Annotated in this window: 36 protein-coding genes and 1 tRNA gene; 15 read left to right on the top strand and 22 right to left on the bottom strand. The window is 64.8% G+C overall.

What is annotated here, in order from left to right; translation table 11 throughout:
• The 8 genes from DUPY_RS03985 to DUPY_RS03950 form a co-directional block, all read right to left on the bottom strand.
• The coding region (locus tag DUPY_RS03985; RefSeq protein ID WP_070246548.1) for a HupE/UreJ family protein at positions 1-480 on the bottom strand (480 nt) is incomplete at its 3' end.
• Positions 477-1124, bottom strand: coding sequence for an urease accessory protein UreG (gene ureG, locus DUPY_RS03980; protein WP_070246547.1), 648 nt, complete (start codon positions 1122-1124; stop codon positions 477-479). The genes DUPY_RS03985 and ureG, both read right to left, overlap by 4 nt.
• A 24-nt stretch (positions 1125-1148) precedes the next feature.
• Positions 1149-1829: an urease accessory protein UreF gene (locus DUPY_RS03975; RefSeq protein ID WP_070246546.1), complete on the bottom strand. Its 681-nt coding sequence runs from the start codon at positions 1827-1829 to the stop codon at positions 1149-1151.
• A gap of 160 nt (positions 1830-1989) precedes the next feature.
• Entirely contained in the window at positions 1990-2499 is a 510-nt protein-coding gene (gene ureE, locus DUPY_RS03970; RefSeq protein WP_070246545.1) for an urease accessory protein UreE, read from the bottom strand.
• A 20-nt stretch (positions 2500-2519) separates the two neighbouring features.
• Positions 2520-4226 (bottom strand): urease subunit alpha, encoded by a 1707-nt coding sequence (ureC, locus tag DUPY_RS03965; RefSeq protein WP_070246544.1) that lies wholly within the window; start codon positions 4224-4226, stop codon positions 2520-2522.
• Between the two features lie 11 nt (positions 4227-4237).
• Positions 4238-4564: an urease subunit beta gene (locus DUPY_RS03960; RefSeq protein ID WP_070246543.1), complete on the bottom strand. Its 327-nt coding sequence runs from the start codon at positions 4562-4564 to the stop codon at positions 4238-4240.
• 14 nt (positions 4565-4578) lie between these two features.
• Positions 4579-4881 (bottom strand): urease subunit gamma, encoded by a 303-nt coding sequence (locus DUPY_RS03955; protein ID WP_070246542.1) that lies wholly within the window; start codon positions 4879-4881, stop codon positions 4579-4581.
• A 28-nt stretch (positions 4882-4909) separates the two neighbouring features.
• Positions 4910-5803, bottom strand: a complete 894-nt coding sequence (locus DUPY_RS03950; RefSeq protein WP_070246541.1) for an urease accessory protein UreD — start codon at positions 5801-5803, stop codon at positions 4910-4912.
• 286 nt (positions 5804-6089) lie between these two features.
• Here DUPY_RS03950 and DUPY_RS03945 point away from each other — a divergent pair, with 286 nt between their 5' ends.
• The 8 genes from DUPY_RS03945 to DUPY_RS03910 all read left to right on the top strand — a co-directional run bounded on the left by DUPY_RS03945 (position 6090) and on the right by DUPY_RS03910 (position 16455).
• On the top strand, positions 6090-8501 hold the full coding sequence (locus DUPY_RS03945; RefSeq protein WP_084640530.1) for a TonB-dependent receptor: 2412 nt from the start codon (positions 6090-6092) through the stop codon (positions 8499-8501).
• A 24-nt stretch (positions 8502-8525) separates the two neighbouring features.
• On the top strand, positions 8526-9563 hold the full coding sequence (locus DUPY_RS03940; protein WP_070246540.1) for a LacI family DNA-binding transcriptional regulator: 1038 nt from the start codon (positions 8526-8528) through the stop codon (positions 9561-9563).
• A 26-nt stretch (positions 9564-9589) separates the two neighbouring features.
• Positions 9590-10363 (top strand): SDR family NAD(P)-dependent oxidoreductase, encoded by a 774-nt coding sequence (locus DUPY_RS03935; RefSeq protein ID WP_070246539.1) that lies wholly within the window; start codon positions 9590-9592, stop codon positions 10361-10363.
• Between the two features lie 20 nt (positions 10364-10383).
• A complete protein-coding gene (locus tag DUPY_RS03930) occupies positions 10384-12387 on the top strand; it encodes a DUF4962 domain-containing protein (RefSeq protein WP_070246538.1) in 2004 nt (667 codons plus the stop codon).
• Positions 12380-13366, top strand: coding sequence for a sugar kinase (locus DUPY_RS03925; protein ID WP_070246537.1), 987 nt, complete (start codon positions 12380-12382; stop codon positions 13364-13366). Before DUPY_RS03930 ends, DUPY_RS03925 begins: the two co-directional genes overlap by 8 nt.
• A gap of 41 nt (positions 13367-13407) precedes the next feature.
• A complete protein-coding gene (locus DUPY_RS03920; protein ID WP_070246536.1) occupies positions 13408-14697 on the top strand; it encodes an MFS transporter in 1290 nt (429 codons plus the stop codon).
• Entirely contained in the window at positions 14694-15455 is a 762-nt protein-coding gene (locus DUPY_RS03915) for a GDSL-type esterase/lipase family protein (protein ID WP_084640529.1), read from the top strand. Before DUPY_RS03920 ends, DUPY_RS03915 begins: the two co-directional genes overlap by 4 nt.
• 106 nt (positions 15456-15561) lie before the next feature.
• Positions 15562-16455, top strand: a complete 894-nt coding sequence (locus DUPY_RS03910; protein WP_070246535.1) for an NAD-dependent epimerase/dehydratase family protein — start codon at positions 15562-15564, stop codon at positions 16453-16455.
• On the opposite strand, the gene DUPY_RS03905 is transcribed toward DUPY_RS03910, so the two are convergent.
• Positions 16452-17072: a TetR/AcrR family transcriptional regulator gene (locus tag DUPY_RS03905; RefSeq protein ID WP_070246534.1), complete on the bottom strand. Its 621-nt coding sequence runs from the start codon at positions 17070-17072 to the stop codon at positions 16452-16454. The two genes, DUPY_RS03910 and DUPY_RS03905, sit on opposite strands and share 4 nt — an antisense overlap.
• Before the next feature lie 87 nt (positions 17073-17159).
• On the opposite strand from DUPY_RS03905, the gene DUPY_RS03900 reads away from it, so the two are divergent.
• Entirely contained in the window at positions 17160-18260 is a 1101-nt protein-coding gene (locus DUPY_RS03900) for an aldo/keto reductase (RefSeq protein WP_070246533.1), read from the top strand.
• On the opposite strand, the gene DUPY_RS03895 is transcribed toward DUPY_RS03900, so the two are convergent.
• From DUPY_RS03895 to DUPY_RS03870, 6 genes are all read right to left on the bottom strand, one after another.
• Complete coding sequence (locus DUPY_RS03895; protein ID WP_070246532.1) at positions 18216-18791, bottom strand: GNAT family N-acetyltransferase; 576 nt, start codon at positions 18789-18791, stop codon at positions 18216-18218. The two genes, DUPY_RS03900 and DUPY_RS03895, sit on opposite strands and share 45 nt — an antisense overlap.
• 16 nt (positions 18792-18807) lie before the next feature.
• Positions 18808-20106, bottom strand: a complete 1299-nt coding sequence (locus DUPY_RS03890; protein WP_070246531.1) for a DUF945 family protein — start codon at positions 20104-20106, stop codon at positions 18808-18810.
• 100 nt (positions 20107-20206) lie between these two features.
• Positions 20207-21976: a DUF885 domain-containing protein gene (locus DUPY_RS03885; protein WP_070246530.1), complete on the bottom strand. Its 1770-nt coding sequence runs from the start codon at positions 21974-21976 to the stop codon at positions 20207-20209.
• Positions 21977-21983: 7 nt separating this feature from the next.
• Entirely contained in the window at positions 21984-24167 is a 2184-nt protein-coding gene (locus DUPY_RS03880) for a two-component system response regulator (protein ID WP_070246529.1), read from the bottom strand.
• A 53-nt stretch (positions 24168-24220) separates the two neighbouring features.
• Positions 24221-26431 carry a sensor histidine kinase gene (locus tag DUPY_RS03875; protein WP_070246528.1) on the bottom strand — a complete coding sequence of 737 codons (2211 nt, stop codon included), beginning with the start codon at positions 26429-26431 and terminating at the stop codon, positions 24221-24223.
• 81 nt (positions 26432-26512) lie between these two features.
• Positions 26513-28168 (bottom strand): SulP family inorganic anion transporter, encoded by a 1656-nt coding sequence (locus tag DUPY_RS03870; RefSeq protein WP_070246550.1) that lies wholly within the window; start codon positions 28166-28168, stop codon positions 26513-26515.
• 216 nt (positions 28169-28384) lie between these two features.
• On the opposite strand from DUPY_RS03870, the gene DUPY_RS03865 reads away from it, so the two are divergent.
• Both DUPY_RS03865 and ku read left to right on the top strand, forming a co-directional pair.
• On the top strand, positions 28385-29413 hold the full coding sequence (locus DUPY_RS03865; RefSeq protein WP_070246527.1) for an SDR family oxidoreductase: 1029 nt from the start codon (positions 28385-28387) through the stop codon (positions 29411-29413).
• 2 nt (positions 29414-29415) lie between these two features.
• Positions 29416-30381, top strand: a complete 966-nt coding sequence (gene ku, locus DUPY_RS03860) for a non-homologous end joining protein Ku (protein WP_070246526.1) — start codon at positions 29416-29418, stop codon at positions 30379-30381.
• Positions 30382-30460: 79 nt separating this feature from the next.
• Here the strand turns inward: ku and ligD are convergent, their stop codons facing one another.
• Entirely contained in the window at positions 30461-33064 is a 2604-nt protein-coding gene (ligD, locus tag DUPY_RS03855; RefSeq protein ID WP_070246525.1) for a DNA ligase D, read from the bottom strand.
• 158 nt (positions 33065-33222) lie between these two features.
• Here ligD and DUPY_RS03850 point away from each other — a divergent pair, with 158 nt between their 5' ends.
• Positions 33223-33576, top strand: coding sequence for a hypothetical protein (locus DUPY_RS03850; protein WP_070246524.1), 354 nt, complete (start codon positions 33223-33225; stop codon positions 33574-33576).
• A 123-nt stretch (positions 33577-33699) separates the two neighbouring features.
• Here DUPY_RS03850 and DUPY_RS03845 read toward each other — a convergent pair whose 3' ends face one another.
• From DUPY_RS03845 to DUPY_RS03825, 5 genes are all read right to left on the bottom strand, one after another.
• Positions 33700-35208, bottom strand: a complete 1509-nt coding sequence (locus DUPY_RS03845; protein WP_070246549.1) for an efflux transporter outer membrane subunit — start codon at positions 35206-35208, stop codon at positions 33700-33702.
• Positions 35209-35221: 13 nt separating this feature from the next.
• Positions 35222-38416, bottom strand: coding sequence for an efflux RND transporter permease subunit (locus DUPY_RS03840; protein ID WP_070246523.1), 3195 nt, complete (start codon positions 38414-38416; stop codon positions 35222-35224).
• A gap of 5 nt (positions 38417-38421) precedes the next feature.
• A complete protein-coding gene (locus tag DUPY_RS03835) occupies positions 38422-39675 on the bottom strand; it encodes an efflux RND transporter periplasmic adaptor subunit (protein ID WP_070246522.1) in 1254 nt (417 codons plus the stop codon).
• Positions 39676-39834: 159 nt separating this feature from the next.
• A complete protein-coding gene (locus DUPY_RS03830) occupies positions 39835-40737 on the bottom strand; it encodes an alpha/beta hydrolase (protein ID WP_070246521.1) in 903 nt (300 codons plus the stop codon).
• Positions 40734-40943, bottom strand: a complete 210-nt coding sequence (locus tag DUPY_RS03825; protein WP_070246520.1) for a hypothetical protein — start codon at positions 40941-40943, stop codon at positions 40734-40736. The genes DUPY_RS03830 and DUPY_RS03825 overlap by 4 nt, the downstream gene beginning before the upstream one ends.
• A 146-nt stretch (positions 40944-41089) precedes the next feature.
• On the opposite strand from DUPY_RS03825, the gene DUPY_RS03820 reads away from it, so the two are divergent.
• The 3 genes from DUPY_RS03820 to DUPY_RS03810 are packed head-to-tail and all read left to right on the top strand — an operon-like array spanning position 41090 to position 43232.
• Complete coding sequence (locus DUPY_RS03820) at positions 41090-42055, top strand: LysR family transcriptional regulator (protein WP_070246519.1); 966 nt, start codon at positions 41090-41092, stop codon at positions 42053-42055.
• The gene (locus DUPY_RS03815) at positions 42052-43020 is read left to right on the top strand and encodes a D-2-hydroxyacid dehydrogenase (protein WP_070246518.1); all 969 of its coding nucleotides are present in this window, start codon (positions 42052-42054) and stop codon (positions 43018-43020) included. Before DUPY_RS03820 ends, DUPY_RS03815 begins: the two co-directional genes overlap by 4 nt.
• Positions 43017-43232, top strand: coding sequence for a hypothetical protein (locus DUPY_RS03810; protein ID WP_070246517.1), 216 nt, complete (start codon positions 43017-43019; stop codon positions 43230-43232). The genes DUPY_RS03815 and DUPY_RS03810 overlap by 4 nt, the downstream gene beginning before the upstream one ends.
• Positions 43233-43315: 83 nt before the next feature.
• Here the strand turns inward: DUPY_RS03810 and DUPY_RS03805 are convergent.
• Positions 43316-43392 (bottom strand) — tRNA-Arg (locus DUPY_RS03805).
• Positions 43393-43579: the final 187 nt, after the last annotated feature.

Genomic DNA, 43579 nt, shown 5'->3' with positions numbered 1-43579 from the left:
ACCCAGCAGGCGCCCGCCGTAGACCAGCAGCGCGCTCGCTGCCAGCAAGCCAAATGCCGCCGGCACAGTCGGCAGTTCCAGCCCGTGCGCATTGCCGTGCAGGAAAGCGAACGCGCCCACCATCGCCACGCCCACCGCAGCCGGCAAGCGCGCGGCAAGGGCGATCAGCGCCCCCAGCGCCGCCACCGTCAGCGCGATGCCCAGTTCCAGGCCCGGCAGCGCCATGCCCAGCGCACCAGCCAACATACCGGCCATCACCATGCCGACAAACGTCGGCGGCAGCCACTGCGCAGTCGACTGGCGCGCGCTCCAGACACCGACCGCCAGCATCGCCAGCAAGTGGTCGATGCCGGAAAACGGATGCGTAAAGCCATCGAGGAAGCCGTGCGCGTGCGCGCCGGCCTGTGGATGGGCGACGGCAGCGGTGCTTGCCAGCGCCAGCGTCAACGCTGGAACGAGTATCTTGACGGTGCGTTTCATTGGATCTCCTGGGCAAAGTGTGGTGTCTGGCCGAGCAGGCCCTGTTCACGGATAAAGTCGATCACGGCGGTCACGCCGTCGCCGCTGCGCAAATTGGTGAAGATGAACGGCCGGCTGCCGCGCTGTTGCCTGGCGTCGCGCGCCATCACGTCCAGGTCCGCGCCCACGTGCGGCGCCAGGTCGGTCTTGTTGATGATCAGGAGGTCGGAGCGGGTGATGCCGGGGCCGCCCTTGCGCGGGATTTTTTCGCCGCCGGCCACGTCGATCACGTAAATGGTCAGATCGGACAGTTCGGGGCTGAATGTGGCGGCCAGGTTGTCGCCGCCCGACTCCACCAGGATCAGGTCGAGGTTGGGAAAATCGGCCTGCATGCGGGCGATCGCTTCCAGGTTGATCGACGCATCCTCGCGGATTGCAGTATGAGGGCAGCCGCCCGTCTCCACGCCCATCAGGCGCTCGGCCGGCAGCGCGTCGGCGCGCAACAGGATCTCCATGTCTTCCTTGGTGTAGATGTCATTGGTGATGACCGCCATGTCGTAATGATCGCGCATGCCCTTGCACAGCATTTCGCACAGCGCCGTTTTGCCGGAACCGACCGGGCCGCCGATGCCGACGCGCAGGGGATTGGAGGTGATTTGACTCATATCGTTTATCTCGTTTTTTAAAATTTATGATCGGTAAAGCCGGCTGTATTGGACCTCGTGCTGCATCGACAGCAGCGACAGGCCGGGCGCCCAGTTGCACATGGCGTCATCCTGCACGGATTGCGCGTAGCGGGCGGCCGTCTCGATATCTTCCCGCAAGGAAAGCAGCATGCGCTGCCCCGCCACCTGCCCCAGCGGCACCGATTTGACGCACACCAGTACCTGGTTTTCGGCCCACGCGAACAGCATGGCCAGGAGCGCCGCGTCGTGCGGAATCTTCAGCGCCGCCACGGCGCACGCGAATGCCGTTGGCAGCGCCACTTCGGGCTCGCGCTGCAGGCGGGCTTTCGCTTCGGCGTCGAGGATATCGAGTTCGGCCAGCAGCTTGGTTAGCGAGTAGCCCATCTGGATGGTTTCGGCGCGAAACTCCGCGCTGTCGCGCGAGGCGATGAAGCGCTCGCTCCAGTCGTCCACGCCCTGCCAGTCGCGGTTGGTCCATGCCTGCATCAGGCGCCAGGCAATCGGCGCCTCCCACTGCGCCACCACTTCGTGCAGGTGCCGCAAAATCCAGGCACGCGCGGTAGGAGCGTTGTGGACCGTGCCGTTTTCCAGCGCCGCTTCGAGGCCTTGCGAGTAGCTGTAGGCGCCGATCGGTAGCGCGGGGCTGGCGAATTGCAGGAGGTTGAGCAGTGCTGATGCTTGCATTATTTGGCCGCCTTCAGATCCGTCGTCCTCGCGCAAGCGGGGCCCCATAGACCACGTGCATTCCGGCTCAGCATGGATCCCCGCGTTCGCGAGGATGACGGATCTGCGGTCCGCATGTCAATTGGATTCCCTTTGATGCAGGACGACGGATTTGGGGCTGTCAATTGGCATCACCGGGGCGATGGATTTTTTGACGCACCGGTATCGGCGCCAGCGGATGGTTGTCGTGGTGATGTCCATGGCCGCCACCATAGGCGCCCGACTCCGGCTCGAACGCGGCCATCTCTTCGACCACCGCAGCGCCCAGCCCCGCCAGCATCTCCTTCAGCACTGCATCCGCCCGGATGCGCAGGAAGCCGTCGCCCACCTGCGCCTGGGTGTGGCGGTTACCGAGGTGGAAGGCGCAGCGCAGCAGCGTGTGGGCATCCACACAGGTGACCTTGTAGGTCGGCTCAAAGGCCGCCACCACCGCGATCACGCGCTGGTCTTCGCCGGTGAGCAGGTCGCCGTCGCGCAGCACGGTGCCGCGCGTGGTGAACACGGCCACGTCTTCACCGTTGTCGAGCGTGGCGCGCAGCCGGCATTTTTCGCGCAGTTCGTACGGCAGCACCAGCCGGGCTGCAATGGGGCCGGCTTCGGCCGGGGAAATCTTGGTATGGAAAGTGAACATATCGCTTACTTGGAACAGGATTAGAACAGGAAGTAACGCTGCGCCATCGGCAGCACGCTGGCCGCTTCGCAGACCAGCAGTTCGCCATTGGCGCGCACTTCGTAGGTTTCGGGGTTGACGTCCATTTTTGGCGCCAGGTCGTTGTGGATCATGTCGGACTTGCGCAGCGCGCGCATATTCTTCGCCACGATCAGCGTTTTATTGAGCTTGAGCCGTTCGCCGATGCCGTCGTCGTAGGCCGACTGCGAGACGAACGTAAACGACTTTTTCAGGCCGCCGCCAAAGGCGCCGAACATCATCCGGTAGTGCACCGGCTGCGGCGTGGGGATCGAGGCGTTCGGGTCGCCCATCGGCGCGGCGGCGATCATGCCGCCCTTGATGATGGTCGATGGCTTGACGCCGAAGAACGCCGGCTTCCACAGCACCAGGTCGGCGATCTTGCCCACTTCGACCGAGCCCACTGCATGCGCGATACCGTGGGTGATGGCCGGGTTGATCGTGTACTTGGCGACGTAGCGCTTGACGCGGAAGTTGTCGTTGTCGGACGAGTCCTGCGGCAGCGGGCCGCGCTGCACTTTCATCTTGTGCGCGGTCTGCCAGGTGCGCAGCACTACTTCGCCCACCCGGCCCATGGCCTGCGAGTCGGACGACATCATCGAGATGGCGCCGATGTCGTGCAGGATGTCTTCGGCGGCGATGGTCTCGCGGCGGATGCGCGATTCGGCAAAGGCCACGTCTTCCACGATGGCCGGGTCGAGGTGGTGGCACACCATCAGCATGTCGAGGTGTTCGTCGAGCGTGTTGACGGTGAACGGCCGGGTGGGATTGGTGGAAGATGGCAGCACGTTCGATTCGCCCACCGCCGCGATGATGTCGGGCGCGTGGCCGCCCCCCGCCCCTTCGGTGTGGAAGGTGTGGATGGTGCGGTCCTTGAAGGCGGCGATGGTGTCGGCCAGGTAGCCGCCTTCGTTGAGGGTGTCGCTGTGAATCGCTACCTGCACGTCCATCTCGTCGGCTACCGTCAGGCAGTTGTCGATGGCGGCCGGGGTGCTGCCCCAGTCCTCGTGCAGTTTCAAGCCGATGGCGCCGGCCCGGACCTGCTCCTCCAGTGGCGCGGGCAAGCTCACATTGCCCTTGCCGAGGAAGCCGAGGTTCATCGGGAATGCGTCGGCCGCCTGCAGCATCGAGTGCAAATGCCAAGGACCCGGCGTGCAGGTGGTGGCCGAGGTACCGGCCGAGGGCCCGGTGCCGCCGCCGATCATGGTGGTCACGCCGCTCATCAGGGCTTCTTCGATCTGCTGCGGGCAGATGAAGTGGATGTGGGTATCGACGCCGCCGGCGGTGACGATCTTGCCTTCGCCGGCGATGATCTCGGTGGCGGCCGCGATGATCATGTCCACGCCGGGCTGGATGTCAGGGTTGCCAGCCTTGCCGATGGCGGCGATCATGCCGTCGCGCAGGCCGATGTCGGCCTTGACGATACCCCAGTGATCGACGATGACGGCGTTGGTAATCACCGTATCCATCACCAGCGGGTCGGTGCGGCAGCGCTGCGACTGGCCCATCCCATCGCGGATCACCTTGCCGCCGCCAAATTTCACTTCTTCGCCGTAGATGGCGTAGTCTTTTTCGATTTCGATAAACAGTTCGGTGTCGGCCAGGCGGATACGGTCGCCAGTGGTGGGACCGAACATCTCCGAATAAGCGCGGCGCGAGATTGTAGCCATGTCTGCCTTTTTTATTTTTTAGGGGGATTTGGATCGAGTTTTCCCATGACTTTGCCGCTGAAGCCATAGACTTCCATGTCACCCGACAGCGTCACCAGTTCCACCGTGCGCTGCTGGCCCGGTTCGAAGCGGACGGCGGTGCCGGCGGCGATGTTGAGGCGCTTGCCGTAAGCCTTCCAGCGCTCGAACTTGAGCTCCGTGTTCACTTCGAAAAAGTGGAAGTGCGAGCCGATCTGCACCGGACGGTCGCCCTGGTTGGTCACCACCACGGTGGCGGTCTCGCGGCCTTCATTGAGACCGATCTCGCCGTCCTTGAGTCGATATTCACCGGGAATCATCGCGATCTCCTCGTTCAGGGTATGGGATTGTGGACGGTGACAAGCTTGCTGCCGTCGGGGAAAGTGGCTTCGACCTGGATGTCGGGGATCATCTCGGGGATGCCCTCCATGACATCCTGGCGCGACAAAATGGTCTGCCCCTCGGACATCAGCTGCGCCACGGTCTTGCCATCGCGCGCGCCTTCCATGATGGCGCAGGTGATCAGCGCCACCGCTTCCGGGTAATTGAGTTTCAGGCCGCGCGCGAGGCGCCGTTCGGCCACGATGCCGGCGGTGAAGATCAGCAGCTTGTCTTTTTCTCTTGGTGTCAGTTCCATGTGCTTCCAGTCATATTCGTATTCTTGTTCAGGTCTGCCAGATGCGCGGCGTGATGGCTGCGCGATCGAGCAGTTGCGGGCGCACGCGGCGCCACACGGCCAGCATCAGGCGGCGCGCGGTCTCGCTGTCGTCGCCCAGGTGGCGCGCCACCAGCACGCCCCTGGTATGGGTAACGCCGAACCGATGCCCGCCGTTGACCGCACCGTCGGCCGTGATGTCGGCGCGGATGTCGGCCAGCAGTTGATTCATCTGCGCCGCCGGCAGCGCCTTGCCCGCCGCGATCAGCGTGGCGCACACGGTATGGCCACCGAGCGCCAGCGGGCTATCGAGCTGCCCGCCGAGCATGGCGCCCTGCTCCCACCACAGCAGCTTGCCCTCGCGGCGGATGCTGCTGCGCTGGGTGATGGTGCCGGTCTCGAACACCTCGCCCGAACCGCGCCGGCCCAGGCACAGGATCTCGCAGCCGATGTAGGTGGCGCCAAGCGCCAGCTCGACGTGCTGGTCGAGGGTCACGTCGGCGGTGTCGAAGAAGATGGTCTCCTGCGGCAGCCACTCGAGCGCCGCGTCCTGGTTGACGTGCAGGTGCACGGTCTGGCGTGAGCGCTTGCCGTTGGCCTGGTACCACTTCGCCGCGCCGGGCGTGGTGATGCACGCGTGCGCGCGGTCGCCCACGCCGATATCGATGGCCAGCTGGTCGCCGCCCACCACCCCGCCCGGCGGATGGACCACGATGGCGTGGCAGACTTTTGCGTCTTCCGGGTACAGGGCCTTCTGGACGCGCAGCGGACCGTGGTGGCGGTTGTTGTACAGGCGCGTGGTACCGCCATCGTCCGCAAAGCCGAGCGTGAGGCTGGCCTGCCAGGCACTGGCTTGGCTGGCTGGCCTGGTGAGACGTTCGCTCGGTGCGGTGCAATCTGGCATGGGGGTTTCATCGACAAATAATGTCGTGTCGTATGCAAACGGCGTGCCAGCGAGCGACAAACATTCGTAGCGGTTTTAGACACGCCACGCACCAATAAAGTGCGTGCGCACCAATGTGGCGCAATTCTCACGCTAAAAAATAAATATTGACATCGAAATCGATTCCTATATCCTTACTAAATCGTTGCACTAAATCGATTTAGTAAGGCTCAGACCGAACGGATCGTCTTTGTGGTGCATCGATGCAGTCAGAGCGAACTTATAAAAACCACAACGGAGACAACCGATGGTCACAACGCATTGCGGCAGCCAGCTGCCGCGCTATCCCAACATGAAGCCCATGGCTGCCGCCCTGGCGCTGCTGCAACTGTCGTCCATCACTCAGGCCCAGGAGGCCGCCCAGGCTGCTGCGCCGCAGCTGGAACAGGTGGTCGTGTCGGCCAACCGCCGCATCGAAAAGCTCGAAGACGTGCCGCAATCGATCTCGGTGCTCACCGGCGAAGCGCTGGAGCGCAACAACGTGCGCGAGTTCGACGACATCGTCAACCTGTCCCCTGCCCTGACCATTTCCACCGGCACCCAGGTGGGCACCAACAGCATCAATATGCGCGGCATCGGCACCACGTCCAACAACATCGGCATCGAGGGCGACGTGGCCGTGATCGTCGACGACATGCCGTACGCCCAGGCGCAGCAGGCCTTCCGCGACCAGTCCGACGTGGCGCGGGTCGAGGTGCTCAAGGGCCCGCAGAGCACCATGTTCGGCAAGAGCGCGATTGCCGGCGCGGTGGTGATCACCACCAAACCGATCGGCGCCGGTCCGATGAAGGGCAAGCTCTCGCTGTTTCGCAGCAGCGACGACGAGTACCGGGTGCAGACGTCGGTAAGCGGACGCATGTCCGATACCGTCGGCGTGCGCCTGTTCGCCAGCAAGACCAATTTCCCGGGCCTGCTCTACAACCTCACCACCGACAGCATGCAGAACGGCTCCGGCGGCAAGACCTTCTTCGCCAAGGTGCAGTGGCAGGTCACGCCGGACCTCGACGTGCAGCTGGCGCCGCGCTACGACCACACGCTGCGCACCGGGAACACCGCCGCGATCAATTCGATCGGCCCGGGCGTCGGCTACCTGTACAACAAGAACTACAAGGCGCTGTCGAACACCGAGGTGCTGCGCGGCATTAACGTCTCGCAGTTCAACACCACCATCCGCAACGACTCGCCCACCGGGCTGGAAGCGACCGATCGCGGCATCGGCGTGCGGGTGAACTACCTGTTCCCGGACAGCTCACCGATGGCCGGCCATGCGCTCACCTCGATCACGTCGGTGGACAACAACAAGTCCAACGACTTCCGCGACAACGACAATATCGACCTGGTATCCACTTTCTACCAGCTCGATCACTTCGGCAAACCGTCGGGCATCAACGAGTCGCCCGAGATCAACGGCACCATGGACACCAAGATGACCAGCCAGGAGTTTCGCCTGACGTCGCCGGACAGCGGCGCCTTCCGCTACCTGGCCGGCCTGTGGATCGCCCGCACCAGCATCGACCGCACCTACCGGCGCGGCAATCCGTTCGTCAAGGAGACCAGCTGGACCAACTACGAGACCTCGTCGTCGGTGCTCAACCGCGCGCTGTATTTCAACGGCAGCTGGGACTTCGTGCCCAAACATACGCTCACCGGCGGCGTGCGTCTCACGCGCGAGTCGAACGACTACATGTTCCACACCATCGACAGCCTGCTGTCGTCGGCGCCGAACAATGTGCACACCGGCGAGAACTACTACAACGCGCCCAAGCACCACGAAAACTACGTGACCGGCAAACTCGGTTACGGCTACAAGCTCACGCCCAACACCATGGTGTACGGCACCGCCTCCACCGGCACCAAGGGCGTCGCTTACGACATGACCAGCGGCGCCAACAACGTCAACGTCTTCAAGCGCCTGCCGCTGGCGCCCGAGGAAGCCACCAGCTACGAAGCCGGCTTCAAGGCCAACCTGTGGAACAACCGCGCCACGCTCAACCTGGCCGTATTCAAGACCCGCTTCCGCGACTACCAGACGTCGGCCACCGAGCGCTTCTCGGACGGCAGCCAGGCCAGCGTGTTGTACAGCATTCCGAAGATCCAGACCCAGGGTTTCGAGGCCGACGCCTCGGCCCTGCTCACGCGCGACTTCCTGCTGTCGGCCAACCTCGCCTTTACCCGCGCCACGGTAGTGAACTGGCGCCAGGGCCCCTGCTACAGCGGCGCCAAGGATTGCACCGTGCCCAACGAACTGGTGCCGGGCGCTTTCCTGCGTGACGCCAGCGGCGGCCTGATGCCCAACTCGCCCAAGTGGAAAACCAATGTGGGCGGCGAATACACGCTGCCGATCAAAAGCTTCAAGACCGCGATCAACGCCAACGTGCGCGCGCAGTCCAAGGTGCAGGGCGCGATCAGCCAGGACCCGAGCCTGAAACGGCCCGGCCATGCTATCGTTGACCTGGGCGCCTCGATCGCCGGCCGCAGTGGAAAATACAAGCTGTCGGTCGGTATCAAGAACCTGTTCGACCACCACTACTCGGTGGGCAACGGCGGCAGCTTCCTGAACTTCAAGCAGACGTCGGGCCCCGATATACGCTCGTATGGCTGGCAGCCTGCGCGCGACGCATTCCGCTATTACACCGCCCGGCTGGACGTCAATTTCTGACCAGCCGCTCAACTCAAGGACACCATGAGCGAACCAAAAATTCAGGATGTCGCGCGCCTGGCGGGGGTTTCCCCGTCCAGCATCTCGAATTTCCTCAACAACCGCATGGGCCAGATGCGGCCGGACACGCAGGCCAAGATCCAGCAGGCGATCGAGCAGCTGGGCTACCGGCCCAACAACGCCGCGCGCCAGCTCAAAACCGGCGTGGCCTCGATGGTCGGCCTGCTGGTGCCGTCGCTGGCCAACCAGTTCTTCGGTGCGCTGGCGTGCGCCGTGGAGGCGGCCGCCGCCCGCCACCACTGCCACGTGATGACCTTCAGCACCTTCCGCGATCCCGAACGCGAACGCGGCGTGATGGCCGACCTGCTGGCGTATGGCGTCAAGGGCATCATCACCGGCTCGGCGCTGAGCGATACCGAGCACCTGGCGGCGGTCACCTCGCGCTGCCCGGTGGTCGCCTTCGACATCAAGCGCGACCAGGATTCGGACCAGCGCATCGCCACCGTCTCGATGGACAACGCCGCCGCCACCACGCTGGCGGTGGAACACCTGGCCATGCTGGGCCACCGCGCCATCGCGCTGGTGACGCCGCCGCCGTACACGCTGAACCGCCAGGAGCGTATCCGCGGCTTCCAGCAGGCGGCCGCCGCCGCCGGCATCGTCGGTGAGCTGATCATTGCCGACGCCACCGACGGTCCCACCGACCTGCACGGCGACACCCGGCTGTTCGAACTTGGCCGCAGCGCGGCGTCGCGCATCGTCACGTCGTCGGCGCGGCCCACGGCGGCGATTGCGATCAATGACATGATGGCCATCGGCGTGGGCGTGGGCCTGAAACAACTGGGACGGCGCATTCCGGCCGATATCTCGCTGATCGGCATCGACGATATTTTCTTCTGCGCCGCACACGATCCGCCATTGACCACGCTGCGCCAGCCGATCCAGGCCATGGCCGACGCCGCGCTGCAACGCATCCTGACGCCGGACGAACCCGCTGACGGCGCGCTGTTCGCGCCCGAGCTGATCGTCCGTTCATCCACCGCCACACCACCGCAATCCTGACCTTGCATATCTATACGGAGACAAACATGGAACTCAAGCAAAGCACTGAACTCACCGGCAAAAAAGCCCTCGTCATGGGCGGCGCCTCGGGCATCGGCAAGGCCACGTCGCTGGCACTGGCCGCCGCCGGCGCCGACGTGGTCCTCACCTACTGGAGCAGCGCCGAAGAAGCCGAGCAGGTGGTCACGCAAATCCGCACCCTGGGACGCCAGGCCCACGCCATCCGCGCCGACGTTGCCGATGCCGACGTGGCCGAACAGGTATTTGCCCAGGCGGAGCACTCCATCGGCGAGATCGACACCCTGTTCGCCAACATCGGTGGCCTGATCCAGCGCTGCCGCGTGGTCGACATGCCGCTGTCGTTGTGGAACGAGTCGATGAACCTCAACCTCACCAGCACCTTCTTGATCTGCCAGGCCGCGCTCAAGCGCATGGAGCCGCGCGGCCGCGGCACCATCGTCACCATGTCGTCGCTGGCCGCCTTCGACGGCGGCGGCCCCGGTTCGTCGCACTACGCGGCATCGAAGGCAGCGGTGGCCACGTTCACCCGCGCGCTGGCCAAGGAAGTGGGTCCGCTGGGCATCCGCGTCAACGGCGTGGCGCCGGGCCTGATCGCCACCCGCTTCCACGATACCTTCAATACGCCCGCCAACCGCCTGGCGATCGCCGAGCGCACGCCGGCCAAGCGCGAAGGCCAGCCGGCAGACGTCGCCAACGTGGTGGTGTTCCTGGCGTCGGAACGCGCCGCCTTCCTGGCCGGCGAAATCATCCAGGTCAACGGCGGCCTCGCCCTCTACTAAGCGACTAACCAGGAACCCCCATGAATCCATCGATCACACGACGCCGTTTTCTGGGCGCCGCAGCCCTTGCTTTGCCCGTGCTTTCGTCGGGCAAGCTGATGGCGCAGGATGCGCGCGAAGCGCTGGGCCCTAAGCAGGGCAAGGCCAAGGGCGGCCCGCACCCGCTGCAGGCGCTGATGCAGGCCAAGCCGGCGCCGCTGCGCGCCGAACTGCGCGGCGTGCATCCACGCGTATTCATCACCAGCGCCGGCCTGGCCGACCTCAAACAACGGGCCACTACCACCCATAAAGCCGAATGGCAGCAGGCCCTGGCCGGCCTGGTAGCGATGAAGCAGGACCCGGCGCCCTCGCCTGCGCAAAAGCGCCGCGCCCAGAACACGGTGGCCATCGGCATCGCCGGCGCCGCCATGGCGTACCGCATCGAGGGCGACGAGCGTTACCTGGCCGCTGCCCGCAAGTACATGGAAGCGGCGGTCAGCTACCCGGTCTGGGGCTACACCTACAGCAAGCCGAACGTGGACCTGGCCGCCGGCCACCTGCTCTATGGCCTGGGCATGGGTTACGATCTGCTGTTCGACGTGCTGACCGAAGACGAGCGCAAACGCTACCGCGACAAGCTGGCGCACCAGGCGCGCCTGCTCGCTGCACACTTCGCGCCCAAGCCGGGCAAGACCTTTTCGTACAGCCAGAACCACTGCTTCATCCCGATCGCCGGCCTGGCCATTGCCGCGTACGCGATCTGGGACGAAGTGCCGGAAGCTGCCACCTGGGCCGCGCAGTCGCGGGCGATCTTCTCGCGCGTACTGGACGTGGCCTCGCCCGACGGCTATTTCTACGAAGGCGTGGAATACTGGGTGTTCTCGATGCCGTGGATTATCCACGCGCTCGACGCCTTTGCCCACGCGGCCGGCGACGACCTGTACGACCACCCGGCGCTGCAAAAAGCCCACCTGTACATGGCCCATTCACTCACGCCCAACGGCCAGGACATCTTCGACTTCGGCGATGCCTTCGAGGGACCGCTCACGCGCTCGCGCCACGGCGACGAGGCGGCGCGCACCCACCCGAACGGCAAGCTGCATTCCAACTACAACCTGATCTACCGCCTCGCTGCGCGCTTCAAGAGCGCCGAAGCGCAGGGCGTGGCGGACTGGATGAAGTCCCTGGGCCATGTCTGTGCGGAAGACTTCTGGACCCTGCAATGGCGCGACGCGTCGATTACGCCCGCACCGATCACCGCGCTGGCGCCGCACCACCACTTCGACGACCTGGGCACCGTGTACTGGCGCAGCGACTGGACCGACAAGGCCACCGCGTTCGCCTTCCGCGCCGGCCCGCCCGAGGGTCACCACGCAGCCACCTTGTTCGACAAGCTGCCCGACTGGCACCTGTCGATGGGCCACTCGCACCCGGACGCCGGCAGCTTTATCCTGTACGCCAACGGCACCTATTTATCGGGCCCGATGGGATACGCCGGCATTCCGCGCAGCAACCTCAGCAACACGGTGCTGATCGACGGCCAGGGCCAGGCCAACGAAGGCCATGGCCACGATGCGTTTGCCGACTACCCGTATGCGCGGCTCGACACGATCCGCCTCACCACCGTCAACCTGGCGTCCGACCGCGCCGAAATCGTCGCCGACCTCACCGGCGCGTTCCGGCAGGAGCTGGGCGTGGACAAGCTGGAACGCCGCTTCACGTACGAAGCGGGCGCCTGGACCACGACCGACCGCCTGCGCGCATCGCGCCCGGTGGTGCTCACCGCGCAGGTGCACGGCGACACGACGATTGCATCCAGAGGCCAGCAGCGTTATCTTGTAGCCGGCAAACCTGCCGCGTTGCAAGTGGACATCAAGACCGCCGGCGCCAGGGCAGTCGTCGAAAAAGGCGTGGTGACCGCTGCCGGCCCGCCGGGCAACGTGGACAAGGGCCCGCGCGAGGAGCGCGGCTCCGTGCTGCGCATCTCGATGCCAGCTGCGCGCGAAACGTCAATCATCACCACCATGAGGCCTGTTAATGGATGAACGCAAGGATGAACGCAAGGACGAACATAAGCCCGATGTAGTCACCGTAGGCGAGGCGATGGCCCTGTTCATCGCCCGCGAAGCAAAACCGTTGGCTGACGTGCGCGATTTCGAACGCGCCACCGCCGGCGCCGAACTCAATGTGTCGGTCGGCCTGTCGCGGCTCGGCTTTCGCGTGGGCTACCTGTCCGCGCTGGGCAATGACAGCCTGGGCGCCAACCTGCTTGCCTTCATGGACGCCGAAGGCATCGACCGCAGCCACGTGCGCATCGACCACGACTACCCCACCGGCTTCATGCTCAAGGCCATGACCGACGACGGCAGCGACCCGCAAGTGGAATACTTCCGGCGCGGCTCGGCCGCCAGCCGGCTGTCACCGGCCGACCTGCGCGAGCCCGATCCTTGGCGCCAGGCGCGCCTGCTGCACGTGACCGGCATCTCGCCGGCGCTGTCGAACGGCTGCCGCGAACTGGTGTTCGCCATGGCGCGCCAGGCCCGCGCGGCTGGCCGCCTGGTCACGTTCGACCCCAACCTGCGACCGCGCCTGTGGCCGTCCGAAGCGGCGATGGTCGACACCATCAACGAACTGGCGGGACTTAGCGACGTGGTGATGCCGGGCCTGTCCGAGGGCAAGCTGCTCACCGGCCGCGCTGACGCCGCCGGCATCGCCGACTTTTACCTGGAGCGCGGCGCGCGCCAGGTGGTGGTCAAGCTGGGGCCGGACGGCGCCTACTACGCCGACGGCGCCAACCGGGGCACGGTACCCGGCCAGCCGGTGGCAAAGGTGGTGGACACGGTGGGCGCCGGCGACGGCTTCGCGGTGGGCGTGTTGAGCGCCCTGCTCGAGGGTCTTTCGCTGCGCGACGCCGCCACGCGCGGCAACGCCATCGGTGCGCGCCAGGTGCAGTTCCGTGGCGACTGCGACGGCCTGCCCACGCGCGAGCAGCTGGCCGAGGCCATGGCGCCGCCTGCGCCATGAGCCGCCATCGCCCGTAAATAAACCAATAAGGAGACAAGGGCATGACAACCAAAAAAGGGCTGCGCTGGCTGGTGATCACACTGGTCGCCGCCGCCACCATCATCAATTACATCGACCGCTCGGCGCTGGCGGTCATGTGGCCCGGCATCGCCGCCGAGCTGGGGCTGGACAAGCGCGACTACGCCAACATCATCACGGTATTCCTGATCGGTTACGCGATCGGCCAGTCGCTGTTCGGCAAAATTTTCGACGCACTCGGCACCCGCATCGGCTTCCTGCTGTCGATCGTGGTGTGGTCGGTGTCGATCGGCCTGCACTTCGTCGCCCGCAGCGCCCTGTCGTTCGAACTGTTCCGCGCCATGCTCGGCGTGGGCGAGGCAGGCAACTGGCCCGGCGCCACCAAGGCGATTGCCGAATGGTTTCCGGTGCGCGAACGGGCGCTGGGCCAGGGCATCTTCGGCGCGGGCGCCTCGGTCGGCTCGATCATCGCGCCGCCGCTGGTCGCCTTTCTGTATGCGTACGTGGGATGGAAAACCACGTTCATCCTGATCGGCGCACTCGGCTTCATCTGGATCGTGCCGTGGCTGATCGTGTATAAATCCGGCCCCGACTCGCATCCATGGATTACCGCCGACGAACGCGCTTACATCCTCGGCGGCCAGAAGACCACGCAAGCGGTCGCAGACGAATACGTGCCAACCATGGGCGAACTGCTGCGCCACCGCCAGAGCTGGGGCGTGATCGCCGCACGCTTTTTCATCGATCCCGTATGGTGGCTGTTCGTGGGCTGGCTGCCGCTGTACCTGAACGAAAAATTCGGCTTCGACGTCAAGCAGATCGGTCTGTTCGGCTGGGTGCCGTACGTGGGCGCTGGCATCGGCGCCTTGGCCGGGGGCTGGTTTTGCGGCCGCCTGCTGGCGCGCGGCTGGTCGGTCAACCGCGCCCGTAAATTCGTCATCGCCCTCGGCCTGATCGTGATGTTCCCGGCCCTGCTGCTCACTGCCATCGCAGCCACGCCGCTGGCCGCCGTGCTGTCGATTGCCGTGATCCTGTTCGGCTTCCAGGCGGCGATCACCAATATCCAGACCCTGCCCAGCGACTTCTTTTCGGGCCGCACGGTCGGTTCGCTGGCCGGTGTCAGCGGTACGGCCGCCGTGCTGGGCGTGATCGGCTGCATGCAGCTGGTGCCGGTGCTCACCGCCGGCGGCAACTACACGCTGTTCTTTGTCCTCGGCGCCGCGCTGGTGCCGCTGGTGTACCTGTCGATCTGGCTCGGCGGCGCAGTGGAACCGGTGCGCCCTCACGCCATCCAAGTCAAGGAGACTCCATGATGTCACCCATTTTCCGTACCCTGCTGCTCGCGGCGGCCCTGCTGGCCAACCCGGCGTTTGCGCAAACCAATCCGCACGAAAGCGCCTCCATTGCCTCGCCCAAGAAGGACGACGGCAAGTTCCTCAAGAAGCACGAGATCAACCTGGCGCGCGCCAAAAGCGGGCCGGTGGGCCTGCTGTTCCTCGGTGACTCGATCACCGACAACTGGCGCAAGGCGCCGGAGATCTGGGATAAATACTACGGCAAGTACCAGCCGGCCAACTTCGGCATCGGCGGCGACCGCACCCAGCACGTGATCTGGCGCATCGAGCACGGCGAGCTCGATGGCATCGCGCCCAAGGTCACGGTGCTCATGATCGGCACCAACAACAGCCTCGATTACAGCGCGGCCGATATCGCGGCAGCCAACCGCAAGATCGTCGACATGGTGCGCGCCAGGCTGCCGGGCACCAAGGTGCTGCTGCTGGGCGTGTTCCCGCGCGGACCGCGCGACCGCTTTGGCGGCCCGGTGACGCCGGCCTTTGTGGCCGAAGCGGCAAAGCGCATGGACACCATCCGCGCCGTCAACAAGGAACTGGCGCAGCTGGACGACGGCAAGACGGTGCGCTTCCTCGATATCACCGGCGTGTTCCTCGACCAGGACGGCAAGATTCCGGACGCGGTGATGCCCGACCAGCTGCATCCCAACGCCGCCGGCTACCAGCTGTGGGCCGATGCGATGCAGCCGCTGCTGGAGCAGATGATGACCGCGCCGTAACGGCATTCTTGCGCCGCCGTCAAAACAGCTTTGCCCGCGCGTGCCTTGGTGTCCGTGATGATCGCTCCCATACTTGGTGCTTCACCTCATTGAACGGGAGCACGGCATGAAAGTATTCGTTACAGGCGCGGCAGGTTTTATCGGCGGTTCGATCGCAGCGGGGCTGGTCAAGGCTGGCCACCAGGTGGTTGGCCTGGTGCGCAGCCCGGACCAGGTGGCGGAAGTGGCAAAGATCGGCGTAGCCGGCATCGTCGGCACGCTCGATGACCACGCCCTGCTGGTGGCGCAAAGCCAGGCCGCCGACGCAGTTGTCAACGCCGCCAGCAGCGACAACCGCGCGGCGGTCGAAGCGATCATCGAAGGCCTGGCCGGTTCGGGCAAACCATTCCTGCACACCAGCGGCTCGAGCATCGTCGGCGACGCCTCGGGCGGCCTGGGCACCGACAAGATCTACCACGAAGACCAGCTGCCGGAACCGACCGCCGACAAGGCCGCGCGCGTGGCCATCGACAAGCTGGTGCTGGCCGCCGCCGGTCAGGGCGTCCGTTCGGCAGTGCTGTGCAACACCCTGATCTACGGCCACGGCGCCCTGCCGCGCGACAGCGTGCAGCTGCCACGCCTGCTCAAGCAGGCCAACAAGAGCGGCATCGTGCGCCACGTCGGTCCGGGCCTGAACATCTGGTCCAACGTCCACATCGACGACGTGGTGGACCTGTACTTGCTGGCGCTGGAAAAGAGCCCGGCAGGCGCGTTTTATTTCGTCGAAAGCGGCGAAGCGGCGTTTCGCGACATGACCGCGGCAATGGCCAGGGCGCTGGGCCTTGGTGCGCCGCAGGACTGGCCGCTGGAACAAGCGAAAGAAGAATGGGGCTACGAGATGGCGTCGTACGGCCTGGGCTCCAACAGCCGCGTGCGCGGCAAGAAGGCGCGCGAGGTGCTCGGATGGCAGCCGCACGGGCCGTCGGTACTGGACTGGATTGCCCGCGATATGCTGCGCTAAGCCGCAACCGCAGCTGGCTTGGGCCAGCCGAGCATTGCTACCTCTGCCACCAGCAGCAGCTTCTCGCGCGGCGCCCCATCGCGCGCCAGCGTGGACATGCCCTGGATCACGGCCATGGTCAGCGCGGCCAGCGCAGCGGCGTCGGTTTCGTGCGGTAGCTGCCGGTCTTCGATCGACTGCACGATCTTCAACCGCAAACGCTCCTCGATGGCGCCCCGGATCGCGCCCAGCGCCTGCCGTACCTCGCGCGCAGCGTGCGAGCAGCTGATGGCGGAACTGGCCAGCAAGCACCCGGCAGGCGTAGTGGCGCCGGTAAAGCCGATGGCCGAAACCCGCAGCAACTCGCTGGCCGCCGCGTGCGCCGATGGGGCCTGCGCGATGATGGTGTCCGCCTTCACGGGCCCTGACAGGTACAGGCCGATGGCATCGAAAAACAATCCCTTCTTGTCGCCGAAGGCGGAGTAAATACTCGACGGTTTGACGTCCAGCGCAGTCGTGAGGTCGTTCAGCGACGTCGCCTCGTAGCCATGTTCCCAGAACAGCAGCATGGCCTTGCGCAGCGCTGCGTTGCGGTCGAACGACAGCGGCCGGCCCTTTTTGCGTGTGGTGTCAGTCATTTATTTCTAGTGATCGATAGGAAATTGATTGTATAGGCTGCTGATGTCGGGTAGTATTTTCCTATCAATCACTCGGAAAGTAAAGACATGTCGCTCACTGACTATCGCACGCTGGGACGCTCGGGACTGGCGGTCAGCCCGTTCTGCCTCGGCACCATGACCTTCGGCACTGCGCGCTGGGGGTCGGATACCGACGCCTCGCGCGCAGTGTTCGATGCCTACGTCGCTGCAGGCGGCAATTTTGTCGACACCGCCGACGTCTACGGCAGCGGGCGCAGCGAAGAAATGCTCGGCGCCTTTATCGCCGAACGGGGCTTACGCGACAGCATCGTGCTGGCCACCAAGTCGGGCTTTGCCGACGGCCAGGGGCCGCACGCGGGCGGCAACGGCGCCAAGCATGTTCGCGCCGCACTGGAAGGTTCGCTGCGCCGCCTGCAAACCGACTGCATCGACCTGTACTGGATCCACGTCTGGGATGCTGTCACGCCGGCAGAGGAATTGCTCGAAACCATGTCCGCGCTGGTCCGGACCGGGAAGATCCGCTACTGGGGCGTCTCCAATACCCCGGCCTGGTACGTGGCCAAACTGGCAACCCTGGCGTCGGTGCGCGGGCTGCCCGGCCCCATTGCCCTGCAATACTTTTATTCGCTGGCCAATCGCGATATCGAAGATGAATTCGTACCGCTGGCGGCGGAATTTGGCATGGGTATCGTGCCATGGAGCCCGTTGGCCTTCGGTTTGCTGACCGGAAAATACGACCGCGCCACGGTGGAGCGCAGCGGCCCGCGCAGCGCCGGCTTGCCCCGCGATGCCGCGCGGGACGGCGAGCAGCGCTCCCCCGGAGACAAACGGCTCGACGGCGCCAATCCGTTTGGCGACACCTTGTTTACCGAGAAGAACTGGAGCATCCTGGCGACGCTCCAAAGGATTTCGGCCGAGACGGGATTGAGCCAGACCAGCATCGCACTGGGGTGGATTACCGGCCGTGCGGGTGTTGCATCGACGTTGATGGGTGTGAGCAGCGCTGCGCAAGTTGCCGACAATATCGCCGCGCTCGACGTCCGCCTGTCTGACGAGCACAGGGCCGCGCTCGATGCGGTGAGCGCGCCGGAGATGAAGATGCTCTACAGCCTGTTTACGCCGTCAGTGCGGCAGCACGCGGTATTCGGGGGCTGCACCGTGCGCTGAGATCAGCGAAAACACGTGCGCATCCACCGCCCGGCCATCGATGCACAGCCGGTTGCGCGCTATGCGCTCGTCCAGCGCGCCCGACTTCGCCGCCACCGCCAGGCTGGCCGCGTTGCCGACGGCGACCACGATCTCCACCCGGTGCAAATCCAGCGCGCCGAATGCGTGCGCGGCCAGCGCCTGCACGCAGCGCGAGGCCACGCCCTGCCCTTGGCGCGATTGCCGCACCCAGTAGCCGAGATTGCAGAACCTGTGCAACATGCGGATGTCGTTGAGGCCAGCGCCGCCCAGGAAGTCGCCCGACTGCTGGTCGAAGATGCCGAACTCGAAGGCGGTGCCCGCCGCCTGGCCAGCGCGGCACATGGCAAACCATTCCAGCGCATCGGCGGCGGTGTAGTCGCTGGTGCACCACCCCATCCACGGCGACACCGATGCTACCGATTCCACCACGGCGGCGGCAAAGGCGTCGGCATCGGTGTCGGCGAACGGCCGCAATACCAGGCCGGGGAAAACCAAGTGGGGTGCGGTCATTGCTGGTCCTTGCCGGTTATTTGGTCGCTTGGGGCGGCAAGGCCAGCTTGCCATCTTTCATGCCCAACATGGTAGGGCCCTTGCCATTCAAGGTCAGCACGCCGTTTTTAAACTCGATGACAGTGCTCACTTCGTCCTTGCCCACCACCGCGTAACCGGACTGGCGGATATTGCCGATGATCTTGCCAGACATCTGCTTCTCGATGGTCGCCAGCTGCTCCGGCGTGAGTGGGCGGTCTTTGCCGGCCTCGGTTTTGATGGCCTGGGCAGCCATCATGCCCGCATATTCGCTGAAGGCCGCCACCGGCACCCGCACTTCCAGGCGCACCAGCAGCTTGTTCAGCAAGGCCGGCATCGAATCGAGCTCCGCGTCGGTGGACTTGGCAAAGCCGACGCGGCCCTTGAGCGAGGCGACCTGGCCACGCCAGGCGGCGCTGATGTCGTCGATGACGACGGTAACGCCGCCCCTGAGCAGTGCCCGGCCAAGTTCCTTGAACTTCCTCAGCATGACCTGCATTTGCGCCTCGGGCGCCAGCTGCTGCAACTGCGGCGAACTGGCGAACCGGGTGAAGTCGGCCACCACCTGGCCGTCCATGCCCAGTACCCGCGTGGCAATGTTGAGACGTTCGATCTTGTGTTCACCCACGCCGGCCGAGCGCATCGACAGGCCGTACGCGAGATCGACATTTTTGCCGCGCCGCTGCACTTCGGTCTTGAGCCGCAAGTCCTCGACCAGTAACGGACCGCCGGCGCCCTTGACGGCGATGCTGGCCACGCTCATGTTCATGGCGCCGTACCACAGGCCATCGCTGGCGCGCGACTGTCGGCCCGCGAAACGCAGATCGGACACTTGCGCACGTGTCACCACGCCAAACGTCAGCGAGGCCGCCTCGCCCGTGTAATCCATCTGGTTGCCGGCCGGGCTGGTATTGGTCTTGAGGATGACATCGCTCCAGGCGGCGTACGCCTGCGCTTCCGCGTGGCCGCCAGCCTTGAGGATGCTCTGGTAGTGCTGGCGGCCACCGCTGTCTGGCAGGCGCTGCGGCGCGAACGGCTTGTCGGTGCCGAAAACCGCCTTCAGGCGCGGCCGCAGCTCGGGCGAGAATGAAAACTTGTCGTACGCGGCGATGCGCTTGTTGATGTTCGGTTCTCTGGCATCGAGCAGGCCCAGTTCTTTGGCGGCCGCAGTGGTGACCTGGATGATCTCGGGCGTTGGCACATTGGCTGCAGCCGGCGCCGGGGCCGGCGGTTGCGCATGGGCGGCGAGACTCAAGACCAGGGTGGACGTGGCGAGCGCGAGGGATTTTTTATACACGGAGAATGCCTATCAAAAGACGGATGAAATAAGTTTGCCCAAAAGAACAATATTACTCCATCCGCCACATTGAAAAACACGCAAATTGTCACTGCCGCCGTTATTCCAGGGCAGGATACGGGCTCTTGCCGCCGTCCTTGATGAACTGGTCGATGCGCGCTTCCAGCACCGGCAGCGGCACCGAGCCGAGTTGCAGCACGGTGTCGTGGAAATTGCGGATGTCGAACTTCTCGCCCAGCGCGGCTTCGGCCTTGCGGCGCGCCTTGATGATGCTCATCTGGCCCAGGTAGTACGACAGCGCCTGGCCCGGCCAGGAAATGTAGCGATCGACCTCGGTCTCGATCTCGTGGTCCGACAGCGCGGTGTTGGCGCGCAGGTAGTCCTGCGCCTGCTTGCGGGTCCAGCCCTTGCTGTGGATGCCGGTATCGACCACCAGGCGCGAAGCGCGCCAGGCCTGGTAACTGAGCATGCCGAAGGTTTCGTACGGGGTTTCGTACATGCCCATCTCGGCGCCCAGGCGCTCGGTGTACAGCGCCCATCCCTCGCCATAGGCCGAAATATACGCGTTGCGGAACGACGGCCGGCCCTTTTGCTCCATCGCGATCGGCATCTGGAATGCGTGGCCCGGCGCCGATTCGTGCAGCGTCAGCGCCGGCATGCTGTAGAGCGCGCGCGACGGCAGGTTGTACGTATTGACCAGGTACACGCCCGGACCGCCCCGGCCCGACGTGTAGAACGGCGCCTGGTCAGCCGGCACCGGGATGATGGCAAAGCGCCGGCGCGGCAGGTAGCCGAAATACTGGGCTACCTTGCCGTCGAACTTCTTGGCCACCCAGGCCGAGCGCATCAGCAGCTCTTCCGGGGTCTTGGCGTAGAACTGCGAGTCGGTGCGCAGGAAGTGCAAAAACGCCGGCAAGTCGCCCTTGAAGCCGGTCTGCTTGATCACGTCCTGCATCTCGGCGCGGATCTTGGCCATTTCCGCCACGCCCACCTGGTGGATCTCGTCGGCAGTCATGGTGGTGGTCGTAAACTCGACGATCTTCGACTGGTAATAGGCCTTGCCGTCGGGGAGATTTTCGGCAGCGAGGTCCTCGCGCGCCTTGGGCACGTACTCGTCGCGCATGAAGCCCAGCAGCTTGACGAACGACGGCTGCACCGCCGTCGCGATGGCCTTTATACCCTGCGCGCGCAGGTCTTCCTGCACGGTCGTCGGCATGGTGGCCGGCATGGCCTTGAACGGTTCATAATAGATGCTGTCCTGCGGCGTCCTGGCTTCGGCCACCGATGAAATCGACGCATCGCGTCCCACCAGCGTTACCTTGGGCGGCGTGAAGCCGCGCGCCAGGCCGGCGCGCATGTTGACGATCTCCTCGTCGAAGTAGCGCGGCACATCCTGCAACTGGCGGATGTAGGCGCGGTAGTCCTTTTCGGTGGTCATCGGGCGGCGCGCGCTGTAGGCCAGGTTGGACCAGAACGCGGTGTCGGCATTGAGCGGCTTTTCGTATTCGCGGTACGCGATCTCCGCCACCAGCGCGGCGATCTGCGCCTTGTACACCTGGTAATTGATGTTCTCCTCGCCCGACAGGCTGGCCGGCTTGATGCCATCGAGTTTTTTCAGCACGCCCTGCCAGTACGCCAGCCGCCTGGCCTGGGTGGCGGCGTCGATGCGCGGCAGCGCGGACGTCACGCCATTGTCATCGTCTTCATCGCTTTCCTGCTGCTGCGTGTGGCGCCATTTCAGTTCTTCGGTGTAGATGGCCTTGAAGCGGGCGTCGGCCGGTCCGGGCCTGGTTGCCGCTTGCGCGTTGATCGACAGGACCAGGCAGGCGCCGGCGACTACGCCGGCGATAGTGCTGAACTTCTTGTGCATAGGGCTCCTAAACGTCAAACAGGTTGCGCCGCTCGCGCAGCAATTCGGTAAATTCGCCGGCGCTCACCGGTCGGCTGAAAAAGTATCCCTGCATTTCGTCGCAACCGCGCTCGGTGAGGAACTGCACCTGCTCGCGCGTTTCCACGCCCTCGGCGATCACCTGCATATTGAGGTTGTGCGCCAGCGAGATCACCGACAGCGCAATCGCCGCGTCGTTGGCACTGGTGGTGACGTCGTCCACGAAGGATTTGTCGATCTTGAGGGTGTCGATCGGGAAGCGCTTCAGGTAACCAAGGCTGGAGTAGCCGGTGCCGAAGTCGTCGAGCGAGATCGACACGCCGATATCCTTGAGCCGGTGCAGCGCGGCCACCGCCTTGTCCGGATCGCCCATCACGGTGCCTTCGGTAATTTCCAGGCCCAGGCACGACGGCGCCAGGCCATAGCGGCGCAGCGTGCTTTCCACGTACGGCACGGTGGCGTCGTTGGCGAACTGGCCGGCGGCCAGGTTGACCGACACCTTGACGTCGCCCAGTCCCTGGTCCTGCCACACGCGGATTTGCGCACACACGCTTTCCAGCACCCAGTCGCCGATCGAGTTGACCAGGCCATATTCCTCGGCCAGGGGGATGAAGCGGTTGGGCGGCACCCGGCCCAGGACCGCGTTATTCCAGCGCAGCAGCGCCTCGGCGCCAGCCAGCCGACCGCTGCGCAGGCACATTTGCGGCTGGTAGTGGACTTCGAATTCGTCGCGGGCAATCGCCCCGCGCAGCTGGCTCTGGATCGCCAGCTTGTCGCGGATCTCGGCGTCCATCCGTTCGGTGAAGAAGGCGTAGTTATCGCGGCCGGTTTCCTTGGCGCGGTACAGCGCAGTATCAGCGTTGCGCAGCAGTTCGTCGAAGCTGTTGCCATCGAGCGGACTGACGGCGATGCCGATGCTGGCGGTGACGGTGATCTGCTGGCCGTCGATCACCAGCTCGCGGCGCAAACCGGCCAGGATTTTCTGCGCCAGGGCCATGGTGGCGCCCAGTTGGGCGTCGTCCTGCACCACGATCTGGAATTCGTCGCCGCCCTGGCGGGTGACGATGTCGCCCTCGCGCACGCTATCGGTAAGGAAGTGCGACACCACCTGCAAGGCCTTGTCGCCCACCTCGTGGCCATACGAGTCGTTGATGCTGCGGAAGCGGTCCAGGTCCAGGCACATCACCGCGACGCAGCGCCCCTCGCGGCGGGCGTTGGCCAGCGACTGTTCGAAGCGCTGGCGCGCCAGCAGGCGGTTGGGCAGCCCGGTGAGCGCATCGTGGTGGGACAGGAAGTCGATCAGGTGCTGCTCGGCCTTGCGCTCCGTAATATCGAGGAACAGCGCGACGTGATTGGTGACCTCCCCCGCGCCGTTGCGCAGCGACGAGGCGCTGAGCAGGCCCGGATAGGTTTCGCCATTCTTGCGGCGCGCCAGCAGCTCGCCCGACCAGTGGCCGCTCCTGCCCATGGCCTGTGCCATCACCGCCAGGTTGGCGGCGTCCTGCTCGCCCGCGTGCAGCATGGTGATGTTCTTGCCCAGCACTTCATCGCGGCTGTAGCCGGAGATTTGCGTGAAGGCGGGATTGGTGGCGACGATGCGCGCCTCGGGATCGGTGACGACGATGGCGTCGCGCGTGGCCTCGAACACCTGGCTCGACAGGCGCATGAATTCCTCGTTGGCGCGGCGCTGCTCGATCTCGCGCGCCAGTTCGGCCGTGCGCTCCGCCACCCGCTGTTCCAGCGTGGCGCGCTCCTGCGCCAACGCGTGCTGGGCGCGGCCCAGGCGCACGTGGGCGTCGGTGCGGGCCAGGATTTCCTCGGCCTGGAACGGCTTGGCGATAAAGTCCACCGCGCCCAGCGCAAAGCCGCGCACCTTGTCGTCGGTGTCATGCTGGGCCGAGAGAAAGATGACCGGCACCTGGCGCAGCTCGGGCGACTGCTTCAGGCGCCGGCACACCTCGAAGCCGTCGATGCCGGGCATGCGGATGTCGAGCAGGATCAGTTCCGGTGGCCGCGATTGCGCGGTCCATAGCGCCAGTTCGCCGTTGGGGGCCTGGCGCACGTCGTAGCCGGCGTCGGTCAGCAGGTCGCTGAGCAGCTTGAGCGAGGCCGGCGTGTCTTCCACGATCAGCACTTCACCCTTGGTATGTGGTTCCGATAAATCCCGGTGCATGAATACTCTCTATCGCGCCAATATTGCGTGTGATCCAAACGTCATCATATACCTCAATGGCCCGGTTCTCCAGCCTGGTCCAGCAACGTGCACAGTTGCGGGTACTGGTGCAGCCGCACCATGTGTTCGATGCCCTCCACCACGGCGTGCAATACCGGTGGCAGCGGTTCGAGCAGCAGCGCCACCCTGGCCAGGTTCAGTTCCTGCAATGCCGCCTTGAGCTGGGCGCGCAGGTCCGGCGCCAGCTGCGCCAGGTCGGCGGCGGCCAGCGGCGCGGCGTTGCGCGGACCGGGGCCCTCGGCCGGCGCGGTCAGCAAGCGGCGCGCGCGCAGCATCTCCTGGGCGCTGATGCCGCCTGCAGCCGCCAGCTGCGCCGCGTCGGCCACCGGCGCCCGGATGGTGAACTGGAACGTGGCGCCGGCGCCAGGCGCCGACTGCACCGACAGCACGCCCCCCATCAACTGCACGAACTCGCGCGAGATGGTCAGACCCAGGCCGGTGCCCTCCTTGGCGCCGGGCCCCTGGGCCTGGATGAACGGCTCGAAAATGCGGGTCTGGTCGATGGGCGAGATGCCGGGACCGTCGTCGATCACGGCAAAGGCCAGCTCGCACTGGCCGTCGCCCACGAGCGTGCCGGCCACGCGCAGCGTGACGTTGCCCTGGCCGGTGAACTTGACCGCGTTCGACATCAGGTTGAGCAGCACTTGGCGCAGCTTGGTGCCATCCACCCGCGCGCCGGGCGGCAGGCCGGCCGCTTCCAGGGCCAGGTGCACGCCGGTCTGGCCGGCGCGCATGCTCACCATGTCCATCACTTCCTGCAGAACGTCGTCGATGCGTACCGCCTCGGTCTGCAGGGTGGCGCGGCCCGCCTCGATGCGGGATAGTTCGAGGATGGCGTTGATCAGCGTGAGCAGGTGCCCGCCGGAGCGGTGGATGATGGCGAGGTTGCGCTTTTCTTCCGGCAGCATGTGCTTGGAGTCGGCCATCAGGCGCGAGAAGCCGATCACGGAATTGAGCGGTGTGCGCAGCTCGTGGCTCATATTGGCGAGGAAAATGCTCTTGGCCTGGTTGGCCGCCTGCGCCTGGCGCACCGCCACCGACAGCGCATTGGTGCGCTCGGCCACCAGTTCTTCGAGGTGGATGCGGTGGCGGCGCAGCTCCTGTTCCGCAGTTTTCTGCTCGGTGACGTCGTAGCACACGCCCACCATGCGCGCCGGGCTGCCGTCCGCATCGCGGAAGATCACCGCCTCGCCATGCAGGTGATGCAGCGAGCCGTCCGGCCACAGCACCCGGTATTCGCTGTCGAAATCCCCGCCACCGCCCAGCGCCCTGCCGAGCAGTGTCCGCAATGGCACCGCGTCGTCGGGATGGACCAGCAGCATCCAGTTGTCCACCGCCGAGACGTGCGGTCCGGTGTGGCCGTCTTCCACGCCGTACAGGCGGTGCATCTGGTCGTCCCACACCATCCTGTCGCTGTGGATATTCCAGTCCCAGATACCGATCGAGGCCGCGCTGCTGGCGATCTGCAGCCGCTCCTCGCTGTCGTGCATGGACTTGTAGCGGCTGTCCATCAGCTGCACCATTTCGCGGATCGAGGCGTTGAGCGTGCGCAGCTCGCCGAAGTACCAGTCGCGCGGCGGCAAGGCGCCGGGGTTCTGGCCGGCCTTGACGTTGGCGGCGTAGCGCTCGATGGTGGTGATCGGTTTGAAGACCAGGTGCGACAGCAGCAGGTACAGGCAGAACACCAGCGTTACGTCGAGCACGAAGATCATGCCGGCGATGGTGTAGAGCCGCTGGCGCAGCTGCTCGGTCATCGCCTCGGGCGACGCATACACGGTGATGGCGCCGATCGACTGGCCGGCGGCGACGATGTCGCGCCGGGCCGACAGCAGGTCGGGATTGTCGGGCAGGCGCGTGGCTTCGGTCAGTTGCCCATGGGCGTTGCGGGTGAGGATGAAGGTCTTGCCGCCGAGGGCCGGGGTGACAGCGCCGGCGTACAGGTCGCGGTTGCTCAAGCCGCTCTTGATGATGGTGGTGATCTGGTTGTCATCGAAATTCCAGGCCGGCAGCGCCACGGCGGCAGCCAGTTCGTCGGCGCTGTTGACCAGGGTTTTGTGCAACTGCTCCCAGCGCTGCTCGCGTTCGAGCGTGTAGAAGTACAGCGCAAAGGTGGCCAGCACCACGGTGACCACGGCGGTCAGCGTGACGCTGACAAAGGCGGCGATCGAAATACGTCCCGCGCGGCGGGCAAGTTGGTGCAGCATCGGTATCAGCGGGCCATCGGTGGGTGGATGTGGAACGTTGCCCCTGATCATATTGTCAAACTGCCCGGAAGTCCATGCGTATTAGCGCTGGCCGGCCTGGATATGGTCGCAGGCGATGGCAGTACTGAGAAACAGCTTGCCGTTCAGGTCGCGCAGCAGGTCGCTGTGGCGCAGGCGGTCCATCACCGGCCCCTTCACCTCGGCCAGGTGCAGGCCGATGCTGCGCCGCTTGAGGCTCTGGTTCAGTTCCGCCAGCGCGTACAGGGCGGTGGTATCGATCGAGCTCACCGCCGTCATCACCAGCAGCAGGTCGCGCGCGCTCTGGTGGGTGCGCAGCTCGCACTCGATCCGTTCACTGACCGATTCGACGTTGCCGAAGAACAGATTGGCGTCGATGCGCAGGATCAGCAGCTCGGGCTGGGTGGCGGCCGGATAGCGCTCGATATTGCGGAAATGTTCGGTGCCGGCGATGCGGCCCAGCACCGCGATGTGCGGCCGGCTGGCGCGCCAGATCAGGGTACCCATCGACAGCGCCACGCCGACGATCACGCCCGCCTCCACGCCCAGCACCAGCACGCCCAGGCAGGTGGCGGCCCACGCCAGCACGTCGCTGCGGTCGTACGACCAGGCGGTGCGCACGATGCCCAGCTCCAGCATGCCCAGCACGGCGACAATGATGGTGGCCGCCAGCACCGGCAGCGGCAGCAAGGCGAGCCAGCCGGTGGGCGCCAGCAGTGCGCCGGCCAGCAAGGCGGCGGTGATCAGGCTGGCCAGCGGGGTGTTGGCGCCGGCGGCGAAATTGACGGCGGAGCGCGACAGGCTGCCGGTGACGGGAAAGCCGCCCGACAGCGCGCTGGCGACGTTGGCGGCGCCAAGGCCGATCAGCTCGTGGTTGCTCACCAGTTTTTCATTGCGCTTGAGGGCCAGCGACTGCGCCGCCGACATCGACATCAGGAACACCATGAAGCCGATCAAGAGACCCGGTTGCAGCAGCGCGGGCCAGTGGGCGCCGGACGTGGCCAGGTTGAGCCCCGGCAGCCCGGCCGGCACCGCGCCCGTGGTGCGCACGCCCAGGTCGTGCAGGCTGGTCGTGGCCATCAGGGCGATCCCGCCCAGTACCACCAGCATCGGCGCGAGCTTGGCGCCGATGTCGGCGGCAATCGCCGGCAGGCCGCAGGCGCGCAACAGGGCAGCCAGGTAGCGGCGCGCCAGCAGCAGCAACAGCAGCGATCCCACGCCCAGCAGCGCGCTGGGACCATGCACATGCAGCTTGAGCACGTCGGCAATGGGCGCGCCCAGCAATGTATGAACCTGGTCGAAGGCGATCACGATGGCCGAACCGACGGTAAAGCCGCTCATCACGGGACGCGAGAAGAAATTGGCGAGAAAGCCCATGCGCAGCAGGCCGCACAGCAGCAAGGTGGCGCCGGCCACCAGCGCCAGCTGCGCGGCCAGCACGCCAGCCAGCGCGGAACCGGGAGCGGCCAGCGGACCGATGGCGGCGGCGGTCATCAGCGAGATGATGGCCATGGGGCCGACCGATTGCGTCATGCTGCTGCCGAACAGCGCGTACACCACGGGCGGCATGATGCTGGCATACAGGCCCACCACCGGCGGCAGGCCGGCCACCATGGCGTAGGCCATGCCCTGCGGGATCATCATCATGGCCACGACCAGGCCGGCGCTGATATCGCCGGGCAGGAGCGCGCGCCGGTAGTGCTTCAACCAATGCAGCATGCTGGGTACAAAAATCGGGGAAAGCGACAGGGTACGCGATTGACCCTGGCCGGTCCAGCGCCAAATGCGTTTTTCGACTTTGTTAATGCGAAAAACATATAAGGAAGCCAGGTTGGCCGTGTCGAAGTCGTCATAAATCCGGGCTTGTGTGAAAGAGCGCACCGTCATCGATGGGGGCGGCGCCAATACTGATAGTTCATCGCAATCGGAGGCACCATGGACAACCAGCACAATCAGGACAATCAAGGCAACCAGGGCAACAGCAGCGGCGGCAGCACCGCCAGCGAACAGCGCGAGATCCAGCAGCGCCAGGATCAGCATGACCAGCAAAAAACACCATCGGGCGGCAGCCAGTCCGGGGAAAGCAAGGGGCCGGTGCAGACCACCGACCACGATTATCCGGGAACACCGCTGCCGGCGCAGCACCTGGCCAAGCCGGGGCTCGAGGCGCAGATGGACCTGAAGCCGGAATTCATGGCGCCCGACTACCAGGGCAGCGGCAAGCTCGAAGGCATGGCGGCCATCATCACCGGCGGCGACTCCGGCATTGGCCGCGCGGTAGCGGTACTGTATGCGCGCGAAGGGGCCGACGTCGCCATCGTCTACCTGGACGAGGACCAGGACGCGATCGACACCAAGCGGTACGTGGAAGCGGAAGGCCGCAGCTGCCTGTTGATACGCGGCGACGTGCGCGAAGCGCAGTTCTGCCGCGAAGTGGCCGAGCAGGTGCACCAGCGCTTCGGCCGGCTCGACATCCTGGTCAACAACGCCGCCTTCCAGGAACATGCCGAAAAAATCACCGACCTCACCGAGGAGCGGTTCGACATGACCATGAAGACCAACGTGTATGGCTACTTCCACATGGCCAAGGCGGTGGTGCCGTACCTGAAAAAAGGCGGAGCGATCATCAATACCGGTTCGGTCGTCGGCCTCAAGGGTTCTGCCAAACTGATCGACTACTCGACCACCAAGGGCGCGATCCACGCATTTACCATGTCGCTGGCGTCGAATCTGCTCGAGCTTGGCATCCGCGTCAATGCCGTGGCGCCCGGCCCGGTCTGGACGCCGCTCAACCCGGCCGACCAGTCGCCCGACAAGATCACCGAATTCGGCGCCCAGGCCGACATGCGCCGGCCCGCGCAACCGCAGGAGCTCTCGCCTGCCTACGTGTTCCTGGCCGCGCCCAGCTGCGCCAGCTACATCACCGGCATCGTGCTGCCGGTAACCGGCTCGGTGGGGAGCTGACAGTGGCCGCCCGCGCGTTGTGGAAAGGCGCCATCAGCTTCGGCCTGGTGCACATCCCGGTGGATTTGTACACGGCGGTACAGGAGCACGACCTCGATCTGTCGATGCTCGACCGGCGCGACTTTTCGCCCGTGGGCTACAAACGCTATAACAAGAAGAACGGCAAGGACGTCGATTGGGACGACATCGTCAAGGGCTACGAGTACGAGGACGGCGAATACGTGGTGCTGTCCGACGAAGACCTCAAGCGTGCCAACGTGGAGGCCACCGGCACCATCGACATTCAGGCCTTTGTCGATGCGGCCGACGTGCCGCTCACCTATTACGAGCATCCGTATTACCTGGCGCCGTCGAAAGGCGGCGCCAAGGTGTATGCGCTGCTGCGCGAAACATTGCGCCGCGCCGGCAAGATCGGCATCGCCACGGTGGTCATCCGCACCAAGCAGCACCTGTGCGCGCTGGTGTGCATGGACGACAAGATCGTGCTCAACACCTTGCGCTTCGAGACCGAGATCCGCGACAGCGAAGATCTCAAACTCCCGCCGGTGTCACTCAAAAGCGCTGGCATCAGCGACAAGGAGATGAAAATGGCGCTCTCGCTGGTCGAGGGTATGGCCGAGGAATGGAATCCGTCGCAATATCACGACACCTACAAGGAAGACGTGATGGCCCTGATCAAGAAGAAGATCAAGGCCGGCCAGACCAAGACCCTCACTGCGCCGGAACCGGAACGCAAGGCGCCCAGGTCGTCGAACGTGGTGGACCTGGTGGCACTGTTGCAGGACAGCCTGGGCAAGCGCTCCGGCAAGGGTGCAACCAAGGCCACGCCTGCGCAGGACGAGGAAGCCGAGGAAGAGGCGCCGGCGCCGCGCAAGCGGGCCGCTGCCAAAACTGCCCCCGCCAGGGCCAAAACGGCGGCTGCACGCAAGCCTGCCGCCAAGTCGTCCACTGCGCGCAAGGCAGCTTGACGTCAACGCCTGCCCATTGGGTCCCCGCCTGCGCGGGGACGACATCTCCAGGCTGGCAAAATAAGACGTCCGGCTGAACCTAGCGGCCTTGGGGTTTGAAGTCGAGCATCTTCATCGCCGGCGCCAGCCCCTTGGCGGCCTTGGCATAGCCATCCCACGGCGTATTGCCGACATCGAGCCGGGTGTGCACGGTGGCCACCGTCCAGTGGTCGCCACCATGGAGCTCGCCCAACTCTTCCCAGCTCACCGGCACCGAAATGCCCAGGCCGAGACGCGAACGCGCCGACCAGGCGCAGGCGGTGGTGGCGCCGCGTCCATTGCGCAAGTAATCGATGAAGATCTTCCCTACCCGGTTGCTCGGGCCGCTCTTGAGCACGAAGCGCTCCGGAATATTGTGCGCCATGTGCGCCACGATCGCCTGCGAAAACGCCTTCACGTCATCCCAGCCATAACCGGGCTTGATCGGCACCACCACGTGCAGCCCCTTGCCGCCGCTGGTTTTTAAAAATGCCGGCAATCCCAGCTGGTCGAGGAAAGCCTTCATCAGCATGGCCGCCTCCTGCACCTGCTTCCATTCCACGCCCTTGCCGGGGTCGAGGTCGAACACCATGCGGTTGGGCTTTTCATACGTGGCCGCATTGGCGTTTTGCGTGTGCAGCTCCACGACGTTCCACTGCGCTGCCGACAGCAGCCCCTTTTGGGTGGACACTTCCAGCATCGGCGCGTGTTCGGGATCGAGCGACTGCTTGAGGTTTTTCACGCCGTCCATCTTGTCGGTATCGGCGTGCTTCTGGAAAAACAGTTCGCCCCCCACGCCGGCCGGCGCACGCACCAGCGAGACCGGGCGGCCCTTCAGGTGCGGCAGCATCAGCGCGCCGACCAGCGCGTAGTACCGCACCAGGTCGATCTTGGTGGCGCCGCTCTGCTTGTCGATCACCCGGTCCGGATTGGTGACTTTGAACGATGGGGGCAGTTTGCCCGCTAGCAGTGGTTCGGACTCTTTCACGGATTTTTCCTCCTTCAGGTGGGCGGGCAGTTCGCGCACGATGGACGTTGCCTTTTTATCCTTGCGCAGCCCCTTGAAGACCGAATGACGGATCGAGCCGGCGCTGGTCCATTCACCGAACGCCACCTCCGCCACCAGCGTGGGCTTGAGCCAGTGCGCCTTGCGGTCGATGTCGCGGCTGGGCGCGAACGGGCTTTTTCCCGTTGCCAGCTTGTCCATCTTCGCTTTCAGGTCGCGCAGCGATGCGCCATTGAAGCCGCTGCCCACGTTGCCGGCGTAGCGCAGCGTGCCGTCAGCATCGTAGGTACCCAGCAGGAGCGAGCCGAAACTGCTGCGCGCGCCCTGCGGGTCGGTATAGCCGCCGATGACGAATTCCTGGCGCTGGCCGCATTTGAGCTTGATCCAGCTGCTGTTGCGCCGCGCCGCATAGCTGGCATCACGGCGCTTGCCGATGATGCCTTCCAGGCCCATGCTGCACGCGGCGGCGATCATGTCTTCGGGCGCGGCGGCCAAGGCGGCGCTGTAGCGCACCGTGTCGTTGGGACGCTTATCGAGTACCGCTTCGAGCTGCGCGCGGCGCTCTTCCAGTGGCGTGTCGCGCAGGTCGCGGCCATTGAGGAACGGCGCGTCGAAAATAAAGTACACCATCTCGCCAGGCGAGTTGGCGTCAAAAGCGTTTTGCAGCAGCCCGAAGTCGGGCCTTCCCTCTTCGTTATGGACGACGATTTCGCCGTCGTACCAGCCGGGCGGCAGCTTCATGCTCGCCAGCGCTTTCTGCAATGGCTGGAGCTTGTGGGTCCAGTCGTTGCCGTTGCGGGTAATCAGGCGGATATCCTTGCCATCCACCCGGGCCAGGATGCGGTAGCCGTCGAACTTGATCTCGAACAGCCAGTTCTCGGGGTCGGGCGGCGGGCCGTCCACCAGGGTGGCCAGCTGGGGCGACAGCTTTTCGGGCAGCGCGACCTTGGCAGGCTTCGCAGCTTTGGCAGTGGTGGTTTTTTCAGCTGGCTTGGCGCCCTTTGCAGCTCCCGTGGACCTTCCGGCTTTTGCAGCCCTGGCGCCGCCAGTGGCTTTGGCGGTATCGGCTGCCTTCGCGGCGGCCTTGGTCAGCTTGCCGGCGCCATCGGGCATCGGCAGCGCCTTCACGCTGTCGGGCATCTCATCGATCACGGAAAACTCGGTGGCAGGCCGTGCGTAATCGTCCTTCTCCTTGATCAAGAGCCACGGCTCCTGCTTCTCGCCCTTGCCGCGCATGCGCACCAGTACCCAGCGCCCGCGCAGCTTGTGGCCGTGCAGTGTGAACTTGAGGTTGCCGGCGGCGAGGCCCTGGCGCGGATCGCCGTGCGGCTGCCAGCTGCCCTTGTCCCAGATGATGACCTTCCCTGCCCCGTAATGTTTGGCCGGGATCGTGCCTTCGAAGTCGTTATAGGAAATCGGATGGTCTTCCACGTGCACGGCCATGCGCTTGTCGTGGGTGTCGTAGCTTGGGCCTTTCGGCACGGCCCAGCTCATCATCACGCCATCGAGCTCGATGCGAAAATCGTAATGCAGGCGGCTGGCCCAGTGTTTCTGGATCACGAAGGCCAGGTGTTCACCGCCCTCGGCGCCGCCTTCGGCCGGTTCGGGGGTGATGGTGAAGTCGCGCTTGGATTTGTAGGTTTTGAGAGAGGCTGTCATGGCTCCAGCGTAGGCCCGACGCCGCTGTGTTTCTGTGCGATGGCGAACATGTAAGCGATTGTAAAGGCCGTCAACGACAACTGATCGGCACGCGTTTTTACGCTCAGAGACACGGGAATAGTCCCGGGCCCTATCAACCGAAACGAGGAAACTTCATCATGAAAAAAATTATCGCTACCGTGATCGCCGGCCTGTTCGCTACCGCAGCTTTCGCTCAAACCCCAGCCACCACCCCAGCGGCACCGGCTGTAGCCAAGGCCGAAGCGAAAGAAGCCAAGGCTGATGCCAAAGCCACCGCCAAGGAAACCAAGGCCCACATCAAGGCCGACGCCAAAACCGCCAAGGCAGAAGCCGAAGCCAACAAGGACGTCGCCGTAGCCCAGGCCGATGCCAAAGCCGACAAGGCCGACGCCCACGCCAAGGCCCACAAAACCAAGGCCAAAGCCCACGAAAAAACCGTGAAAGCTGATGCAGCGGCGATGCCAGCAACGCCAGCTACCCCAGCCAAGTAAGCCCTGAATCGCGTGCTGTGGCGCGCGATCGCTCCGGTTTGGGGGGCGGACCCGGAGGGGTCCGACCCCGGCTCTGGCAGTGCGGGGGAATAAAAACACGGACCTTTGAGGTCCGTTTTTCATTTACTGCTGCGCCACCGTCTGCGCGGTCGGGCTATCCCAGCCCCCGCCCAGCGCACGGATCAGCGCCACCGTGGTCACCGCGCGGGTGCCGCGCAGCTGGACTGCGGTGCGTTCCACCGCCGCCAGGTTGCGCTGCGCGTCGAGCAAGTCGATATAGCTCGACCGGCCAGCCGAGTACAGCTTTTGCGCCAGGTCGGCCGAACGACGGGCCGACACCAGCGCCGCTTCCATCTGCGCGGTTTGTCCGGCCAGGATGCGCAGGCCGGCCAGGTTGTCTTCTACCTCGGCGAAGGCTACCAGCACGCTCTGGCGATACGTACCGACCGATTCTTCCAGCGCGCCTTCGCTGCGCGTGATGTTGGCCTTGTTGCGGCCACCGTCGATGATCGGCATCGACATCAGCGCACCCAGTATCCACGAACGGCTGCTCCACTCGAACACGTTGGAGAACGACTGCGCTGCGGTACCACCACCGGTGGCGCTCAGGGTCAGCGCCGGGAACATGGCCGAGCGGGCCACGCCGATGCGGGCGTTGGCCGCTTCCATCGTGCGCTGGGCGGCGGCGATGTCGGGACGGCGCTCGAGCAGCGACGACGGCAGGCCGGCAGGAATCACCGGCAGCAGCGCGGTATCGAGCAGCGGGCTGGCGCCGGCCGTGTAGCTGGCCGCCGGTTTGCCCAGCAGGACCGCCAGTGCGTGTTCGGCCGTGACGCGCTGGCGTTGCAGGCCGATCGCTTCGGACCGCACCGTCGCCAGTTCGGTCTTCGCGCGCGACAGGTCGAATTCGCCGATGTCGCCCAGGTCGAAGCGGCGCTGGTTGACCTGCACATCTTCTTCCCGCGTCTGCACGGTGCGCGCCAGGGTTTCCAGTTCGGCGTCGGTGGCGCGCAGCCGGAAGTAGGTCTGCGCCACGTCGGCCTGCACCGACAGCAGCACCGATCGGTAGTTCGCCTCGACCGAGGCGGCATCGTTGCGGGCTGCCGCCACGTTGGACGATACGCGGCCGAACAAATCGACTTCGTAGCTGGCCGACAGGTTGGCGGTATACACGTTGCCGGGGCGGACCGGCGTGCCATCCGGCAGGCCGAGCGACGGCGCCGAGGCGCGCTGGCGCTGGGCGCCGACGTTGGCGCCCACTTGCGGAATGCGGTCCGCTTCGGCCACGCCGGCAATCGCGCGGGCCTGCTTGACGCGGGCCGCTGCCACGGCCAGGTTGGCGTTGGCGCGGGTGGCTTCGGCGATCAGCTCATTCAAGGCCGTATCGTTGAAGGCCAGCCACCACTCGCCGCGCGGCTGCGCTTCGGCAGCCTGCGCCTGTTTCCAGGTGCTGCCGTCGGCAGCGGTCTGCACGTGGGTGGTGACCTCCGACGGTACCGGCGCCTGCGATTCCTTGAAGGCGGTCGGCACGTCGATGGCAGGTTGTTTGAACTCGGGGGCGGCGCACGCGGTCATCAGCAATGCGGCCAAGACGGGAGCCACGCCTTTGGCGATCATTTGCAGCTTGTTCATCTTAGTGTCCATGTTAATGGTTCCCTTCCAGTTTTGGTGCGGTGACGACAGGTGCGCCGGCTACCACGGTTTTCTTGCGCTCCAGCCGGACCGACAGGTTGCGCAGCAGGACGTAGAACACGGGCGTCAGGAACAGGCCGAAGAAGGTCACGCCCAGCATGCCGGCAAACACCGCCACACCCATCGCATGACGCATTTCCGAACCGGCGCCGCTCGAGAACACCAGCGGCAGCACACCCATGATGAAGGCGATCGACGTCATCAGGATCGGACGCAGACGCAGGCGGCACGATTCCAGCGCCGCTTCGACGATGGTGCGGCCTTGCAGTTCCAGTTCACGGGCAAACTCCACGATCAGGATCGCGTTCTTCGACGCCAACCCCACCAGCACGAACAGCGCGATCTGGGTGAAGACGTTGTTGTCGCCAGCGGTCAGCTTCACGCCAATCAGTGCGCACAGGATCGACATCGGCACGATCAGGATCACGGCCAGCGGCAGGGTCCAGCTTTCGTACTGGGCGGCCAGCACCAGGAACACCAGCAGCACGCACAGCGGGAACACGTACATCATGGTGTTACCGGACAGGATGTCCTGGTAGACCAGTTCGGTCCATTCGTACGAGATACCCTTCGGCAGCACTTCCTCGACAATTTTCGTCATCTCGGCCTGTGCTTCGCCCGACGATACGCCAGGCGCCGGCGCACCGTTGATTTCGGCGGCGACGAAAGCGTTGTAGCGCTGTACGCGGTCAGGGCCATAGCTGTCTTTCACGCGCATCAGCGACGACAGCGGGATCATTTCGCCACGGTCGTTGCGGACCTTGAGCTGACCCATGTCTTCTGCGTGCGAACGGAACTGCTGGTCGGCCTGCACCCGCACCTGGTAGGTACGGCCGAACTGGTTGAAGTCGTTGACGTACAGCGAACCGAGGTTGATCTGCAAGGTCTGGTAGATCGTGTTGAGCGGCACGCCGAGCTGCTTGGCTTTCACACGGTCGACGTCGGCGAACAGCTGCGGCACGTTGATCTGGTAGCTCGAGAACACGCCAGCGAGCTTCGGGTTGGTCGCGGCCTTGGCCTGCACTGCCTGCACCGCTTTGTACAACGCGTCGTAACCGAGGTTGTCGCGGTCTTCGAGCATCAGCTTGAAGCCACCGGTGGTGCCGAGACCATTTACCGGCGGTGGTGGCAGCACCATCACGAACGCGCCTTCGATGGCGCCCATGCGCTTGTTGATCTCGCCGGCGATGGCTTCGGCCGACTGCGACTTGCTGGTGCGCTGGTGGAAGTCCGACAGGCCGACGAACACGATACCGGCACTCGGCGCATTGGTGAAACCGTTGATCGACAGGCCAGGGAACGCGATCGAGTTGGCCACGCCAGGAATGTCCTTGGCGATGTCCGACATCTTGCGGATCACGGCGTCGGTGCGGTCGAGCGAAGCGGCGTCCGGCAATTGCGCAAAGCCGATCAGGTACTGCTTGTCCTGCGCCGGCACGAAGCCCGGTGGCACCACCTTGAACATGAAACCGGCAGCGACGGCCAGCACCGCGTACACCACCAGCGAACCGCCCTTGCGCTTCAATACGCCGGTCACGCCTTTTTCATAGTTGTTCGACGCGCGGTTGAAGAAACGGTTGAACCAGCCGAAGAAGCCGCCGAACACCTTGTCCATGCCACGGGTGACGATGTCTTTCGGTGCGTCGTGTGGCTTCAACAGCGCTGCGGCCAGGGCCGGGGCCAGGGTCAGCGAGCTGAATGCCGAAATCACGGTCGAAATGGCGATGGTCAGCGCGAACTGCTTGTAGAACTGGCCGGACAGGCCGGACACAAAGGCGATCGGCACGAACACGGCGCACAGCACCAGGGCGATCGCAATGATCGGGCCACTGACTTCCTTCATCGCCTGGATCGTCGCGTCATGCGGCGACAGGCCGTCGTGGATGTTACGTTCCACGTTTTCCACCACCACGATCGCATCATCGACCACGATACCGATGGCCAGCACCAGGCCGAACAGGGACAGCGTGTTGATCGAGAAGCCGAAGGCCAGCATCACCGCAAAGGTACCGACCACCGACACCGGCACGGCCAGCAGCGGAATGATCGAGGCGCGCCAGGTTTGCAGGAAGATGATCACCACCAGGGCGACCAGCACGATCGCTTCGATCAGGGTGTGGATCACCGACTTGATCGACTCACGCACGAACTGGGTGGGGTCATAAACGATGTCGTAAGCGACACCTTCCGGGAAGTCCTTCGACAGGCGTTCCATGGTGGCGCGCACGTCGGCCGACAGTTGCAGCGCGTTGGCGTTCGGCGCTTCGAAAATCGGAATCGCGGCAGCCGACTTGTTGTTCAGCAGCGAGCGCAAAGCGTACGAGTTCGAGCCCATTTCCAGGCGCGCCACGTCCTTGAGCAGCGTGACAGCGCCGTCGGCACTGGCCTTGACGATGATGTTGCCGAATTCTTCTTCGTTCTGCAGGCGACCGTGGGTATTGACGGTCAGCTGGAAGTCGGCGCCCTTGCTCGGGCCCTGGCCGATTACACCGGCAGCGACCTGCACGTTCTGCTCGCGGATCGCGTCGACGATGTCGCCGGCGGTCATGCCGCGCGCAGCGACTTTTTGCGGATCGAGCCACACGCGCATGGCGTAGTCGCCGGAACCGAACAGCTGCACCTCGCCCATGCCGGGCAGGCGCGCCAGTTGATCCTTGACGTTCAGTACCGCGTAGTTACGCAGGTACAGGTCGTCGTAGCGGCCGTTCGGCGACAGCAAGTGGACCACCATGGTCAGGTTGGGCGACGACTTGACGGTCGTGACACCGATCTGGCGCACTTCTTCCGGCAGGCGCGGCAAGGCGCGCTGGACGCGGTTTTGCACCTGCGTTTCAGCCTGCTCGACGTTGGTGCCGATCTTGAAGGTCACGGTCAGCGCCAGCGCGCCGTCGGACGTGTTTTGCGAGGACATGTACAGCATGTTCTCGACGCCGTTGATCTGCTCTTCCAGTGGCGCGGCCACGGTTTCGGCGATGATCTTGGGGTTGGCGCCCGGGTACTGCGCGCGCACCACCACCGATGGCGGCACCACGTCCGGGTACTCGGAAATCGGCAGCTTGAAAATTGCGATCAGGCCGGCCACAAAAATAATGATCGACAGGACGGCCGAGAAAATCGGCTTGTCGACAAAAAATCGGGAAATGTTCATTGTAATTATTCCTTGGTAGCGCCAGCCTTGGCATCTGTCGAAACTGCAGCGACTTTTTCATCTTTTTTGGTTTCTGGCTGCGCCACGTTGGCGGCCAGCGGGTCGGCGTCCATCGCCACGATGGTCGGCGTGATCGGCGCGCCGGGGCGCACGCGCTGCAGGCCGTTGACGACGATCTTCTCGCCGGCTTTCAGACCGGTGCGCACCACGCGCAGGCCATCGACTTGCGGACCGAGCGTGACCGGACGGTACTCGGCCTTGTTGCCGGCGCCGACCACGAAGACGAATTTGCGATTCTGGTCGGTGCTCACGGCGCGGTCGTTGATCAGCATGACCGGCTTGGCGCCGGTGGAACCGGCCAGTTGCACGCGGGCGAACAGGCCAGGCACCAGGGCGCCGTCGTCGTTGGCCAGGCGCGCGCGCATGCGCACCGAGCCGCTGCGGGCGTCGAGCTGGTTGTCGACGAATTCGAGCTTGCCTTCGTGCGGGAAGCCTTCTTCGTTGGCCAGACCAATACGCACCACGGCCGGCTGGCCCTTGTGGGCAGCGGCGCCCACGCGCAGGTAGGTCTCTTCGTCGCCGTCGAACGAGGCGTAGATGTTTTCCAGCGAGACCACGGAAGTCAGCACGGCCGAGGCATCGACCAGGTTACCGAGCGTGATTTCCGCTTTCGAGACGCGGCCGCTGATCGGCGACGTCACGCGGGTGTAGTCAAGGTTCAACTTGGCTGCTTCGTACTGGGCTTGCGCGGCGCGGGCGTCGGCGTCGAGCTGCTTGAAGTTCGACGAGCGTTCGTCGAGTTCGCGCTGGGCGATGGCTTTATCGGCCAGCAGCTTTTCAGCGCGATCGAATTCCAGCTTGGCCAGTTCGGCCTTGGCACGGGCCGAACCGGCAGCGGCCTGGGCGCGGTTGGCTTCGGCCTGGAACGGACGGGCGTCGATCACGAACAGCACGTCGCCCTTTTTGACCTGGCTGCCCGGCTTGAAGTTAATCGCCGTGATGAAGCCGGCCACGCGTGGACGGATCTGCACCTGTTCGATCGCCTCCAGGCGGCCCGAGAATTCCTGGGTTTCGGTCAGGGTCTTTTCGACCACGGCCGCTGCCGACACCGGCGGTCCGCCTTGCGGTGCGCCCTGCGCTTGTGCGGTCTTGCTATTGGCATCGTCGCAACCGGTGAGGCCTATCGTGGCCAGGCCCGCCAGCGCCATGGCAGCGGCCAGCGGCCCTGCCAAAGCGGTCATTTGTTTAATGGTTTTCATTTTTTATCCCTTTATGCATGAAAATTATTAATAGAAACGGCGGCGCCTGCCGAAAGCCAGGGCGATGCACGGAAAAACAGACAACAAGAGTCGAGCGCCCCGCCGGCAAGCCAGTGGGGACGTGGGTGTTACTGTTGGACTAACAGGTAATCGGTACCGCTAAGTAGGAGACTCCGCACCGGGCCGGTCGAGGCCCGCGATGAAGGTGGCGATCTCGCCGAGCGCGACGCATTTGCACGCGCACTCGTTACGCTCACCCGCTTCTGACTGCAGCGCGGGGGCCATGCGGATCACGGATGTCTTGACGCCGTTGGCGATCAGTTTGGCGCCATACTGTTCGGCCTCGTCGCGCAGCGGATCGTCCTCGGCGGACAGGATCAGTGCGGGGGCCAGGTTTTTCAGGCGGCTCGATTGCAGCGGCGAAGCATACGGGTGGGTGCGGTCGGCGCAATTGGGCAGGTAGCCGGCGTAGGCGGCGGCGCAGGCATCGGCCACCTCCAGCAGTTCCGGCGCCTGCTGCAGTTCGCGCATCGAGCAGGTGGTGAGGCCCGGGTCGAGCATGGGCATGATCAGGATCTGGCCGGCCAGCGCCGGGCCGCCGCGGTCGCGCGACATCAAAGCGCAGACTGCCGCCAGATTAGCTCCCGCTTCGATCCCGCACACCAGCAAGCGCTTGCCGGTCCATGCAGTCTTGGCCTTGTTCTTCTTGGCCCAGTTGAGCACTGCATGGGCGTCTTCCACCGCTGCCGGGAAGGCGCGTTCGGTGGCCAGCGTATAGCTCGAGGACAGCACGGCGATGTGCGGGCTGTCGTCGGCCAGGTGGCGCAGGAAGATGTCGGCGCCATCGAGGTCACCGCCGACAAAACCGCCCGGGTGGAAGAACACCAGCAAGGTGTCGCGCTTGCCCCCATCGCGTCTAGCCGAATCGCCGCTGGTGTACAGGCGCGCCGCGAGCGGGCCTTCGGCGCCGCCCACTTCCAGCGCGCGCACCTTGATGCGGTCGGACAGCTGCGGCAGCGGTTGCTCCTGCTGGCTAGCGCTGGTGCTGGCCCCGGTGTTCATCGGGTCACCGTCAAGCCGTCGCCGGCGACCAGCGAGGTGTCGGCACAGGCCAGCGCGTCGCCGCTGGCGACTTCGGTCAGGGCACGAACGCCTTGCACTTCGGCCTTGGCCGTCTGCAGATAGGCATCGGTGGAAATGACGCCCGCCAGCGCGACCGTGGTCAGCGCAATGGCGATCGTGGCAAACATTCCATCCAGATTTTTCATGATAGGTCCCTTCCTCAACTGTAGCCTGCCACCGGAATCATTTCTTTTTCTTTGTGCAGTACAGCAATCTTAAACATGTTCTACAATCCGATAAAGACGGCAAAACTGAATTGATTGTTCAGGATCCTGAACAATGAGGCGAACAAATGAATAAACTACAAGCGATGGAAGTTTTTGTGGAGGTGGTGGACACCGGCGGCTTCACGCGCGCGGCCGACAACCTGCAACTGCCCAAGGCCACGGTGTCGACCCTGATCGCCTCGCTGGAGACGGCGTTGTCGGTCAAGCTGCTGCACCGGACCACGCGCCACGTGAGCGTAACCGCTGACGGCGCCGCCTATTATGAACGCTGCCTGCGCATCCTGTCCGACGTGCGCGACGCGGAGGAATCGCTGTCGCGCACGCGCTTGAGTCCCAGCGGGCGGCTGCGGGTGGACGTGCCCACCGGCCTGGCGCACGACGTGATCATTCCCGCCATGCCCGACTTTTTCACGCGCTACCCGGACATCCAGGTGGAGATGGGGTGCAGCGACCGCAGCGTGGACCTGGTGGAGGAAGGCGTCGATTGCGCGGTGCGCGGCGGCGTGCTGGTCGATTCGAGCCTGATCGCGCGCCGGGTGGGCATGCTCGACTTTATCTGCTGCGCCGCGCCCGACTACCTGCGGCGCTACGGTATTCCTGCCCATCCCCGCGAACTGCTGCAGCACCGGTGCGTGAATTATTTTTCCTCGCGCAGCGGTAAAATCCTCGAATGGGACTTTACCCGCGACGGCGAACGGCTGCAGGTCGCCCTGCCCGGCCTGATCGCCGTCAACGATACCAACGCCTACATCGCCGCCGGGGTGGCGGGCCTGGGCATCATCCAGACCGCCGGCTTCGTGGTCGACGCCATGCTGGCGGACGGCCGCCTGACCACCATCCTCGACGACTGGTCGATCGACCCGCTGCCGGTGCACGTGGTGTACCCGCAAAACCGCCACCTGTCGGCCAAGGTGCGCGTGTTCGTGGAATGGATCGCCGAACTGTTTGCCAGCCACCCGGGCATGCGTCTGCCGAAGGCGCCCCCGCCTGCTGCGCGCGCGGCCCCCTCACCATTGGAGTCAGCCGTATGAGTAACCATGACAACCACCGCATCGTCTTCCTTGACCGCGACAGCCTGATCGCCAACGTGCGCCAGCCGTCCTTTCCACACGAGTGGACCGAGTATCCGGCCACGAAAGCTGCCGATGCGGTCGCGCGCCTGCGCGATGCCCGCGCCACCATCGCCATCACCAACAAGGTGCCGCTGCGCGCGGACACGCTGGACCAGCTGCCGGAGTTGAAGATGATCGCGGTGTCGGCCACCGGCACCGACATCATCGACCTGGCTGCGTGCCGCGCGCGCGGCATCGTGGTCTCCAACATCCGCAACTACGCGGTGCACACCCTGCCCGAGCATACGTTTGCGCTGATGCTGGCATTGCGGCGGCAACTGGTGGCCTACCGCGCCGATATCGAAGCGGGCCTGTGGCAGAAGGCCGAACAGTTCTGCCTGTTCGGCCATCCGGTCCAGGACCTGGCCGGCAGCCGCCTCGGCCTGGCCGGCTACGGCGCGCTGGGTAAATCGGTGGCCGCGATCGCGCGCGCGTTCGGCATGGAGGTGGTGGTATTCAACCGTTCGCCGGTGACCGACGAAGGTGTGGCGCAGGTATCGTGGGACGAACTGCTGGAGACCTCCGACGTCCTGAGTTTGCACCTGCCGCTCAACGACCAGACCCGCAACCTGATCGGCGCGGCGGAACTGGTGCGCATGAAGCGCAGCGCACTGCTGATCAACACCGCGCGCGGCGGCCTGGTGGACGAGCAGGCGCTGGCCGATGCATTGCGCGCCGGCGTGATCGGCGGCGCCGGTGTCGACGTGCTCACGCAAGAGCCGCCGCCGGCCGACAACCCGCTGCTGAACCTGCGACTGCCGAACTTCATCCTCACGCCCCACTCGGCCTGGGCCAGCACGCAAGCCATGCAGGTGCTGGCGGACCAGCTGATCGACAACGTGGAAGCGTGGGTGGCGGGCGCGCCGCGCCAGGTGGTGGCATGAAAATCCAGCCCAGTACCGTGATGACCTTGATTGCAGTGGTGCTGTTGTCAACGTGGGCCTGGCACCAGCTGGGCAAGAAGCCCAAGGCGCCAGACGCTACAGCGGCCAATTGTTCGCAGGAGGCGATCCGGGCGGTGGCTGATCCGATTGAACGTTCGATCCTGTCGGCCCGCTGCGCCAAGCAGGCAGCTCCGCTACAGCCTGCAAGCTGAAGAGCAAAGAAAAAGGGCCTGATGATCACTCATCAGGCCTCGCTTCTTACGAATATTACGAATATTACGAATATTACGAATTTTGGTGCGGCTGGCAGGAATCGAACCCACGACCCCTTGGTTCGTAGCCAAGTACTCTATCCAGCTGAGCTACAGCCGCGAAAGACAACATTGTAACAGCGTTTTGTCGTCCGGTATAGCACTCAAAAGAAGAATACTCATTATCTTTCAAGGGCTTACATTTAAAGAAAAAAGGCCCGACGATCACTCATCAGGCCTTTCATCTTACGAATTTTGGTGCGGCTGGCAGGAATCGAACCCACGACCCCTTGGTTCGTAGCCAAGTA

Source organism: Duganella phyllosphaerae, from assembly GCF_001758785.1.
Taxonomy (GTDB): Bacteria; Pseudomonadota; Gammaproteobacteria; order Burkholderiales; family Burkholderiaceae_D; genus Rugamonas; species Rugamonas phyllosphaerae.
The sequence above is the reverse complement of the archived record's forward strand: the minus strand, read 5'-3'. Positions and strand labels throughout refer to the sequence as shown.

Excerpts from the sequence above, each read along its gene's own strand:
- DUPY_RS03915 (WP_084640529.1), top strand. The coding sequence starts at position 14,694 with ATGATGTCACCCATTTTCCGTACCCTGCTGCTCGCGGCGGCCCTGCTG.
- DUPY_RS03945 (WP_084640530.1), top strand. The coding sequence starts at position 6,090 with ATGGTCACAACGCATTGCGGCAGCCAGCTGCCGCGCTATCCCAACATG.
- DUPY_RS03820 (WP_070246519.1), top strand. The coding sequence starts at position 41,090 with ATGAATAAACTACAAGCGATGGAAGTTTTTGTGGAGGTGGTGGACACC.
- ligD (WP_070246525.1), bottom strand. The coding sequence starts at position 33,064 with ATGACAGCCTCTCTCAAAACCTACAAATCCAAGCGCGACTTCACCATC.
- DUPY_RS03865 (WP_070246527.1), top strand. The coding sequence starts at position 28,385 with ATGGACAACCAGCACAATCAGGACAATCAAGGCAACCAGGGCAACAGC.
- DUPY_RS03955 (WP_070246542.1), bottom strand. The coding sequence starts at position 4,881 with ATGGAACTGACACCAAGAGAAAAAGACAAGCTGCTGATCTTCACCGCC.
- DUPY_RS03825 (WP_070246520.1), bottom strand. The coding sequence starts at position 40,943 with ATGAAAAATCTGGATGGAATGTTTGCCACGATCGCCATTGCGCTGACC.
- DUPY_RS03885 (WP_070246530.1), bottom strand. The coding sequence starts at position 21,976 with ATGCACAAGAAGTTCAGCACTATCGCCGGCGTAGTCGCCGGCGCCTGC.
- DUPY_RS03960 (WP_070246543.1), bottom strand. The coding sequence starts at position 4,564 with ATGATTCCCGGTGAATATCGACTCAAGGACGGCGAGATCGGTCTCAAT.
- DUPY_RS03975 (WP_070246546.1), bottom strand. The coding sequence starts at position 1,829 with ATGCAAGCATCAGCACTGCTCAACCTCCTGCAATTCGCCAGCCCCGCG.
- DUPY_RS03835 (WP_070246522.1), bottom strand. The coding sequence starts at position 39,675 with ATGAAAACCATTAAACAAATGACCGCTTTGGCAGGGCCGCTGGCCGCT.
- DUPY_RS03925 (WP_070246537.1), top strand. The coding sequence starts at position 12,380 with ATGGATGAACGCAAGGATGAACGCAAGGACGAACATAAGCCCGATGTA.
- DUPY_RS03920 (WP_070246536.1), top strand. The coding sequence starts at position 13,408 with ATGACAACCAAAAAAGGGCTGCGCTGGCTGGTGATCACACTGGTCGCC.
- DUPY_RS03950 (WP_070246541.1), bottom strand. The coding sequence starts at position 5,803 with ATGCCAGATTGCACCGCACCGAGCGAACGTCTCACCAGGCCAGCCAGC.
- DUPY_RS03935 (WP_070246539.1), top strand. The coding sequence starts at position 9,590 with ATGGAACTCAAGCAAAGCACTGAACTCACCGGCAAAAAAGCCCTCGTC.
- DUPY_RS03870 (WP_070246550.1), bottom strand. The coding sequence starts at position 28,168 with ATGCTGCATTGGTTGAAGCACTACCGGCGCGCGCTCCTGCCCGGCGAT.
- DUPY_RS03895 (WP_070246532.1), bottom strand. The coding sequence starts at position 18,791 with ATGACCGCACCCCACTTGGTTTTCCCCGGCCTGGTATTGCGGCCGTTC.
- DUPY_RS03830 (WP_070246521.1), bottom strand. The coding sequence starts at position 40,737 with ATGAACACCGGGGCCAGCACCAGCGCTAGCCAGCAGGAGCAACCGCTG.
- ureC (WP_070246544.1), bottom strand. The coding sequence starts at position 4,226 with ATGGCTACAATCTCGCGCCGCGCTTATTCGGAGATGTTCGGTCCCACC.
- DUPY_RS03840 (WP_070246523.1), bottom strand. The coding sequence starts at position 38,416 with ATGAACATTTCCCGATTTTTTGTCGACAAGCCGATTTTCTCGGCCGTC.
- DUPY_RS03930 (WP_070246538.1), top strand. The coding sequence starts at position 10,384 with ATGAATCCATCGATCACACGACGCCGTTTTCTGGGCGCCGCAGCCCTT.
- ureE (WP_070246545.1), bottom strand. The coding sequence starts at position 2,499 with ATGTTCACTTTCCATACCAAGATTTCCCCGGCCGAAGCCGGCCCCATT.
- DUPY_RS03850 (WP_070246524.1), top strand. The coding sequence starts at position 33,223 with ATGAAAAAAATTATCGCTACCGTGATCGCCGGCCTGTTCGCTACCGCA.
- DUPY_RS03900 (WP_070246533.1), top strand. The coding sequence starts at position 17,160 with ATGTCGCTCACTGACTATCGCACGCTGGGACGCTCGGGACTGGCGGTC.
- DUPY_RS03880 (WP_070246529.1), bottom strand. The coding sequence starts at position 24,167 with ATGCACCGGGATTTATCGGAACCACATACCAAGGGTGAAGTGCTGATC.
- DUPY_RS03845 (WP_070246549.1), bottom strand. The coding sequence starts at position 35,208 with ATGAACAAGCTGCAAATGATCGCCAAAGGCGTGGCTCCCGTCTTGGCC.
- DUPY_RS03810 (WP_070246517.1), top strand. The coding sequence starts at position 43,017 with ATGAAAATCCAGCCCAGTACCGTGATGACCTTGATTGCAGTGGTGCTG.
- DUPY_RS03815 (WP_070246518.1), top strand. The coding sequence starts at position 42,052 with ATGAGTAACCATGACAACCACCGCATCGTCTTCCTTGACCGCGACAGC.
- DUPY_RS03875 (WP_070246528.1), bottom strand. The coding sequence starts at position 26,431 with ATGCTGCACCAACTTGCCCGCCGCGCGGGACGTATTTCGATCGCCGCC.
- DUPY_RS03940 (WP_070246540.1), top strand. The coding sequence starts at position 8,526 with ATGAGCGAACCAAAAATTCAGGATGTCGCGCGCCTGGCGGGGGTTTCC.
- DUPY_RS03910 (WP_070246535.1), top strand. The coding sequence starts at position 15,562 with ATGAAAGTATTCGTTACAGGCGCGGCAGGTTTTATCGGCGGTTCGATC.
- DUPY_RS03905 (WP_070246534.1), bottom strand. The coding sequence starts at position 17,072 with ATGACTGACACCACACGCAAAAAGGGCCGGCCGCTGTCGTTCGACCGC.
- ureG (WP_070246547.1), bottom strand. The coding sequence starts at position 1,124 with ATGAGTCAAATCACCTCCAATCCCCTGCGCGTCGGCATCGGCGGCCCG.